Source organism: Rhizobium sp. 21-4511-3d (assembly GCF_053522545.1).
On record NZ_JBNWCF010000008.1, the window covers coordinates 221,835 to 275,431 of the forward strand.

The 53,597-nt window shown below is 62.0% G+C and carries 61 protein-coding genes and 1 pseudogene (2 of these 62 cut by a window edge); 24 read left to right on the forward strand and 38 right to left on the reverse strand.

Features of this window, described 5'->3' with window-relative positions:
* On the reverse strand, positions 1–899 hold the 5' portion of the coding sequence (locus ACQZ5H_RS19065; protein ID WP_199627134.1) for an AAA family ATPase. The gene continues 112 nt to the left of window position 1, outside the view; 899 of the gene's 1,011 nt are visible here — the first part of the coding sequence; its start codon is at positions 897–899; the stop codon falls past the left edge of the window.
* 158 nt (positions 900–1,057) lie between these two features.
* Between ACQZ5H_RS19065 and ACQZ5H_RS19070 the strand changes: the two genes are divergently transcribed.
* Genes ACQZ5H_RS19070 through ACQZ5H_RS19080 form a run of 3 tightly spaced genes read left to right on the forward strand, consistent with a single transcriptional unit; the run spans position 1,058 to position 3,578 of the window.
* Positions 1,058–1,681: a DUF1285 domain-containing protein gene (locus ACQZ5H_RS19070; protein ID WP_130277811.1), complete on the forward strand. Its 624-nt coding sequence runs from the start codon at positions 1,058–1,060 to the stop codon at positions 1,679–1,681.
* Positions 1,678–2,328 carry a CoA pyrophosphatase gene (locus ACQZ5H_RS19075; protein ID WP_449098722.1) on the forward strand — a complete coding sequence of 217 codons (651 nt, stop codon included), beginning with the start codon at positions 1,678–1,680 and terminating at the stop codon, positions 2,326–2,328. Before ACQZ5H_RS19070 ends, ACQZ5H_RS19075 begins: the two co-directional genes overlap by 4 nt.
* On the forward strand, positions 2,325–3,578 hold the full coding sequence (locus tag ACQZ5H_RS19080) for a CCA tRNA nucleotidyltransferase (RefSeq protein WP_449098723.1): 1,254 nt from the start codon (positions 2,325–2,327) through the stop codon (positions 3,576–3,578). The genes ACQZ5H_RS19075 and ACQZ5H_RS19080 overlap by 4 nt, the downstream gene beginning before the upstream one ends.
* On the opposite strand, the gene ACQZ5H_RS19085 is transcribed toward ACQZ5H_RS19080, so the two are convergent.
* The 3 genes from ACQZ5H_RS19085 to hemF all read right to left on the reverse strand — a co-directional run bounded on the left by ACQZ5H_RS19085 (position 3,579) and on the right by hemF (position 5,176).
* Positions 3,579–3,764: a DUF1059 domain-containing protein gene (locus ACQZ5H_RS19085; protein WP_112386239.1), complete on the reverse strand. Its 186-nt coding sequence runs from the start codon at positions 3,762–3,764 to the stop codon at positions 3,579–3,581.
* Between the two features lie 118 nt (positions 3,765–3,882).
* Positions 3,883–4,149 carry a hypothetical protein gene (locus ACQZ5H_RS19090; RefSeq protein WP_112719357.1) on the reverse strand — a complete coding sequence of 89 codons (267 nt, stop codon included), beginning with the start codon at positions 4,147–4,149 and terminating at the stop codon, positions 3,883–3,885.
* A 112-nt stretch (positions 4,150–4,261) separates the two neighbouring features.
* Entirely contained in the window at positions 4,262–5,176 is a 915-nt protein-coding gene (hemF, locus tag ACQZ5H_RS19095; protein ID WP_112719356.1) for an oxygen-dependent coproporphyrinogen oxidase, read from the reverse strand.
* A gap of 165 nt (positions 5,177–5,341) precedes the next feature.
* Between hemF and ACQZ5H_RS19100 the strand changes: the two genes are divergently transcribed.
* Positions 5,342–5,605: a hypothetical protein gene (locus ACQZ5H_RS19100; RefSeq protein ID WP_112386242.1), complete on the forward strand. Its 264-nt coding sequence runs from the start codon at positions 5,342–5,344 to the stop codon at positions 5,603–5,605.
* A gap of 6 nt (positions 5,606–5,611) precedes the next feature.
* Here the strand turns inward: ACQZ5H_RS19100 and ACQZ5H_RS19105 are convergent, their stop codons facing one another.
* The 5 genes from ACQZ5H_RS19105 to ACQZ5H_RS19125 all read right to left on the reverse strand — a co-directional run bounded on the left by ACQZ5H_RS19105 (position 5,612) and on the right by ACQZ5H_RS19125 (position 10,154).
* Positions 5,612–7,258: a Na/Pi cotransporter family protein gene (locus ACQZ5H_RS19105; RefSeq protein ID WP_449098724.1), complete on the reverse strand. Its 1,647-nt coding sequence runs from the start codon at positions 7,256–7,258 to the stop codon at positions 5,612–5,614.
* A 264-nt stretch (positions 7,259–7,522) separates the two neighbouring features.
* Complete coding sequence (locus ACQZ5H_RS19110) at positions 7,523–8,173, reverse strand: glutathione S-transferase family protein (protein ID WP_449098725.1); 651 nt, start codon at positions 8,171–8,173, stop codon at positions 7,523–7,525.
* Positions 8,174–8,257: 84 nt separating this feature from the next.
* Positions 8,258–9,241 carry a phosphotransferase enzyme family protein gene (locus tag ACQZ5H_RS19115; protein ID WP_449098801.1) on the reverse strand — a complete coding sequence of 328 codons (984 nt, stop codon included), beginning with the start codon at positions 9,239–9,241 and terminating at the stop codon, positions 8,258–8,260.
* A 96-nt stretch (positions 9,242–9,337) separates the two neighbouring features.
* A complete protein-coding gene (locus tag ACQZ5H_RS19120; protein WP_199627122.1) occupies positions 9,338–9,826 on the reverse strand; it encodes an SRPBCC family protein in 489 nt (162 codons plus the stop codon).
* A complete protein-coding gene (locus ACQZ5H_RS19125) occupies positions 9,801–10,154 on the reverse strand; it encodes an ArsR/SmtB family transcription factor (RefSeq protein WP_449098726.1) in 354 nt (117 codons plus the stop codon). Before ACQZ5H_RS19125 ends, ACQZ5H_RS19120 begins: the two co-directional genes overlap by 26 nt.
* A gap of 145 nt (positions 10,155–10,299) precedes the next feature.
* Between ACQZ5H_RS19125 and ACQZ5H_RS19130 the strand changes: the two genes are divergently transcribed.
* Positions 10,300–10,941: a dihydrofolate reductase family protein gene (locus ACQZ5H_RS19130; protein ID WP_449098727.1), complete on the forward strand. Its 642-nt coding sequence runs from the start codon at positions 10,300–10,302 to the stop codon at positions 10,939–10,941.
* Here the strand turns inward: ACQZ5H_RS19130 and ACQZ5H_RS19135 are convergent.
* The 4 genes from ACQZ5H_RS19135 to ACQZ5H_RS19150 form a co-directional block, all read right to left on the reverse strand.
* A complete protein-coding gene (locus ACQZ5H_RS19135; protein ID WP_449098728.1) occupies positions 10,916–12,847 on the reverse strand; it encodes an adenylate/guanylate cyclase domain-containing protein in 1,932 nt (643 codons plus the stop codon). The genes ACQZ5H_RS19130 and ACQZ5H_RS19135 overlap by 26 nt on opposite strands.
* A 99-nt stretch (positions 12,848–12,946) precedes the next feature.
* Positions 12,947–13,489, reverse strand: coding sequence for an OmpA family protein (locus ACQZ5H_RS19140; protein WP_449098729.1), 543 nt, complete (start codon positions 13,487–13,489; stop codon positions 12,947–12,949).
* A 13-nt stretch (positions 13,490–13,502) separates the two neighbouring features.
* On the reverse strand, positions 13,503–14,192 hold the full coding sequence (locus ACQZ5H_RS19145; protein ID WP_112719347.1) for a L,D-transpeptidase: 690 nt from the start codon (positions 14,190–14,192) through the stop codon (positions 13,503–13,505).
* A gap of 97 nt (positions 14,193–14,289) precedes the next feature.
* Positions 14,290–14,928 carry a TetR/AcrR family transcriptional regulator C-terminal domain-containing protein gene (locus tag ACQZ5H_RS19150; RefSeq protein WP_449098730.1) on the reverse strand — a complete coding sequence of 213 codons (639 nt, stop codon included), beginning with the start codon at positions 14,926–14,928 and terminating at the stop codon, positions 14,290–14,292.
* A 73-nt stretch (positions 14,929–15,001) separates the two neighbouring features.
* Here ACQZ5H_RS19150 and ACQZ5H_RS19155 point away from each other — a divergent pair, with 73 nt between their 5' ends.
* Positions 15,002–15,904, forward strand: a complete 903-nt coding sequence (locus tag ACQZ5H_RS19155; RefSeq protein WP_449098731.1) for an alpha/beta hydrolase — start codon at positions 15,002–15,004, stop codon at positions 15,902–15,904.
* A 5-nt stretch (positions 15,905–15,909) separates the two neighbouring features.
* Here the strand turns inward: ACQZ5H_RS19155 and ACQZ5H_RS19160 are convergent, their stop codons facing one another.
* On the reverse strand, positions 15,910–16,371 hold the full coding sequence (locus ACQZ5H_RS19160) for a tRNA (cytidine(34)-2'-O)-methyltransferase (protein WP_449098732.1): 462 nt from the start codon (positions 16,369–16,371) through the stop codon (positions 15,910–15,912).
* A gap of 376 nt (positions 16,372–16,747) precedes the next feature.
* Here ACQZ5H_RS19160 and ACQZ5H_RS19165 point away from each other — a divergent pair, with 376 nt between their 5' ends.
* From ACQZ5H_RS19165 to ACQZ5H_RS19175, 3 genes are all read left to right on the forward strand, one after another.
* Positions 16,748–18,604, forward strand: coding sequence for an ABC transporter ATP-binding protein (locus tag ACQZ5H_RS19165; RefSeq protein ID WP_449098733.1), 1,857 nt, complete (start codon positions 16,748–16,750; stop codon positions 18,602–18,604).
* A gap of 100 nt (positions 18,605–18,704) precedes the next feature.
* Entirely contained in the window at positions 18,705–18,974 is a 270-nt protein-coding gene (locus ACQZ5H_RS19170) for a ribbon-helix-helix domain-containing protein (RefSeq protein ID WP_449098734.1), read from the forward strand.
* Entirely contained in the window at positions 18,971–19,285 is a 315-nt protein-coding gene (locus tag ACQZ5H_RS19175) for a type II toxin-antitoxin system RelE/ParE family toxin (RefSeq protein WP_449098735.1), read from the forward strand. Before ACQZ5H_RS19170 ends, ACQZ5H_RS19175 begins: the two co-directional genes overlap by 4 nt.
* 6 nt (positions 19,286–19,291) lie before the next feature.
* Here ACQZ5H_RS19175 and ACQZ5H_RS19180 read toward each other — a convergent pair whose 3' ends face one another.
* On the reverse strand, positions 19,292–19,522 hold the full coding sequence (locus ACQZ5H_RS19180) for a CopG family transcriptional regulator (RefSeq protein WP_112719341.1): 231 nt from the start codon (positions 19,520–19,522) through the stop codon (positions 19,292–19,294).
* Positions 19,523–19,685: 163 nt separating this feature from the next.
* Between ACQZ5H_RS19180 and ACQZ5H_RS19185 the strand changes: the two genes are divergently transcribed.
* The 5 genes from ACQZ5H_RS19185 to ACQZ5H_RS19205 all read left to right on the forward strand — a co-directional run bounded on the left by ACQZ5H_RS19185 (position 19,686) and on the right by ACQZ5H_RS19205 (position 25,254).
* Positions 19,686–21,587 carry an ABC transporter ATP-binding protein gene (locus ACQZ5H_RS19185; RefSeq protein WP_449098736.1) on the forward strand — a complete coding sequence of 634 codons (1,902 nt, stop codon included), beginning with the start codon at positions 19,686–19,688 and terminating at the stop codon, positions 21,585–21,587.
* 239 nt (positions 21,588–21,826) lie between these two features.
* A complete protein-coding gene (gene petA / locus ACQZ5H_RS19190) occupies positions 21,827–22,405 on the forward strand; it encodes a ubiquinol-cytochrome c reductase iron-sulfur subunit (RefSeq protein WP_112719339.1) in 579 nt (192 codons plus the stop codon).
* A 14-nt stretch (positions 22,406–22,419) separates the two neighbouring features.
* Positions 22,420–23,685, forward strand: coding sequence for a cytochrome b (locus ACQZ5H_RS19195; protein ID WP_112719338.1), 1,266 nt, complete (start codon positions 22,420–22,422; stop codon positions 23,683–23,685).
* A 25-nt stretch (positions 23,686–23,710) separates the two neighbouring features.
* A complete protein-coding gene (locus ACQZ5H_RS19200; RefSeq protein ID WP_112719337.1) occupies positions 23,711–24,595 on the forward strand; it encodes a cytochrome c1 in 885 nt (294 codons plus the stop codon).
* Positions 24,596–24,711: 116 nt separating this feature from the next.
* Positions 24,712–25,254 carry an adenine phosphoribosyltransferase gene (locus ACQZ5H_RS19205; RefSeq protein ID WP_112719336.1) on the forward strand — a complete coding sequence of 181 codons (543 nt, stop codon included), beginning with the start codon at positions 24,712–24,714 and terminating at the stop codon, positions 25,252–25,254.
* A 14-nt stretch (positions 25,255–25,268) separates the two neighbouring features.
* Here the strand turns inward: ACQZ5H_RS19205 and ACQZ5H_RS19210 are convergent, their stop codons facing one another.
* From ACQZ5H_RS19210 to ychF, 3 genes are read right to left on the reverse strand one after another with little or no spacing between them, the layout of a single operon-like run.
* On the reverse strand, positions 25,269–25,736 hold the full coding sequence (locus tag ACQZ5H_RS19210) for a MaoC family dehydratase (protein ID WP_112719335.1): 468 nt from the start codon (positions 25,734–25,736) through the stop codon (positions 25,269–25,271).
* Positions 25,733–26,194 (reverse strand): MaoC family dehydratase, encoded by a 462-nt coding sequence (locus tag ACQZ5H_RS19215; RefSeq protein WP_112719334.1) that lies wholly within the window; start codon positions 26,192–26,194, stop codon positions 25,733–25,735. Before ACQZ5H_RS19215 ends, ACQZ5H_RS19210 begins: the two co-directional genes overlap by 4 nt.
* 51 nt (positions 26,195–26,245) lie before the next feature.
* Positions 26,246–27,349: a redox-regulated ATPase YchF gene (gene ychF, locus ACQZ5H_RS19220; RefSeq protein ID WP_112719333.1), complete on the reverse strand. Its 1,104-nt coding sequence runs from the start codon at positions 27,347–27,349 to the stop codon at positions 26,246–26,248.
* Positions 27,350–27,493: 144 nt separating this feature from the next.
* Here ychF and ACQZ5H_RS19225 point away from each other — a divergent pair, with 144 nt between their 5' ends.
* From ACQZ5H_RS19225 to ACQZ5H_RS19235, 3 genes are all read left to right on the forward strand, one after another.
* Entirely contained in the window at positions 27,494–27,772 is a 279-nt protein-coding gene (locus ACQZ5H_RS19225; protein WP_449098737.1) for an AbrB/MazE/SpoVT family DNA-binding domain-containing protein, read from the forward strand.
* 98 nt (positions 27,773–27,870) lie between these two features.
* Positions 27,871–28,182 carry an ATP-dependent Clp protease adapter ClpS gene (clpS, locus tag ACQZ5H_RS19230; RefSeq protein WP_449098738.1) on the forward strand — a complete coding sequence of 104 codons (312 nt, stop codon included), beginning with the start codon at positions 27,871–27,873 and terminating at the stop codon, positions 28,180–28,182.
* Positions 28,183–28,259: 77 nt separating this feature from the next.
* Entirely contained in the window at positions 28,260–28,640 is a 381-nt protein-coding gene (locus ACQZ5H_RS19235) for a hypothetical protein (RefSeq protein WP_199627090.1), read from the forward strand.
* 3 nt (positions 28,641–28,643) lie between these two features.
* On the opposite strand, the gene ACQZ5H_RS19240 is transcribed toward ACQZ5H_RS19235, so the two are convergent.
* From ACQZ5H_RS19240 to ACQZ5H_RS19260, 5 genes are all read right to left on the reverse strand, one after another.
* Positions 28,644–29,102 (reverse strand): GNAT family N-acetyltransferase, encoded by a 459-nt coding sequence (locus tag ACQZ5H_RS19240; RefSeq protein WP_449098739.1) that lies wholly within the window; start codon positions 29,100–29,102, stop codon positions 28,644–28,646.
* 4 nt (positions 29,103–29,106) lie between these two features.
* Positions 29,107–29,826 (reverse strand): aminoacyl-tRNA hydrolase, encoded by a 720-nt coding sequence (gene pth / locus ACQZ5H_RS19245; protein WP_449098740.1) that lies wholly within the window; start codon positions 29,824–29,826, stop codon positions 29,107–29,109.
* Between the two features lie 84 nt (positions 29,827–29,910).
* The gene (locus tag ACQZ5H_RS19250; RefSeq protein WP_449098741.1) at positions 29,911–30,624 is read right to left on the reverse strand and encodes a substrate-binding periplasmic protein; all 714 of its coding nucleotides are present in this window, start codon (positions 30,622–30,624) and stop codon (positions 29,911–29,913) included.
* 22 nt (positions 30,625–30,646) lie between these two features.
* On the reverse strand, positions 30,647–33,004 hold the full coding sequence (locus ACQZ5H_RS19255; RefSeq protein ID WP_130277838.1) for an EAL domain-containing protein: 2,358 nt from the start codon (positions 33,002–33,004) through the stop codon (positions 30,647–30,649).
* Between the two features lie 192 nt (positions 33,005–33,196).
* Positions 33,197–33,805, reverse strand: coding sequence for a 50S ribosomal protein L25/general stress protein Ctc (locus ACQZ5H_RS19260; RefSeq protein ID WP_112719325.1), 609 nt, complete (start codon positions 33,803–33,805; stop codon positions 33,197–33,199).
* Between the two features lie 316 nt (positions 33,806–34,121).
* Here ACQZ5H_RS19260 and ACQZ5H_RS19265 point away from each other — a divergent pair, with 316 nt between their 5' ends.
* Both ACQZ5H_RS19265 and ACQZ5H_RS19270 read left to right on the forward strand, forming a co-directional pair.
* Complete coding sequence (locus ACQZ5H_RS19265; protein WP_449098742.1) at positions 34,122–36,218, forward strand: putative bifunctional diguanylate cyclase/phosphodiesterase; 2,097 nt, start codon at positions 34,122–34,124, stop codon at positions 36,216–36,218.
* A 95-nt stretch (positions 36,219–36,313) separates the two neighbouring features.
* Positions 36,314–37,873 carry a hypothetical protein gene (locus ACQZ5H_RS19270; RefSeq protein ID WP_449098743.1) on the forward strand — a complete coding sequence of 520 codons (1,560 nt, stop codon included), beginning with the start codon at positions 36,314–36,316 and terminating at the stop codon, positions 37,871–37,873.
* Between the two features lie 53 nt (positions 37,874–37,926).
* Here ACQZ5H_RS19270 and ACQZ5H_RS19275 read toward each other — a convergent pair.
* From ACQZ5H_RS19275 to lgt, 7 genes and pseudogenes are all read right to left on the reverse strand, one after another.
* Positions 37,927–38,337 (reverse strand): annotated as a pseudogene (locus ACQZ5H_RS19275) (Kazal-type serine protease inhibitor family protein); the annotation flags it as partial.
* Between the two features lie 219 nt (positions 38,338–38,556).
* On the reverse strand, positions 38,557–39,489 hold the full coding sequence (locus tag ACQZ5H_RS19280; RefSeq protein ID WP_112719322.1) for a ribose-phosphate pyrophosphokinase: 933 nt from the start codon (positions 39,487–39,489) through the stop codon (positions 38,557–38,559).
* A gap of 105 nt (positions 39,490–39,594) precedes the next feature.
* Positions 39,595–40,434: a hypothetical protein gene (locus tag ACQZ5H_RS19285; protein WP_130277842.1), complete on the reverse strand. Its 840-nt coding sequence runs from the start codon at positions 40,432–40,434 to the stop codon at positions 39,595–39,597.
* A 99-nt stretch (positions 40,435–40,533) separates the two neighbouring features.
* Positions 40,534–41,685, reverse strand: coding sequence for a M24 family metallopeptidase (locus ACQZ5H_RS19290; protein ID WP_449098744.1), 1,152 nt, complete (start codon positions 41,683–41,685; stop codon positions 40,534–40,536).
* Positions 41,686–41,689: 4 nt separating this feature from the next.
* Entirely contained in the window at positions 41,690–42,484 is a 795-nt protein-coding gene (gene pgeF / locus ACQZ5H_RS19295; protein WP_449098745.1) for a peptidoglycan editing factor PgeF, read from the reverse strand.
* Between the two features lie 100 nt (positions 42,485–42,584).
* A complete protein-coding gene (locus ACQZ5H_RS19300; RefSeq protein WP_449098802.1) occupies positions 42,585–43,685 on the reverse strand; it encodes a class I SAM-dependent methyltransferase in 1,101 nt (366 codons plus the stop codon).
* 21 nt (positions 43,686–43,706) lie between these two features.
* A complete protein-coding gene (gene lgt / locus ACQZ5H_RS19305) occupies positions 43,707–44,555 on the reverse strand; it encodes a prolipoprotein diacylglyceryl transferase (RefSeq protein ID WP_449098746.1) in 849 nt (282 codons plus the stop codon).
* Positions 44,556–44,747: 192 nt separating this feature from the next.
* Here lgt and ACQZ5H_RS19310 point away from each other — a divergent pair, with 192 nt between their 5' ends.
* From ACQZ5H_RS19310 to ACQZ5H_RS19325, 4 genes are all read left to right on the forward strand, one after another.
* Positions 44,748–45,008 carry an accessory factor UbiK family protein gene (locus ACQZ5H_RS19310; RefSeq protein WP_112719316.1) on the forward strand — a complete coding sequence of 87 codons (261 nt, stop codon included), beginning with the start codon at positions 44,748–44,750 and terminating at the stop codon, positions 45,006–45,008.
* Between the two features lie 396 nt (positions 45,009–45,404).
* The gene (locus ACQZ5H_RS19315; RefSeq protein ID WP_112719315.1) at positions 45,405–45,905 is read left to right on the forward strand and encodes a type III secretion system chaperone family protein; all 501 of its coding nucleotides are present in this window, start codon (positions 45,405–45,407) and stop codon (positions 45,903–45,905) included.
* Between the two features lie 5 nt (positions 45,906–45,910).
* Positions 45,911–46,729, forward strand: a complete 819-nt coding sequence (proC, locus tag ACQZ5H_RS19320; RefSeq protein ID WP_130277846.1) for a pyrroline-5-carboxylate reductase — start codon at positions 45,911–45,913, stop codon at positions 46,727–46,729.
* Between the two features lie 8 nt (positions 46,730–46,737).
* Positions 46,738–47,079 (forward strand): tRNA-binding protein, encoded by a 342-nt coding sequence (locus ACQZ5H_RS19325; RefSeq protein WP_112537855.1) that lies wholly within the window; start codon positions 46,738–46,740, stop codon positions 47,077–47,079.
* Here the strand turns inward: ACQZ5H_RS19325 and ACQZ5H_RS19330 are convergent, their stop codons facing one another.
* The 5 genes from ACQZ5H_RS19330 to ACQZ5H_RS19350 form a co-directional block, all read right to left on the reverse strand.
* Positions 47,080–47,658: a DUF1349 domain-containing protein gene (locus ACQZ5H_RS19330; RefSeq protein WP_449098747.1), complete on the reverse strand. Its 579-nt coding sequence runs from the start codon at positions 47,656–47,658 to the stop codon at positions 47,080–47,082.
* Positions 47,659–47,665: 7 nt separating this feature from the next.
* Positions 47,666–49,042, reverse strand: a complete 1,377-nt coding sequence (locus ACQZ5H_RS19335) for an ATP-binding protein (protein ID WP_449098748.1) — start codon at positions 49,040–49,042, stop codon at positions 47,666–47,668.
* A 28-nt stretch (positions 49,043–49,070) separates the two neighbouring features.
* On the reverse strand, positions 49,071–49,769 hold the full coding sequence (locus ACQZ5H_RS19340; protein WP_112719310.1) for a response regulator: 699 nt from the start codon (positions 49,767–49,769) through the stop codon (positions 49,071–49,073).
* On the reverse strand, positions 49,770–50,288 hold the full coding sequence (locus ACQZ5H_RS19345) for a MarR family winged helix-turn-helix transcriptional regulator (RefSeq protein WP_112719309.1): 519 nt from the start codon (positions 50,286–50,288) through the stop codon (positions 49,770–49,772).
* Between the two features lie 278 nt (positions 50,289–50,566).
* Positions 50,567–51,184: a DUF1236 domain-containing protein gene (locus ACQZ5H_RS19350; RefSeq protein WP_112719308.1), complete on the reverse strand. Its 618-nt coding sequence runs from the start codon at positions 51,182–51,184 to the stop codon at positions 50,567–50,569.
* A gap of 260 nt (positions 51,185–51,444) precedes the next feature.
* On the opposite strand from ACQZ5H_RS19350, the gene ACQZ5H_RS19355 reads away from it, so the two are divergent.
* Positions 51,445–52,089 carry an MBL fold metallo-hydrolase gene (locus tag ACQZ5H_RS19355; protein WP_449098749.1) on the forward strand — a complete coding sequence of 215 codons (645 nt, stop codon included), beginning with the start codon at positions 51,445–51,447 and terminating at the stop codon, positions 52,087–52,089.
* 57 nt (positions 52,090–52,146) lie between these two features.
* On the opposite strand, the gene ACQZ5H_RS19360 is transcribed toward ACQZ5H_RS19355, so the two are convergent.
* The 3 genes from ACQZ5H_RS19360 to ACQZ5H_RS19370 form a co-directional block, all read right to left on the reverse strand.
* Positions 52,147–52,560, reverse strand: a complete 414-nt coding sequence (locus ACQZ5H_RS19360) for a BA14K family protein (protein ID WP_449098750.1) — start codon at positions 52,558–52,560, stop codon at positions 52,147–52,149.
* Positions 52,561–52,738: 178 nt separating this feature from the next.
* Positions 52,739–52,954 (reverse strand): cold-shock protein, encoded by a 216-nt coding sequence (locus tag ACQZ5H_RS19365; RefSeq protein ID WP_007534130.1) that lies wholly within the window; start codon positions 52,952–52,954, stop codon positions 52,739–52,741.
* Positions 52,955–53,436: 482 nt separating this feature from the next.
* Positions 53,437–53,597: the 3' end of a DMT family transporter gene (locus ACQZ5H_RS19370; RefSeq protein ID WP_449098751.1), read on the reverse strand. It continues 730 nt past the right edge of the window; 161 of the gene's 891 nt are visible here — the last part of the coding sequence; the start codon falls outside the window, past its right edge; it ends in the stop codon at positions 53,437–53,439.

Sequence of the window (53,597 nt, forward strand, 5' to 3'; positions counted from 1 at the left end):
GCATAGACGTCGTCGAGCGACGGCGCGAGGCGGCCTTCGTAGAGGGCGCGGGCGCGGGCGCAGAGCATCATCGCCTGGCCGGCGCGCGGGCCGGGGCCCCAGGCGACGTGCTTGTCGGTCGAGGCATGGCCCTGGCCGGGACGGGCCGAGCGCACGAGGCCGAGGATGGCATCAACGACCTTGTCGCTGACCGGCATCTGGCGGATGAGGCTCTGGATCTGCATTAGCCGCTCGGCATTCAGCACCGCCTGCGGCCTGGTTTCGGAAAGGCCCGTCGTCTCGAGCAGGATCTGCCGCTCGGCGGCGAGTTCCGGATAATTGACGTCGACCTGCATCAGGAAGCGGTCGAGCTGGGCTTCGGGAAGGGGATAGGTGCCTTCCTGCTCCAGGGGGTTCTGCGTTGCGAGAACGTGGAACGGCGTCGGCAGGTCGTAGCGCTGGCCGGCGACGGTGATGTGATATTCCTGCATCGACTGCAGCAGCGCCGACTGCGTGCGCGGCGAGGCGCGGTTGATTTCGTCGGCCATCAGCAGCTGTGCGAAGACCGGTCCCTTGACGAAGCGGAAGGAGCGGCGGCCGCTCTCGTCCTGGTCCATCACTTCGGAACCGAGAATATCGGAGGGCATCAGGTCTGGCGTGAACTGGATGCGGTTGGCACCGAGGCCGAGAACTTCGCCGAGCGTGGTGACGAGCTTGGTCTTGGCGAGGCCGGGAACGCCGACGAGCAGCGCATGGCCGCCCGAGAGCACGGCGAGAAGCGTGTTCTCGACCACGCTTTCCTGACCAAAGATCACCTTCGAGACTTCTTCACGGACAAGGGCGATATCGGCAAGCGCCTTTTCGGCGGCGGCGATGATCGCCTTTTCATCGAGGCTGTCTTCGGTCTTCATCATACCCATCAGGCATCTCCAACGGCTAAATCATTCGTCGCGAATCGGCGGACTTACACCTCTGCCTCATACCCGATAGAGTTATGAAGATGTTGCGGGCTGACAAGTTCGTTTCGAATGACTATCTCGTGACTTCCTTCTCGTTAAGAGCAAACCGGGACAGAAGAATGGCAGGCGAAGAGATCAGGGCGAGTGAAGATGCCGCGGGGCTGGCCGCACTGATTTCGCGCGCGGCTGGCGAAACCGGTGGCAAGAGCCGCGGTCTTCCGCCCGTGGACAAGTGGAATCCGCCTTTCTGCGGCGATATCGACATGGAAATCCGCGCCGACGGCACATGGTTCTACATGGGCACGCCGATCGGCCGCGCGCCGCTGGTGCGGCTGTTCTCGACGGTTTTGCGCAAGGACGAGGACGGCAAGACCTACCTCGTGACTCCTGTGGAAAAAGTCGGCATCCGGGTCGTCGATGCGCCGTTCCTGGCGGTCGAGATGAGCGTGACGGAGCGCGACGGAAATCCGCTGCTGACCTTCCGCACCAATACCGGCGATGTCGTTGAGGCGGGCGAGGAGCATGCGCTGCGTTTCGTGATCCATGGCGACAACAGCGAGCTCAAGCCCTATCTGCATGTGCGCGGACGGCTGGAGGCGCTGGTGGCGCGTCCCGTGATGTACGAGCTGGTGGAGCTCGGCGAGGTGATCGAGGTCGAGGGGCGGGAGATGTTCTGCCTCCGCTCCGGCGGCCGCATATTCCCGGTGATGCCGGCAGACGAACTGGATGCGCTTTCCCGATGACCGATCCCATTGCCTCCCGCTATCCGCTCTATTCGGCCGATGAATTCCGCCGCCGCGCGCTCAACCAGAAGGGCGGGCCGATCGATCTCGCCTGGCGCGATCACGGCGATCACCTGATCAATCAGGACCTGCTGCCCTATGTCGAGAACATCAAGCTGCGCGACGCGGCGGTTCTCGTGCCCGTCATCGATGACGGAGACGACGCGCGGGTGATCCTGACGAAACGGACGGAGACGCTGCGCAAGCATTCGGGCCAGATCGCCTTTCCCGGCGGCTCCAAGGATCCGACCGACGACTCCCTGGAAATGGCGGCGATCCGCGAGGCGGGCGAGGAGATCGGCCTTGCCGACATGTTCATCGAGCCCGTCAGCCGCCTGCCGGATTATCTGGCGGCGACCGGTTTCCGGATCACGCCGATCCTTGCCGTCGTCCGCCCCGGTTTCACGCTGACGCCGAGCCCGGATGAGGTGGAGAGCGTTTTCGAGGTGCCGCTGTCGTTCCTGATGGATCCCGGCAATCACACGCTCGACAGCCGCCCCTGGAACGGGGTGCAGCGCCAGTTTTACCGCATGCCCTATGAGCAATGGATGATCTGGGGCATTACCGCCGGCATCATCCGCACGATTTACGAAAGAATGTATGCATGACCACTGTGGCTCACGAAGCCTGGTTTCAGGATCCGCGCCTTTCCCGCGTCTTTTCGCTGCTGAATGCCGATGGCGGCGAGGGCCGCGTCGTCGGCGGCGCGGTGCGCAACAGCCTGATGGGCATTCCGGTCAGCGATATCGACATGGCGACGACGCTGACGCCTGACGCCGTGATCGAGCGGGCGAAGGCCGCCGGCATCAAGGCGGTGCCGACCGGGATCGCGCACGGCACGGTGACGCTGGTGCTCGAGGGCAAGCCCTTCGAGGTGACGACGCTCAGAACCGATGTCGAGACCGACGGGCGCCATGCCAAGGTCGCCTTCAGCACCGACTGGCAGGCCGATGCCGAGCGCCGCGACCTGACGATCAATGCACTCTATGCCAATGCGGCAGGCGAGGTGATCGATCTCGTCGACGGGCTCGCCGATATCGAGAAGCGCAACATCCGCTTCATCGGCACGGCGGCAACGCGGATCGCCGAGGATTACCTGCGCATCCTGCGCTTCTTCCGCTTCTTCGCCTATTACGGCACCGGGCGTCCCGATGCCGAGGGGCTGAAGGCCTCTTCTGCGGCGCGCTCCAAGCTCTCGACGTTGTCTGCCGAGCGTGTCTGGTCGGAAATGCGCAAGCTGCTCTCTGCCGACGATCCGGGCCGGGCGCTGCTCTGGATGCGGACGGTCTCGGTTCTGAATGAGATCCTGCCGGAGACGGAGAAATGGGGCATCGACGCGATCCCGGCGCTGGTCGCGACCGAGCAGGCGCTGGGCTGGAAGCCCGATCCGCTGCTCAGGCTCGCCTCGATCGTGCCGCCCGACGTGCCGCGGCTCTCGGAGATGGCGGGGCGTCTGAAGCTTGCCAATGCGGAAGCCGCCTGGCTGAAGACCTGGGCGCTGACCGTTCCGGTCAATGACGAGCTGACGACGGCGGCCTTCGACCGCGTGCTTTATCGCAGCGCGCCCGAAGGCGTGATCGCGCGGCTGAAGCTGGCGCTCGCGGTTGCACGCGGCAAGGCGGAAGGCGACATGAAGGAGATGAGCCGTTCGGGACGGCTCTCGAAGCTGCTCGAACAGGCGGAAGCCTGGACGAAGCCGAAGTTTCCGCTCAGCGGCGGCGACGTGATGGCGGCCGGCGTCACGGCGGGGCCGCGCGTCGGCGAAATCCTGCAGACGCTGGAGAACCAGTGGGTGGACGAGAATTTCGCTGCCGACCGGGCGGCGCTGCTCGCCCGGCTGGATGGCATCGTCAAATGATCAGGCCGCGTTCGCTTCGTTGCGGATGCGGGCCTTGATGTTGTCGACCATGTTTTCGCGGATGGTGGTTTCGCCGTGAGCGGTTTTCATATGCTCGACTGCGCGGCGGACGACTTCGGCGTCGTCATTGGCGCGGGTGTGCCAGTCACAGCCTGGAACGAGCGTACCACATTCGAAAAGTCGCATTTTATCCTCCTTGATCCGGAACATGACAGGATCGCGCAAACTCACGCGTAGCTTGAATGTGCAAAGAGGGGAGAAGGTTCCGGCCGATCTGACAGGACCGGCCGGCATGGACTTGGCGTTATTCCGGCATCGCCCAGAAACGGTAGCAGTCCGAAGACTGGTAGGGCGTGTTGGAATTGGCGCTTTCACGGGTCTGGCCCTGCAGCTCTTCCGGCGATTTGCCGCCTGCAAGCTGCAGCTTCACCTGCTCGATATAGCAGGAGAGAGGCAGGTCCGAACCGCTCTTTGCGCGCATGTCTTCGGCAAGACGGTTCAGAAATTCCGGGGCTTCGATTATGCGGGATGATTGCTCTGCATCCGCGGATGAACCGCTTTGTATCGTCATCGACAATCCTCCTCCGATTGTTATGCACATACAAATTGATTTAGAACGCGTTCACACTTCTTGAAGGCCAGTCACCGGGTTTTTACCCGTACGTTATCGTACAGTGTTCCGGTTACGGCCATTTTACTGTCGGCGGCATGGACGACAGAATCGACTCGATGTTGCCACCCGTCTTCAGCCCGAAGATGGTACCGCGATCATAGAGGAGATTAAACTCCACATATCGACCGCGACGAATCAATTGTTCCTCACGATCCTGTTCCGTCCACTGTTTGTTGAAATTGGCGCGAACAATCTGTGGATAAACTGCGGCAAAGGCCCTGCCGACATCCTGCGTGAAGGCGAAATCGGCATCCCAGCCGCCGGCTTCCGGGCTGGAATGCAGCCAGTCATAGAAGATGCCGCCGGTGCCGCGGGGCTCGTTGCGGTGCTTCAGGAAGAAGTATTCGTCGCACCATTTCTTGTAGGCATCGTAATCGGCGATGCCCTGATGCTGGCGACAGGCGAGCTCGAGCGCCTTGTGGAAGAGCTGCGTATCCGCGTCCTCCTGCGTGCGGCGCCGGTCGAGAACCGGCGTCAGGTCGGCACCGCCGCCGAACCAGCGGGTGGAGGTGACGACCATGCGGGTGTTCATGTGCACGGCGGGAACGTTCGGATTGACGGGATGGGCGATCAGCGAGATGCCGGAAGCCCAGAAGCGCGGGTCCTCATTGGCGCCGGGGATCTGGGCGCGGAAATCGGGGGCGAATTCGCCATAGACGGTGGAGGTGTGGACGCCGACCTTCTCGAAGACGCGGCCGTGCATCATCGACATGCGCCCGCCGCCGCCCGCGCCATTGTCGCGCGACCAGTCCTTGCCGACGAAGCGGCCCGGCTCGCGATCGGACATCGGTCCGGCGAGTTCATCTTCCAGCGTCTCGAAGGTGGAACAGATCGTATCGCGCAGCTGCCGGAACCAGGTCTGCGCCGCGAGCTTCTTGTCCTCGATGTCGGCGGGAAGGCCTGCCGGCAATACTGGTCTTTCCATACTTACCCCCATAGGCCGCAGCCAAAGCCGCAACCCGTCATTCCTGATTGCGACGCCTCCTATCAGCTAGGAGCGCCAGTCGCCAGCGGGCGGAAGGCCGCAGCCAAGATTCGACTCGCAAATTAGCGGGTTCGATACTACCTTTTTCCGGCAGAGGTAGGTTTCATGAATAAAATTCCGGGACCTCCGTCATTCGACGGCTTGAAGCGCAGGATAGAGCGGCACCGCGCCGAGGGGACACCCCGGACGGGAGCGGACCGCTTCGTGCGCGAAACATACAGGCTGGCGCTGCTCGACGCGCGAGCGAAGGCCCGCGAGTGGTTTGCCGAATATCCGAAGGCGGCTTACTGGACCGAGGTCGAAAGCTGGCGTCAGCTCGACAATGACCAGATCGAGTTCACCATGCGGCGGCTGCCATCGGCGGATTGATCGTCTTTACTCAGCAGCATCCTTGAGACGGCTTTCGATGAGGAGGCCGTGCTCGTCCATGATCGGGTGGGCGACTGAGACGATATGGGCGTTGATGCGCTTCAGGTCGCGCAACATGTCGAGATGCAGCGAGCTGGTCTGCAGGCTGTCGGCGCGGCCGTCGCGCAGGCGTTCCAAATGGCGCTCGGAGGATTGCTTCTCCATGCGGCGGACCTCGACCTTCACTTCCATCATCTGCTTGGCGAGCTTGAAGTCGCGGGTGACGAAGATGGTCTGGGCGATGCGCAGGTTGTCGATCGTCAGGTGGAAGAGCTTCTTCAGCTCCTCATAGCCGTCCTCAGAGAATTTCAGCCCGAGCGAGGCCTTCTTGGTGACCTGCGGCAGCAGGCCCTTCTCGATGATGTCGCCGATATGCTCGAGGTTGATGGCGTAATCGATGATGACGATCGAGCGGCGGCCGTTTTCCTCGCTGAGGCCCTCGCGGCCGAGCTTGGAGAGATAGATCTTCACCTCCTGCTGCAGGCTGTCGACGCGCTTTTCCAGCGAGGGGATTTCCTTGAGCTTGGCGAGATCATCCTTCTCGAAGGCGTCGGCGGCGCGCATCAGCATGCGTTCGATGAGATCGCCGACGCCGAGCGTCTCGCGGGTGGCGCTGGCAAGGGCTACGACCGGCGTCGAGAGCTCGCCCTGATCGAGATATTTCGGCGCATTGTCGGGCTGCGCTTCTTCCGGGACCAGCCGCAGCATCAGCTTCGACAGCAGGCGTGAGAAGGGCCAGGCGAGTGCGGCGAGGATCAGGTTGAAGCCGAGATGGGCGTCGACCGGGAGCTTGGCGGGCGAGAGCGGCAGCATTTCCAGGATATCGGCGCCGTAGCCGGCGAGCGGCAGCGCGACGGCGCAGCCGATGGCGCGCACGATCAGATTGCCGAGCGTGACGCGCTTCGCCGAGGGCGGGCCCGAGAGCGAGGCGACGACCGGCGGAATGGCGCCGCCGAGATTGGCGCCGAGCACCAGCACGATGATCAGGCCTGCCGAGAGGATGCCGGTCGAGGCGAGCGACAGGATCAGCACGACGGCGGCAAGGCTGGAGGAGGAAATGAAGGCGATGCCGGCGGAGAAGGCGAGGGCCACCGGCCAGGCATTGTCGAGCAGGCCGATGAAGGCGGCAAGCGCCGGCGACTGGCGCATCGGCTCGGTGGCGCTGCTGAGAAGATGCAGCGACAGCAGCATCAGGCCGATGCCGATCAGCGCCGTGCCGCCGCCCTGGCGGGAGGTCGAGCCGCTGCGATAGAGCACGATGCCGGCAAGGATGACGAGCGGCGACAGCCACTCGATGCCGGTCGCAACGATCCAGGCGGTGACGGCGGTGCCGACATTGGCGCCGAGGAGCACGATCTGCGCCATGCGCGGCTTGACGAGCTCACGCTCGACGAAGGAGGCGACCATCAGCGCCGTTGCCGTCGAGCTCTGCAGCGCGATGGTGGCGACGAAGCCGGAGAGGAAGGAGCGAAGACCGCTGCGGGTACCTGTCGCCAGCCCGGTTCTGAGCTTGGCGCCGAAGGCCCGCGACACGCCGTCCTTCACCTGCGCGAGGCCGAACAGCAGCAAGGCTACGGCACCGAACAGATTTATCATGACGATCGTGGATTCCATTAGCAGCAGTCTTCTTCTTCACTGGTGTTTGCAATGCTGTGCATCCTAGAATCACGTCATTGCCAATTCGTTGAAATTGCTGCGCAGTGACGGATTTTTGTTTGCCCGGCTAATAATAATAGGCCGATTTGACCGCAACACAACGCCGTTTGCGACATATTGCGGGGATGCTCCGTCATCTACGGCGGAGCCGCTGGAAATCAATGGTATTGGTAGTCTGTTACGCTCATCGGCTGCAGATGATTTGCGGCCGAAACGTGAAGATCAACGCGCCTGCGAGGCGAGAAAAACAGCGCGCTGAGCCTCGAAGGCGCGCTGATAGGCTGGGCGGGCTTCGCCACGGGCGACATAGGCCGCGAGGTTTGGAAATTCTTCGAGCAGGCCGGAGCTTTTCAGCCGCAGCAGCACCGAGACCATCTGCAGGTCGCCGACGCTGAAATCGCCATCCAGCCAGTCGGCAGTGCCGAGACTGTTGGAGAGCTCGGTCAGCCTTACGCGGATACGATCGGTCAACAAGGGGAGGCGCTGCTCGTACCAGCTCTCGTTGCGCTCCGCATAGCCGGCCGCTTCGCGCTCGACGATGACGGGCTCGACGGTGCTGACGGCCGCAAAGAGCCAGGCGATGGCGCGGGCACGGCCGTTCTGGTCGGCGGGCAGCAGGCCCGGAAACTGTTCGGCGATATGGAGCACGATGGCGCCGGATTCGAAGATTGCCAACGCGCCGTCCTCATAGGTCGGGATCTGGCCGAAGGGCTGGAGCGCCAGGTGGGCGGGCTGCTTCATCGTCTCGAAGGTGACGAGGCGGACGTCATAGGCCCGGCCGGTCTCTTCGAGCGCCCATCGCACCCGCATGTCCCGCGCCAGGCCCCGGCCGCGATCGGGGGAGCATTCAAAGGCGGTGATGGTGATCGTCATGGCTGCCTCCTGTGGATTGTCTGTCTTGAAGACGTGCGAGCAATCCAGGTTCCGACATTGGCCCATATTCGGCGGCGAGCGGCGCTAGAGCAGGCGGCCGCTGAGCTGTGAAGCCTTCCATGCCTTGAGGAACTCCGCTTCCCGCGCGACCCAGCGGATGGTGTTGCGCCCCCATTCATCGGCGCGGGATGCGTATTCTCCCATCAGCCAGAAATGGCGGACGATGACGAAATGCAGCGCGGCCTCGAGATCGTCAGCCTTGATCGGACGGACGGCGCGATAGGCCTCGATGAAGGCCGTCCATCTGCGCGTCGAGCTCCGGCCGAAGGAGACGTTTGCCCACAGGAAGACGGAGAGGTCGTAGGCAAGGTAGCCGGGGCCGCTGTCGTCGAAATCGAAGAGAACGGCTTCGCCGGCGTCATCGATGCGGGCGTTGAAGCCATGGCAGTCTCCATGGCAATAGGTCCATGTCAGCTCGCCGAAGGCTTTGATTGCGTTGCTGGTCTCCTCCGCCAGGCGCTCGAACTCCTTGAAGACATCGGGGTCTTCGACGAGGCCGCTCTGGCCTATCCGGGCCAGTGGCTGCCACAGCAGGTAGTCTAGGTCGAGCCGGTAGCGCGCCTCTTCGGCGGAGAAGCTTTCGGCCGCATTGTGCAGCATTGCCAGCGTCTTGCCGTGGGCGCGTGCGTCGTCGAGGCCAGCCGTATCAGGCTCGCGGCCATCCAGCGCCTGGAAGAGAACGCCGGGGCGGGGACCCTCGGGCGCATCGGTTTCGACGAAGAAGCGGCCGTCCCGGGCCTCGATCGGGGCGGCGACGGGGACGCCAGATTGGGCAAGATGCGTCAGGAATGCGGTCTCGCTTCTGACATCGGCGGGGCCGCGTGCCCGGTGCTGCGACATGCGGAATATGTAGCGCTCCGCGTTCTGGCCGGTAACGCGGTAGACATCGTTCAGCCCGCGCTCCAGCATCTGGCAGGAGACGGGTGCTTCGATCGGATAGTTGTTCTCGACAAGCCTGGCGATCGCGTCACAGCGCGCCGTCGAATATAGCGGCGGAAAATTCAGTATGACCGATGCTCCCCGGCTGCGTCCTGACTTTGACGTGGAGGATTGCGCGAGCCGGGCGAAAGTCAAGTACCGATCAGCAGTTGCAGGCTCGTGCGTTCACCTGTCCAGCCAGGCCGCGAGGCCATCCAGCGTCTGCAGGCCGTATTCGACAGCGCCGAAGCCGATGACGAAGCGGCGGCGTTCGGGGGTGGGGTGGAGCTGGCGCATGGTCAGCACCGTCTTGCCGTCGGACTGCTCGTCGAAGGTGACGGTGACGCGGAAACGATTGGGATCATCCGAATCCTCCGCTCCGTGCTCCATCACGATGCGCTCGTCCGGCACGATCTCGAGGAAGCGGATCAAATTGGCAAAGCGCTGCTGCTTGCCTTCGAACAAGCCGACCATGTCGAAGCGCCAGATGCCGCCCTCGCGGATGTCTGCTTCATGGTTCTCGATCGAGAGATCCTTGGGGCCGTACCACTGCGCCAGCGCCGCCGGATCCATCCAGGCGGCGAAAACCTTGTGGCGAGGGTGGTTCAGCACCTTGACCAGCACGATTTCCCGGTCGAGCGACCAGGTGTCAAACGGATTTGCCATGTCCTTCATCATCCTCTTGGCTGTCGAGATAGGCTTCCAGCCGGTCGAGCCGGCCGGTCCAGCGCTTGCGTTCCGATATCATCCAGTCGGCGGCCTCGTCGAAACGGGCCTGCACCAGGCGGCACCAGCGGCTGCGGCCGCGCTTTTCGCTGGCGATCAGGCCGCAGTCCTCGAGCACCTTCAGATGCTGGGCGAAGGAGGGGAGCGTCATGTCGAAAGGCTCGGCGAGCACGGTAACCGGGACTTCGCCCTCGATCAGCCGCGAGATGACGGCGCGCCGCGTCGGGTCGCTGAGGGCGTGAAAGGCGAGGTCCAGCGGGGTCGAATGGTAAGGCATGTGAATCAGTAAAACGAGTTCGCCCGGCAGTCAACAACCATAAGGTACTTGCCTTAGTGTTTCGGATCTATATAAAGGCATTTACCTTAGTATTCGTGCTCCAATGATTGGGGCGGCTAGGTGCAACTTCGCAAGGAGAGTTCCAGTGGCAGTACGTGTCGACCTCATGATCTCGCTCGATGGTTTCGCAACGACGACGGATCAGACGCCCGAGGTTCCCTTCGGTGAAGACTGGCCGCGTCTCGTCGGCGCCTATATGGCGACGCGGACGTTTCGCGAGCGCGTCTTCAAGGATACGAGCGGGGCGGGGACGACTGATATCGACGACGACTATGCCCGGGAATATTTCGAGAGTATCGGCGCCGAGATCATGGGTGCCGGCATGTTCGGCCTTCATAATCACCCTGACGATCCCGACTGGCAGGGCTGGTGGGGCGACGAGCCGCCGTTCCAGGTTCCGGTTTTCGTGCTCACCCACAGGGCCCGCCCGTCGCTGGAAATGGCGGGTGGCACCACGTTCCATTTCATCAGCGCGACGCCGCAGGATGCGCTGAAGCAGGCCACAGCGGTGGCCAACGGCCGGGATGTGCGGGTCGGCGGCGGCCCGACCGTCGTTCGCGAGTTTCTCAAGGCTGGGCTCGTCGATCGCCTGCATGTGGCGATCACGCCGATCCTGCTCGGGCGCGGTATATGCCTGTGGGACGATCTGCGCGGTCTGGAGGCCGGCTATACAGTCAAGTCGGAAACGGCGCCGAGTGGCGTCATTCACCTGACCTTCCATCGCTAGCCGCGACGCCGGCGAGCTCCCAGATATCGACCTTCTCGGCGCGGCCTTTCACCTCGACGAGGCCGAGAGGGCGGAATTCGAAGCTGTTGATGACGGCGTCGCGGGTTGCGGCGCTGACCAGGATCGAGGTGCCGAACTGCTTGTTCAGCCCTTCGAGGCGGGAGGCGACGTTGATCGTGTCGCCCATTGCCGTGTATTGCTGCCGCGAGACGGCGCCGAAGCTGCCGACGACGGCGGGGCCGGTGTGGAGGCCGAAGCGGGTGAAGAGTTCCGGGCGGCCGCTCCTCCGGTTCTTTTCGTTCAGGACGCCGATCGCCTGCTTCATGGCAAGCGCGCAGCGGCAGCCATGTTCGGCATGATCTTCGTCCGGCACCGGCGCATTCCACATGACGAAGATGGAATCGCCAAGATATTGCACGACGGTGCCGCCGTGGCGTTCGGCGATCGCGTTCAGCAGCTCGAAATAGGCCGAGAGCGTATCGACGACATCTTCGGGGGAGTGCCGCTCGGCGATGGTCGTGAAGTCCTGGATATCGGTGAAGAGCGCCGTCACCTGCTGCCGCTTGGCTTCGGCGAGCGCTCGCCCATCGGAATTGACGATGCGCCGGACGACCTCGCGGGGAACGTAGAGCGCGAACTGGCGGATGGCGTGGCGGCTGGCGGCCAGTGCCATTGCCAGCGTGTTGATCTCGGTGATCCAGGAATGCGAGACGGGCTTCTCGCGCATGTCGAGATCGCCGATCAGGCGCGCTTCATCCGCCAGCCGGTTCAGCGAGCGGCTGACCATGCCCGATAGCGCAATCGACGCCACGACGCCGGCGATCAGGAAGGCAGCGGCGATCAAAAGGTTATGGACGAGCAGCCGATCGGCCTGCGAGACGAGATCGTCGAGTGGAACGATGATGGCCGCGACATCGCCCTTGAACAGGCCGGAGACTTCGACCGGAGCGATCTGGATCAGGTGCGGGGCGCCGTCGATCTGCAGCCGCGCCAGGCCGCCATTGGCAAAGGCCGGATCGTGGCGCAGCCGCGCGACGGTCTGCAGGCTGGTGTCGAAACTGTCGATGGTCGTATCGACCGGAGCGGAGCTTTTCGCCCAGATCTGCAGCAGCCTTTCCATGACGCCGGGATCGGAATGAGCGACGAGATCATCGGCATCGTCGATGATGTAGGCGCGTGCATTCGGCGAGATGCCTTCCGCATCGAGCATGCGGCCAACCGTCTGCAGATGGATATTGATGCCGACTACGACGTTTTGATTGTCACGCATTGGTGCCGCAATGGTCAGCGTCGGGACGCCCAACGTCCCCGCGACATAGGGGCCGACCGAGATCGCCGCGCGGGCTTCCGTGGCGGAGCGGTACCACGGCCGTTCGCGCGGATCGAAGGAGGTGTAGTCGATGGCCCGTTCACCGAGCGGAGCGGCCCGGCTGTCGAGAAAGCGGAGCGTCGAGGTGACGCTGCCGGTCTGCCGCCCGGCGATCGTGCGGATCGCGAAGGCGGCGCCGTCAGGGGCGGCCAGCGTCTGGCGGACGTCGCGCCGCGTGGTGCTGATCACCTGCAGGTAGGAGCCGTCAGAGTAGCCGGTATAGATGCTGGTGGCGTTCGGGATGTTGCGCAGGACCTCCAGGAAGAAATCCTGCTTGGCCTGCAGATCCTGCAGCGGCGGGGAGGCGAGCTGCGGTAGCGTCGAGGCCAGCGCCACGGTCTCGGTGCCGCCCTGCAGCGTGTTGCGGTAGCCCTCGATCAGCCGCAGGCTCATCTCGCGCATCTGCTGCGCCCCGGCGCTGACGGCGGCTTGCTTGCCGTGGCTGAATGCCAGCCAGATGATCGGCGTGGAGGTGCAGAGCAGCGATCCCACGACGAGGACGCCGAGATGCAGTCTCAGAGGTTTGGACCAATGCACGCGATGTCCCTCGCAATGCGGACATGTCTCAGTTTTTCATATCGTTTCGATGCCGGCGGAGGGGCTTCTGGCCGGCATCGCTTTCACGCGGGCCTACGGCTAGACGGCGTCGGGCGTGGTGCGCAGGTTGGTGACGACGCGGCGGTTCTGCACCTTGCAGGAGCGGTCGGTGCAATCGCGCACTTCGCGGTCGTTGCCATAGCCCTTGGCCCACATGCGCTTCGGGTCCACACCCTTCGACACGAGATAGGCCATGGCGGCATCGGCGCGCTTCTGCGACAGCGACTGCATCGCCGCTGGCGAACCGGAATCGTCGGCAAAGCCCTGCAGCTTGATCAGCCAGGTCGGATTGCGTGCGAGCCAGGCCGCCTGATTGTCGAGCGTCGCCTTGGCGACCGAATCGAGAGCGGCGGAATCCTGCGTGAAATAGGTGCGGCGGCCGACATTGAGGATGAAGTCTTCCTCGCTTCCGGCGCTGACATTCTCGAAGCCGGGGGCGGGGTCGTTGGTCTCGCCGGTCATCGGCGTGGCGGGCGGCTCTTCCACGGAGGCGGTGAGATTGCTGGTGGTGCAGGCAGAGAGCGAGAGCAGGATGGCCGCCATGCAGGCAAAGCGGCTGAGAGATCCGTTCGTTGCGATCATCGGGGCGCTTTCCTCATTGAACCGGCGGCTGGGCAGCGGTTGCAGGCTGGGCAACCTGCGCCGCCGTTTCGGCCTGATCGGCGATATGCGGCAGGACCTGTACGGCGGTGCCGATCGGGCAGCGCTGGTAGAGGTCGATCGCGTCCTCATTGAACATGCGGATGCAGCCGCTGGAGGCGTCCTTGCCGATGCTCCAGGGCTCTAGCGTGCCGTGGAAACGGTAGCCGGTATCGACGCCGTCGCGGTGCAGATACATGGCGCGCGGCCCGAGCGGGTTCTTCGGCGAACCGCCGGCGACGAATTCCGGCAGTTCCGGATGGCGCTTGCGCATTTCCGGCGGCGGTGTCCAGCGCGGCCAGAGCGACTTGGCGTCAACAGTGGCGCGGCCGAACCACTGGAAACCCTCGCGGCCGACGCCGACGCCATAGCGGATCGCCGTCTTGTTCTCCATGATCACATAGAGAAAGTGGTGGCGCGTATCGACGACAACGGTGCCGATCGGCTCGGTGCTGAAATACTTGACGACCTGGCGGCGCCAGCGCTTGTCGATCTTGGCGAAATTCGTGCTTTGGTAGGTCACGCCATTATCGACGGCGGGTCCGGCAAAGTAGGAGGCCGGCGCGGCAAATGCCGGATGCTGAAATGCACCGGCACCAAGTAACGCAACGCCCCCGCGGATAATATCCCTGCGCTTAAACTCCATCGGCCATTTCCCCCAAGCCAAGCAGTTGGGCGCAGTAAATCAGATTTTCTCTATGTCTCAAGATGGAATCTTGGATGGAGCTGCTGAAATCTCAGTTTCAGGCCGTCGCGTTACTCGCGGGGCCGATGCCGATATTGCGGTGCTGCGCCAGGAAGCCGTCGAGAATGGCATTGAGGCCATCGAGGAAGAGCTGATCCTGCGACAGGCTGGCGTAGTCCGCGAAGGCGGCCGTCAGCAGCGGGTGCGTACCGCTTGCGTCGGGCGACAGCTGCGGCGGGTGCTCGGCTTCCGATTGCTCTTCCATGATGAAGCCGACGGTGAAACGCGACAGCGTGATCAGGATGCGGAGCGCGAGATTGGCGTTGAGGCCCCGAGCCACCAGGAAGGCGAGCTGCCGTTCGGCCGCGTCGTTGTCTGACGCTTCGGACCGAGAGCCTGCATGGACGCGGGCGCCGTCGCGATAGGTCAGAAGCGCGCGCCGGAAGCTATGATGGCTTTTAACGAGGAAGGATCTGGCATCGTCGCCGTCATCGGGAAGGCGGGCCGGGTGGGACGAGCGCATGATTGCTGCGTTCATCGCGTCCATCAGTTCGCGCTTGCCCTTGAAATGCCAGTAGATCGCCGGTTGCTGCACGCCCAGGCGGGCGGCGACCATCCGGGTCGAAAGTTTGTCGAGGCCCACCTCGTTCAGGAGGATGAGGGCTTCGCGGACGATATCTGTCTGGGTGATCTTCATGGCGGCTCCAACTTGACGGCGGAATTTATCATCGATAAGTGAATTTATCGATGATAAATTTGAGCGAGCGAGCATGGAAAGCGGTGTTGTGAATGTTGGTGGTATCGAGCTGGCTTTCGACCAATTCGGCCGCGATGGCGATCCTGTTATCCTGCTGATGATGGGAAACAGTGCGCCCGGGATCGTCTGGCCGGATCGCTTCTGCGAGGTCCTTGCGGATGCGGAGCTTCGGGTCATCCGCTACGACCAGCGCGATACCGGGCTTTCGACCTATGTCGATTTCGAGGAACGGCCCTATACGCTCGACGATCTCGTCGGCGACGCCTTCGGGCTGCTCGATTGTCTCGGCATTGGACGCTGCCATATTGCCGGTCTGTCGCAGGGCGGGGTGACCGCCCTTATGGCCGGTCTGAAACATCCGGAGCGCGTTGCCAGCATCACGACACTGATGTCGTCTCCCGATCTCGGACCCAAGAACGATGCCTTCACCGGCAAGCCAGAGGAGCCTGGCCAGCTACCGAGACCGGCGCCTGATTACGTCCGGGCGGTGATTGCGCTGAACAGCGTCCCGGCGCAATCGGATGAGGATGCAGCCCGGCGCTTTGTAGAGAATTTCCGCTTGGCGGCTGGGCCGAAGTCGCCATTCGACGAGGGCTTCTGGCTGGCGATAGGGCGGGCGGTCGTCGCGCGCCGCCATGCCGGGCTGGCGAAGATGGCGAACCACAGCAATCACAGCAAGGCGCAGATCGCGACGGCGGCCTTGACTGCTGCGGATCTCGCGGGCCTCGATCTGCCCTGCCTTGTTATTCACGGCAGCATGGACCCGATCTTCCCGCCTGCCCATGCCGAATGGGCAGCGGCCATGCTGCCGCGGGCTGAGCTCTCTGTCGTTGCGGATATGGGGCACGCCCTCGATCCGGCGTTTATCGAGCCGGTCGCTTCGCGCATCGCGGCCTTAGTACAGCAGGCCTCGTAGAAGGGTCAGCCCCAGACCGTCTGGCGCATGGCTTCGCCGGTGATCATCGCGGCGGACACCGCGACGTTGATCGAGCGTTGGCCTTCGACCATCGGGATCAGGATGCGGCTGTCAGCCTTGTCGTGGACGTGGTCGGGCACGCCGGCGCTTTCGCGGCCGAAGAGCAGGATGTCATCCGGGCGGAAGGCGAAGCTGGTATAGGGGCTGGAGGCCTTGGTCGAGGCCAGGATCAGGCGGCGCCCTGTGGTTGCGCGCCATTCCTCGAAACGATCGAAATTGACGTGGCGGGTGAGCGCCGCCATCGCGAGATAATCCATGCCCGAGCGCTTCAGATTGCGATCGGAAATGTCGAAGCCGGCGGGCTCGATCAGGTCGACGCCGAAACCGAGGCAGGCGGCCAATCGCAGGATCGTTCCCGTGTTGCCGGGAATGTCGGGCTGGTACAGCGCCAGTCTGAGGTCGGTCATCGCAGTCTCCAGAAGAATGTCGATCGGTCCTAGAGCATGTGTGTTTCGGGTGCAACAAGGCGCATTTTGACCCCGAAATGTTCAATTTCCGCCGATTTTCGGCTGGAAATTACGCGATTTTCGCGTTATCGGTGCACATCTTCAATCGCCAGCAGGGAGGGCCGACATGAATATTGTGCTGCTTATGCGCCTTCCAGTCGTCGAACGACCACTGGTGACACGGCGCGCTTAAGGCGCATCGTTTTCTCAAAATCCCCCATTTTGATCCATTGCGCGGCTGTTATGGCCTCGTTCCCAAAGCGTCCCGCTCCCATATGAGCTCATGCGCGGATTTGCGCGAGCCGGGAGGCGGGACGATAAGTTCCGGAGCATTTTCATGTTTGGCTGGTTCGAACAGCGGTTGAAACCCTTTCCCGTCGAGGAGCCCGTTGCGCCTCCGCGGGGGCTCTTTGCCTTCTGCTGGCACTATACGAAGCCGGCAGCGCCCTGGCTGACCGCCATGGCAGTGCTGACCGCGCTGATTGCCATCGGCGAAGTCGCGCTTTTCCAGTTTCTCGGCGATATCGTCGACTGGCTGACAAATGCCGACAAGGCGACCTTCCTCGAAACCGAGTGGCCGCGGCTGGCGATGATGGGCGCCCTGATTCTGATCGGCCTGCCGCTTGCGGCGGGTCTGGATTCGCTGATCATGCACCAGGTGCTGCTCGGCAATTACCCGATGATCGCCCGCTGGCAGATGCACCGCTTCCTGCTTCGTCACAGCATGACCTTCTTTGCCAACGAGTTCGCCGGACGCGTTGCGACCAAGGTGATGCAGACGTCGCTGGCGGTGCGCGAAACGGTGATGAAGATCCTCGACGTCTTCGTCTATGTCGTCACCTATTTCATCTCGATGATCGTGGTGATCGCGGCGGCGGACTGGCGGCTGATGATCCCGATCCTCGCCTGGCTCGGCATCTATGTCGGCATCGTCTCCTATTTCGTGCCGCGGCTGCGCAAGATCGCGGCACAGCAGGCCGATGCGCGCTCGATGATGACCGGGCGGGTGGTCGACAGCTATACGAATATCGCGACGGTGAAGCTGTTTTCGCATGCCGGACGGGAGGAGAGCTACGCCAAGGAAGGCATGGACGAGTTCCTGCAGACGGTCTACCGCCAGATGCGGCGGGTGACGCTGTTCCACATGTCCGTCTACATCAACAACTGCGTGGCGCTGTTCGTGATCTCCGGCCTGTCGATCTGGTTCTGGCTGAACGGCCAGATCTCGGTCGGCGCGATCGCCATTGCCATTGGTCTCGCAATGCGCGTCAACGGCATGTCGCAATGGATCATGTGGGAAGTTTCGGCGCTCTTCGAGAACATCGGCACCGTCTATGACGGCATGGAGATGATGACGAAGAGCCACGACATCACCGACAAGCCGGGCGCGCCGCTGATGCAGGCTAAGCGCGGCGCGATCCATTACGAGCGGATCGGTTTCCACTACGGCAAGGGCAAGGGCATCATCGAGAACCTGTCGCTCGACATCAAGGCCGGCGAGAAGGTCGGTCTGGTCGGCCGCTCGGGCGCCGGCAAGACGACGCTGATGAACCTGCTCCTACGCTTCTATGATCTGGAAGCCGGGCGGATCACCATCGACGGACAGGATATCTCGGCGGTCTCGCAGGAAAGCCTGCGCGCGCTGATCGGGGTCGTGACGCAGGATACCTCGCTGCTGCACCGCTCGATCCGCGACAACATCGCCTATGGACGTCCTGAAGCGACGGACGCGGAGGTGATCGAGGCGGCGAAGCGGGCGAATGCCTGGGAGTTCATCGAAGGGCTCTCCGACATGCATGGCCGCAAGGGGCTCGATGCGCAGGTCGGCGAACGCGGCGTCAAGCTCTCCGGCGGCCAGCGTCAGCGTATCGCCATCGCCCGCGTCTTCCTGAAGGACGCGCCGATCCTGGTGCTCGACGAGGCAACCTCGGCGCTCGATTCCGAAGTGGAAGCGGCGATCCAGGAAAACCTCTTCGCGCTGATGCAGGGCAAGACGGTGATCGCCATTGCCCACCGCCTGTCGACGCTGACGGAGATGGACCGGCTGATCGTGCTCGACAAGGGCAAGATCATCGAGTCAGGCTCGCACGGTGAACTCGTCGGCCATGGCGGCATCTATGCCGACCTCTGGACCCGCCAGTCCGGCGGCTTCCTCGCCGATCATGAGGCGGAGCCGGAAGAAGCGGCGGAGTGACAAGAAGAAGCCCTCCCGCCGAAAGCGGGGAGGGCTTCTTAACTATTGAGAACAGTTAAGAAGGCAGCTATCCTCTCTTCAGCATTGCAAGGAGACCGGAATGGCTACGGTGACGATTTCTCTTCCCGACAATCTCAAGGCTTTTGTCGAGAGCCAGATGGCGAGTAAGGGCTACGGCAATGTCAGCGAGTATTTTCGCACGCTGATCCGCGACGCACAGGCACGCGAGAATGATGCGCGGCTTGAGGCTCTGCTTCTCGAAGGGCTGGCTTCCGGCGATGGCGCCGAGGCAAATGCCGAGTTCTGGAGCGACCTGAAGAAAGAGGCGGCGCATCTGTTGGCAGCACAGCGGGGAAAGAAGGCGCCTTGAAGCTTGTCGTCAAACCGGCTGCCCGGCGCGATATTCTCGCGCAGTTTTCATATCTTCTGGAGCATGCCGGCGAAATCATCGCCGATCGTTTCATCTCTTCGGTGGAGCGCTCGTTCGGCCGTCTTGCCGAGCAGCCGAACTCCGGCGCGCCTAGACATTTCGCCAATCCCGCGCTCGCGGGCCTACGGGCCTGGCCAATCGACGGTTTCGAGGATATCCGCGCCTATTATCTGACGGGCAATGGTCAGATTATCGTGCTGCGCGTCCTGCATGGCAAACGGGACCTGCCATCCATTCTCCACGCGCTCTGAGCCTGCCTACAAACTATCCGCCCAATCCGTGACGCGGTGGGTTTCGACCACGAACATGGCGTTGGCGCTGGCGAGCGAGCGCAGGTCGAGGAGGCGGCGTTCTTCCTCGCGTTCCAGCCATGCGGCGATCGCTTCGCCGACGATGGCCGATGGTTCGATGCCGAGATGATTTGCGACGTCGTGAAGTCTTTCCGCAAGAGGAAGCGGAATATGCGCTTTCAGCATTTTCGTTTCCATGCCGGGGTATCTCCGTTGAGCGGCGATTGTACTCCGAGATTGTGTTGAGGTCAGCGGCATTCAACGGCCCTCACGCCGATATTATCGAATATTACCAAAATATAAGGTTGTGGCGAGAGGCGATGCTCTTTGCCGCTTTTGGGTTTCAGCCTATATCGGCGATATGTTCTTGAGCCCCATCCTCAGCCTGTTCGAAAACTGGGTCGATCCCTTCCGTCCGCGCGACAAAATCCAGCCGCCGCGTTCGACGCTGGGTTTCATCTGGTTCTATATCGGCCAGGCGCGCTGGCCCTTCGTCGCCATGCTTATCCTCGGCGGCATTTCGGCGGCGATCGAGGCGGCGCTGTTCTGGTTCGTCGGCCGGCTGGTCGATATCCTGAGCACGATCAAACCGGGTGTCGGCTGGAGCGGATTGCTCGCCGATCATGGCGGCGAGATCTTCGGCATGCTGGCGCTGATCGGCATCGTGCGCTTCGTCGTCGCCTTCCTGACGGCGCTGGTCGATCAGCAGGTGATCACGCCGGGCTTCTACAATCTGGCGCGCTGGCAGTCCTATCTGCATGTCTCGCGCCAATCGCTGCATTTCTTCCAGAGCGATTTTTCAGGCCGCATCGTCACCAAGGTGTGGTCGGCAGGGCAGGCGGTCGGCGACCTCGTGACGTCGCTGATGGAGAGCGTCTGGTTCGTCGGCATCTATGCGGCGACGACGCTGTTTCTCGTCGCGCGGCTGGATTTCTCGCTCGCGGCGGTCGTGCTTTTCTGGCTCATCGCCTTCGGCGTGCTGGCGCGCTATTTCGTGCCGCGCATCCGCTATCACTCCCGCGAGACGGCCGAGGCCGCCTCGATGCTGAACGGCCGCATGGTCGATTCCTACAGCAATATCCAGACGCTGAAGCTCTTCGCCCGTGATGAGGAAAGCGATCGCTACATGCGGCAGGGCTTCGACATGTATCAGGAAACGGTGCTGCGCTTCACACGCTTCATCACCGGCGTGCGTGCCTCCATGGCACTGCTGTCGGGCCTGATGATCGTGACGATGGCGGGGCTCAGCGTCGATCTCTGGCTGCGCGGTCTCGTAAGCTCCGGTGCCGTTGCCTTCTCGCTGGCGCTGGTGCTGCGCCTCAACTTCCTGCTCGGCCGCCTGATGACGCAGTTCAACGGCATCATGCGCAATCTCGGCACGATCCAGAACGCCGCCGAACTGATCTCGCAGCCGCTGGGTCTGGTCGACAAGCCGGATGCGAAGGAGCTGGTCATCCGCGAGCCCAGCATCCGCTTCGAGAATGTCTCGTTCCACTATGGCAAGGGCAAAGGCGTTATCGACAATTTCTCGCTGACGATCGCGCCGGGCGAAAAGGTCGGCATCGTCGGCCGCTCGGGCGCCGGCAAGTCGACGCTCGTCAGCCTGCTGCTCAGAATGTACGACGTCGAGGGCGGGCGGATTCTTGTCGACGGCCAGGATGTTTCTGCGGTGCGCCAGGAGACGCTGCGCATGCAGATCGGCGTCGTCAGCCAGGATACCTCGCTGCTGCACCGCTCGGTGCGCGACAACATCCTCTTCGGCCGTCCGGATGCGGGCGAGGGCAAGCTGATCGAGGCCGCGACCCGGGCCGAGGCGATGGGCTTCATCGACCGGCTGCAGGATCAGAATGGCCGCAAGGGCTTTGACGCCCATGTCGGCGAGCGCGGCGTCAAACTCTCAGGCGGCCAGCGCCAGCGTATCGCCATTGCCCGCGTGATGCTGAAGGACGCGCCGATCCTGGTGCTCGACGAAGCGACGTCGGCGCTGGATTCGGAAGTGGAAGAGGCGATCCAGTCGAACCTCAACCGGATCATGGACGGCAAGACGGTGCTTGCCATCGCTCACCGGCTCTCGACCATTGCCGCCCTCGACCGACTGATCGTCGTCGATCAGGGCAAAATCATCGAGGAAGGCACGCATGAGGCGCTGATTGCCAGGGGCGGGCTCTATGCCGAGCTATGGGCGCGCCAGTCGGGCGGGTTCCTCGCGTCGGATGATGGGGACGCCGGGGCGCAAAGCGGGCGTGAGGCGAGCGTGGTCTAGACCTTAGGCGCAAACGCCCTGCAAACCCGCGAAGCCTGCGGATTGACTTGAAAATTTCATCTGAAAATTCCCGCGACATTGTGCCGTCAGCCCCTTGTCAAGGCTGGACATAATTTGCGATCAAGCATAGAACGCGCCGGATTGGCGGGGAATCTATGGCCGAATTGTGTCTTTGACTGATTCGCCGTCGAGAGGGGCAGGGCGGAATTCCGCAAAAATTCGCAGAGGATGGTTTAGCCGTGAGCGAACACGATACGACAAGCGGGGCTTCAGCAGAGCCCACTCGCCGTGATTTCCTTTATCTCACCACAGGTATGGCGGGTGCAGTCGGCGCTGTTTCGGTCGCATGGCCGTTCATCGATCAGATGCGCCCGGATGCATCGACGCTGGCACTGGCGTCGATCGAAGTCGACGTTACAAGCTTGACGCCCGGCATGTCGCTGACGGTCAAGTGGCGCGGCAAGCCGATCTTCATCCGCAACCGTACGCCGGAAGAAATCAAGGCTGCCGACGATACGCCGATGGCAGACCTCAAGGATCCGGTTGCACGCAACGCAAACCTTCCTGCAGACGCTCAGGCGACCGGCATCGACCGCTCGGGCGGCAAGGGCAAGGAAAACTGGATCGTCATGATCGGTACCTGCACCCATCTCGGCTGCGTGCCGCTTGGTCAGGCCGGCGAATATAACGGTTGGTTCTGTCCCTGCCATGGTTCGGTCTACGACACGGCCGGCCGCATCCGTAAGGGTCCGGCGCCGCAGAACCTGGCGATTCCGACCTTTTCGTTCGTGTCCGACACTAAGATCAAGATCGGTTGAGGGGAGACTGATACATGAGTGGCCATTCCAGCTACGAGCCATCAACCGGCTTGGAAAAATGGATCGACGCGCGCCTTCCGCTGCCGCGTATGATCTATGACAGCTTCGTTGCATACCCGGTTCCGCGTAACCTGAACTATGCCTACACCTTCGGTGCCATGCTTTCGGTCATGCTGGTCGTTCAGATCCTGACCGGTATCGTGCTTGCGATGCACTACGCCGCCGACACGTCGATCGCTTTCAACTCGGTTGAAAAGATCATGCGTGACGTCAACCACGGCTGGCTGCTGCGCTACATGCACGCCAACGGCGCATCGTTCTTCTTCGTTGCCGTCTACCTGCACATTGCCCGCGGCCTCTACTACGGCTCGTACAAGGCACCGCGCGAAATCCTCTGGATCCTCGGCGTTGTCATCTACCTCCTGATGATGGCGACGGGCTTCATGGGCTACGTTCTGCCCTGGGGTCAGATGTCCTTCTGGGGCGCGACCGTTATCACCGGCTTCTTCTCGGCCTTCCCGCTGGTCGGTGAGTGGATCCAGCAGTTCCTGCTCGGCGGCTTTGCCGTTGACCAGCCGACGCTGAACCGCTTCTTCTCGCTGCACTACCTGCTGCCCTTCATGATCGCAGGCGTTGTTATCCTGCACATCTGGGCGCTGCACGTCACCGGCCAGACGAACCCGACCGGCGTCGAAGTCAAGACGAAGACGGACACCGTCCGTTTCACGCCTTACGCAACGCTCAAGGATGCGCTCGGCGTTTCGATCTTCCTGCTCGTCTACGCCTACTTCGTCTTCTACCTGCCGAACTTCCTCGGTCACGCCGACAACTACATCCCGGCTGACCCGTTGAAGACCCCGGCTCACATCGTTCCGGAATGGTACTTCCTGCCGTTCTACGCGATGCTGCGCTCGATCACCTTCAATGTCGGTCCGATCGACTCCAAGCTCGGCGGCGTCCTCGTGATGTTCGGCGCGATTATCGTGCTGTTCTTCCTGCCGTGGCTCGACACCTCGAAGGTCCGTTCGGCCGTTTACCGTCCGTGGTACAAGCTGTTCTACTGGCTGTTCGTGATCAACGCGATCATCCTGGGCTGGCTCGGTTCCCAGCCTGCCGAAGGCCTGTTCACCACCATCTCGCAGATCTGCACTCTGCTCTACTTCGCTTTCTTCCTGGTCGCCATGCCGGTGCTTGGTCTCGTCGAGACGCCGCGCCGCATTCCGAACTCGATCACTGAAGCGGTGCTTGAGAAGCGTGCCAAGTCTGCGGCCAAGGCATAATCGAGCGGCGGAAGGAAATAGAAACATGAAAAAGCTTGTTACAAGCATTCTGTCGCTCGCAGCCGTCGCCGCTTTTGCCGGCGCTGCTTTCGCCGAGGATGCAGCACCGGCCGCCGGTGCAGCTCCGGCCCATCACGAGGAAAGCGCGACCCCGCACTATCCTCTGAAGGAGCCGACCGAGGAAAAGTGGAGCTTCGCAGGTCCCTTCGGTCACTATGACAAGGGCCAGCTGCAGCGCGGTCTGAAGGTCTACACCGAAGTCTGTTCTGCCTGCCACTCGATGAACCTCGTGCCGTTCCGCATGCTGAGCAACCTCGGCTACTCGGACGCGCAGGTGAAGGCATTCGCGGCAAATTACGAAGTCCAGGACGGTCCTGATGCCAACGGTGAAATGTTCACCCGCAAGGCTGTTCCGTCCGACCACTTCCCGTCGCCCTATCCGAATGCGGAAGCTGCTGCAGCCTCCAACAACGGTGCGGCTCCGCCGGACATGTCGCTGCTCGCCAAGGCTCGTGAAGTCGAGCGCGGCTTCCCGCAGTTCGTCTTCGACATCTTCACCCAGTACCAGGAAAGCGGCCCGGACTACATCCATTCGCTGCTGACCGGCTACCAGGATCCGCCGGCTGGCTTCCAGGTTCCGGCTGGTGCACACTACAACCCGTACTTCCATGCCGCTGCAGCCTTCGCGATGCCGAAGCCGCTCTCCGACGACCAGGTCACCTATGACGATGGTTCGCCGCAGACCGTCGACCAGTATTCGCGCGACGTTTCGGCCTTCCTGATGTGGGCTGCAGAGCCGCATCTCGAAGAGCGCAAGCGCACCGGCTTCATGGTCATGGTGTTCCTGCTGATCTTCTCGGGTCTCATCTTCCTGACGAAGCGTTCTGTCTACGCCAGCAAGGACCACTGAGCGGGTTCGATACCGATTGCAAAAGGCGGCCTCCGGGCCGCCTTTTTTGTTGGTTCCGCCTCGGGCAATTGATAGGGTGCAGCCTCTTCGTGCCCTCGCAGACAGACGGACTTTCCATGAACACCATTGCCTCGGAGCTTGCCGCCAGCATCCGCTCCATTACGGACTATCCCAAGCCCGGCATCATCTTTCGCGACATCACCACGCTGCTCGGCAATCCGCGCGCCTTCCGCCGCGCCGTCGACGAGCTGGTGCAGCCCTATGCGGGCCTGAAGGTCGACAAGATCGCCGGCATGGAGGCGCGTGGCTTCATCCTCGGCGGCGCCGTGGCGCACCAGCTGTCGGCCGGCTTCGTGCCGATCCGCAAGAAGGGCAAGCTGCCGCACGAGACCGTGCGCATCGCCTACAGCCTGGAATATGGCGTCGATGAAATGGAGATGCATCGCGATGCGGTGCAGCCGGGCGAGAAGGTCATTCTCGTCGACGACCTGATCGCCACCGGCGGCACCGCCGTCGGCGCGACCAAGCTCTTGCGCCAGATCGGCGCCGAAGTGGTCGGCGCCTGCTTCGTCATCGACCTGCCGGATCTCGGCGGCCGCAAGAAGCTCGAAGAGCTCGGCGTCGATGTTCATACGCTGGTGGAATTTGCAGGGCATTAATCACCCGGCTTATCCTATTCGAATTCGAGGACGCTGCTTTCGAAGCGGATGACCGGGACGCCGTCCTGGTTGACGCCCTCGTTGAGGATCTTGTTCAGATGCCAGCCCGGGCGCGATGCGAGCGGGCGGCTGGAGAGGAAGGTCACCGAATAGGCGATCGTCTCATCGACGAAGACGGGCTTCAGCCATTGCAGCTTCTCGAAGCCGGGCGAGGGGCCGAGCTTCGGGGCGGCGAGCCCCTCCTTGGCAAGGCGCACGCTCTGCGCCATCCAGTAATCCAGGAAGGTCCGCATCCAGGCTGCGCAATTGTGCCAGCCGGAGGCGCAGAGATCGCCGAACAGCGTGTGCTTTGCGGCCTCACGGTCGACATGGAAGCGCTGCGGATCGAAGCGGGTGGCGAAATGGACGATCCGCTCTTCGGTGAAGGTGTAGCTGCCGATTTCGATCTTCTGGCCGACGGTGTAGAGCTCGGTCATCCTCATGCGCGCGTCTCCCCCGCTTCACGGGTGCTGAACATGATCCAGTTTTCGGAGTAGCAGACGAGTTCGCCGCGCTGGTTCTCGATCTCGTGCTTGAAGCGGGCAATGCCGATGCCCGGGCGCGAGCGCATCAGCCGGGATTCCAGGACGATCGAGCGGCCGGAGAGCGTATCACCGGCCAGCACCGGCTTCTTCCATTCCATCAGATCGATGCCCGGGGCGCCTTGCGAGTAGGAATTCAGCAGGTAGCCCTCGGCCATCATCCGCATGAACAGCGCCGACGTATGCCAGCCGGAGGCGGCGAGACCGCCGAGGATGCTGGCCTTGCCGGCGGCCTCGGACGTATGCATGGGCTGCGGGTCGAATTCGGTGGCGAATTCGATGATCTCTTCGGCCGTCACCGGAATCGGGCCGAGCGGAAAGCTGCGGCCCGGTTCGAAGTCTTCAAATGCTAGCTTCATTTCGCTTCGCCCTCCCAGCGATCGCGCGAACGCCTGCTAAAGCGCGGACGCTTACGTGTTGAAGCGGAAGTGGATCACGTCGCCGTCGGCGACGATATATTCCTTGCCTTCGTCGCGCCCCTTGCCAGCTTCCTTGGCGCCGACTTCACCCTTGAAGTTGATGTAGTCGTCGTAGCCGATGGTGAAGGCGCGGATGAAGCCGCGTTCGAAATCGGTGTGGATGACGCCGGCGGCCTGCGGGGCCTTGGTGCCGCGCACGATCGTCCAGGCGCGCGTTTCCTTCGGGCCGACGGTGAAATAGGTGATCAGGTCGAGCAGGTGGTAACCGGCGCGGATCAGGCGGTCGAGACCGGCTTCCTCGAGGCCGAGCGCGGAGAGGAATTCCTTGGATTCTTCTTCCGGCAGCTGCGCCACTTCGGATTCGATCGCGGCCGAGATGATGACGCATTCGGCGCCCTGCTTCTCGGCCATTTCGGCGACGGCCTTGGTGTGCTCGTTGCCGGTGGAGGCATCGGCCTCGGCGACATTGCAGACGTAGAGGACCGGATGCGAGGTCAGGAGGTTGAGGCCCTTGAGGATCTCGATTTCCTCGGGCGCCAGCGTCTTCAGGAGAAGACGGGCGGGCTTGCCCTCGTTGAGGAGCTTGACCACGGCTTCCATGATCGGCAGCTGCGCCACGGAATCCTTGTCCTTGCTGGCGGCGCGCTTGCGGGTCTGCTCGACGCGGCGCTCCAGGCTTTCGAGGTCGGCGAGCATCAGCTCGGTCTCGATCGTGTCGGCGTCTCCGACCGGATTGATGCGGCCCTCGACATGGGTGATGTCGTCGTCTTCGAAGCAGCGCAGCACGTGTACCACGGCATCGACTTCGCGGATGTTGGCGAGGAACTTGTTGCCGAGGCCTTCACCCTTCGAGGCGCCGCGCACGAGGCCAGCGATGTCGACGAAGGAGATGCGGGTCGGGATGATTTCCTTGGAGCCGGCGATCGCCGCCAGCTTCTGCATGCGCGGATCGGGAACGGCGACTTCGCCGGTGTTCGGCTCGATCGTGCAGAAGGGATAGTTTGCCGCCTGCGCCGCTGCCGTCTTGGTGAGCGCGTTGAAGAGGGTCGACTTGCCGACATTCGGCAGACCGACGATACCGCATTTGAAGCCCATGGCTGAATGTCCGTATTCGCTGAAATCGTTGCCTTGCCTATGGGGGAATGGCGCCCCGCGGTCAAGACTTGCGATGGATGGCAGGCCATCAACCTTGCGAGTAAGGCGGATTTGCCTTACTTTTGCGGGGGTAGGAGTGATCTGATGGTGCGCCTGAAAGTTACCGCTGAGAACCAGATCACTCTCGATCAAGCAATCCTTGAGCATCTCGGCATTGGACCGGGAGACGAAATTGAAGTTACTCTCCAGCCGGGCGGATTTGCGATAGTCGACGCTGGCGCCAAGGAGCGTCAAATCGAGGCTGACAATAGGAAGCTGCCGATCGAGGCGATTTTTGGTATGTTGGAGAACACGACAGGCAAGCGCTATACAATCGATGAGCTTAACGAGGCTATCGAAGAAGGTTGGGCAGGCAAGAGATAGCGGTTGCCCGGGCTAGATCAGGCTTGAATTGCAAAGCGCTTCGGCCAAATTAACAACTGTGCAGTCGCACACCCCCTATCATCGACGGTGGACTTCCCATGAGTGACAACGACGTTGTCTTGAAGCCAAAAACCAAGATCAAGCCAAAACTGGACAAGCCGAAGCTCTACAAGGTGATGCTGTTCAACGACGATTATACGCCGCGTGAATTCGTCACCATGGTGCTGAAGGCTGTGTTCAAGATGAGCGAAGAGGTCGGCTACAGGATCATGCTGACCGCCCACAAGCTGGGGTCGAGCGTCGTGGTGGTCTGTGCCAAGGATATCGCCGAGACCAAGGTCAAGGAGGCGATGGACTATGCCAAGGAAGCGGGTTTTCCGCTGATGCTGACGGCCGAACCGGAAGAATAGTTGGCGATCTCTTAACCAGTCCTCTTCATTCGATCTCCGCTGTTTTGCCGCAGGATGGGCGAAACGAGGAGGCGCTCATGCCTGCTGAAGCGGCGACCTGGCATTATTTCGTGGCGGCGGCGATCTTTGCGCTGCTCGGCGCCATCGGCCATGTGTGCCGGGCGGTGTTCAACGTGCTGCCGGATCGCATCACGGACCGGCCGCTGATGGATCTGCCGCTTTCCAGCGGCTACAACCTTCCCGATCTGCTGTTCGGCACCGAATATGATGACAACGGCTACTACCGGCTCGACAGCCTGAAGAATTTCCGGATCTCGGTGATGCTGAGCACGGTCGGCGGTCTGCTGGTCATGCTGTTTTCGCCGGGAGCCTCGGGCGCGATTGCCTGGATGATCGACAGCGGGTTTTCGGCGCTGTGGAACCTCTTCCTCTACCGGCTGCACAGCATCGGCCTATAGGCGTCAGCGGCCGGCGGGGCGGCGGACCTGATAGCCGGTCTTGTCCTGCGTGAAGCCGCAGTTCTCGTAGAAGCGCAGGGTCGCCGGTGTTTTCGAGCCGGTCAGCAGCATCACCTTGTAGCAGCCGGCCCGCCAGGCGGTTTCGATCGCATGGGCAATCAGCGCGGCGCCATAGCCCTTCTTGCGATGGGCCGACAGCGTCACGACGTTTTCGATCAGCGCGTAGGGGGCGCCTGCGCGCGTCAGATTGGGGATGACCGACAGGGTGACGGTCGATGCGGCTTCCTCACCTGAAAAGCCGATGAAGACCTGCATGCCGGGCTGGGCGAGGATGGTATCCATCTGCTTCCCGGCGACCGATGGTTCCAGTGGCGGATCGGACGGGTTGAGTTCGGCGTAGAGTGCGAGCAGGGCGGCGAGGTCGCCGGCCCCGGCGGTGCGAATGGCCAGCGCTTCGCTCATGGGATCAATCGCCCTTGTTGCCGAGCAGTTTCTTCAGCATCTCGGCCATCGGGCCGGTGGCCGGCAGGATCTTCGGCTGGTTGTGGTTGCGGGCCTGATGGATATGGGATTTCGCCGCCGGCTTCTTCTCGGCCTTCGGCTTTTCATCTTCCGCCTTGCCGCCAACGGCGAGCGCCAGCTTGTTCATCAGCTGTGAATCCTCATTGCGCACCAGCATGCCGGCATTGTCGGCCAGGGCGTCGAGAAGCGGCTCCAGCCAGCTCTGGTCGGCCTTGGCAAAATCGCCGAGAACGTGATGCTGCACCATTTCCTTGACACCGGGATGACCGATGCCGAGGCGCAGGCGGCGGTATTCGCGGCCGCAATGGGCGTCGAGCGACTTGATGCCATTATGGCCGCCATGGCCGCCGCCGGTCTTCAGCCGCGCCTTGCCGGGCGCCAGGTCGAGCTCGTCATAGATGGCGACGAGGTCGGAGGGCTGCAGCTTGTAGAAGCGCATGGCTTCGCCGACGGATTCGCCCGAGAGGTTCATGTAGGTCTGCGGCTTGATCAGCAGCACCTTCTCGCCCTCGAGCTCGCCTTCGGCGATCTCGGCCTTGAACTTCTTCGACCAGGGCGAAAAGCTGTGGCGGCGGTAGATGGCATCGAGCGCCATGAAGCCGATATTGTGCCGGTTGCCGGCATATTTGCTGCCGGGATTGCCGAGACCCGCGATGATCAGCATAGCCAATCCATTCCTTGAAACGATGATGCCCGTTTCACCACCGCGAAACGGGCACGAAGTCAAGCGCTAAGGGGCGAATGCGCCTCAGTGCAGCAGGGTGAGGCCGTATTTCTGAAAGATCTGCCGCTGCGTACCGTCGGCGATCAGCTTGTCGAGGGCGACCTGCATCCTGCGCCTGAGATCGTCGGGGAAATCCTTCTGGCAGGCGATGCCCATCGGCTGGGTCGACAGCACCGTCACCATCTCCAGCGGCTGTTCCTGCTTCAGCTTGTCGAAATAGAGCTCGGAGATCGGCATCATGTCGATACGGCCGCCCAGCAGCTTGCGCAGCGTGGCGTTGAAGTCGCTGGCGACGTCGAGCTTGGTGAAGCCCTTCTCCTTCAGCGTCGTCTCCGTATAGTCCTCGCGCTGGGTGCCGACCGTATATTGCTTTGCTTCGTCGAGCGTATCAGCCTTGACGCCGGAACCGGTCTTGGTGATCAGGATGTTGCGGTCGACGAGCAGGGGCTCGATCCATTTGAACAGCGGATCGCGGGTGCTGTTATGGGCGGTGGCGAAGACGCAGGTCATCGGCGTCGTCTGCGCCATGCCATAGGCACGGGCCCAGGGAACCAGCTCCAGCGTATAATCGACGCCGATATCAGCCATCACCTTTTCGACCTGCTCGACGGTCGCGCCCTTGATCAACTTGCCGTCGCGGTAGTTGAACGGCGCATACTCTTCCGTGAAGAAGGACACCGTCTCGGCGGCAGCTGCTGTGGGCAACATCAGAAAGGCGAGAAGCAGCAGCTTTTTCATTCGCATGGCTCCGTCGTTGGTTTTATGAGGCACGCGCCACGAAGGGGATCACACCGCTCAGTTTCTCGATCAGCTGCGCTGCTGTCTGGGGCCTGTGGAAGAGATAGCCCTGTCCATAGTCCAGCCCCATCTGCTGCAGCGTGCGGCATTCCTCTTCGGTCTCGATACCTTCGGCAATCACAGTGCAGTTCATCTTGTGCGACAGCGTGGTGATCGCCTCGATCAGCATGCGGCTCTTGTGGCCGACATTGTCGTTGGCGTCGTTGATCGCGCGGGTGAACGACTGGTCGATCTTGATGATATCAACCGGGAAGCGATTGAGGTAGCTCAAAGACGAGTAGCCTGTGCCGAAATCGTCGAGCGCGATGCGGCAGCCGAAGCGGCGCAGCTCCGTCACGATCATGCGGATCTGCGGATTGTCGTGCATCAGCACGGCTTCGGTGATTTCGACGACGATGCGTTCCGGGCGGATGCCATGGCGGCCGAGCAGGCCGGCGAGCCGCGAGGGGAGGGCTGCCTCGAACTGCAACGGCGAGAAGTTGATCGCCAGATAGGTGTCCTGCATGCCCGAGATGCGGGAGATGCGGGCGAGATTGGCGATTGCCTTTTCCATGATGACATTGCCGACGCGGACGATCTTGGCGGTCTCTTCGGCAACGTTGATGATCTCGGCAGGGGGCATCAGGCCCTTCTGCGGGTGGTTGAGGCGCATCAGCGCTTCGAAGCCGGCGATGTTGCCATGCGTCAGGCCGACGATCGGTTGCAGATAGGCTTCGAACCAGTCTTCGGCGAGGCCTGCCTCGATGCAGCTTTCGATCTCGGCGCGGCCGCGGGCCTTGTCGAGCATGCTGGCATCGAACAGGCGGGCGCCATTCTTGCCGTCGCGTTTCTTGGCATACATGGCCATGTCGGACTTCTGCAGCAGCTCGGAGGCATTGGCGGCGTGGCGCGGATAGATGGCGACGCCGACGCTGGCGCTGAGATGCAGGTCAGGGCCGAAGGGCGTGTCGAAGATGGTGGCGATCTGGTCGCACATGGCGCGCGCCCGCTTTTCGGCATCGGCGGCCGGCAGCAGGATGGCGAATTCGTCACCGCCGAGGCGGGCGGCCTCGTCGGACGGTGCCAGATGGGTCTTGAAGCGGTCGACCAGTTCGCGCAGCGCGCGGTCGCCCTCGGCATGGCCCATATTGTCGTTGATCCACTTGAAACGGTCGAGGTCGACGAAGAGGCAGGCGAGTTCCTGACCTGCGGCATCGGCTTCGGCAATCTTGCGGTCGAGCACGGCTTCGAAACCCTGGCGGTTCAGGAGGCCTGTCAGGTGATCGGTGATCGCCTGGCGGTGATTGCGGTCTTCGGAGGCCTTGAGCTCGGTCACGTCGGTCATGACGGAGAGCGACAGCTTGTCGGTGCCGCCGGTGGCGGCGTTGGATTCCAGCACCAGCACGTCGATGACGCGGCCATCGGCGCATCTGAACTTGACGGTGACGTCGAGCGCGCCTTCCTCGGCGGTGTTGCGGCGCGACAGGAAGATCTCGCGGGTATCGGCTGTCACGAGCTCGGCGAACTTGCGGCCGACAGCGTCGGTGCGGCTGTAACCGGTGGCGACCAGCCAGTAGTCGCTGACGGCGGTGATGCGGTCTTCCTCGTCGAGCGAGAAGAGCATGGCAGGCGTCAGGTCGTAGATATCGGTGGCGCGGCGGTGGGCGAGCTTCAGCTCCTTTTCCTCGCGCTCCAGCTTGGTCTGCATGTCGTTGAAGCTGCTGGCGAGGCGGCCCATCTCGTCGCCGGACTGCCAGTCGACATGGTGGCGCGAGCCGAGCTGGCTGGTGGCCTCGATAGCGGCGATCAGGCGCATCAGAGGCTGGATGACGAAGATGCGGTTGCCGATCAGTGCGCTGCCGAAGACGGCGAGCACGGCGAAAAGGAAGATCGAGATGAAGACCACTTCCTCATGCTTCAGACCGGCGAAAAGGCCGAGCTTCGGATAGTAGACGGAGATGCTGCCGAGGTTCTTCGGGCCATCGACATTGTTGTAGATGATGGCGCGCGAGACCTGCTCGAGCTCACCGGTGAAGGACTTCGGGATGGTGCTCTGGGTGACGTCGAGCTGGCCGGACTGGTCGCGGACCTCGACCTTGACGATGGCGCCCTGGGAAACGATCGTCGCGGAAATCTGCGTGACGCTGTCTTCGTCGAGATCCCAAAGCGGCTTGGCGAGCGCCTGCGAATTGGCGACCAGCAACACGGAAATATGGTCGCGGATTTCCTTGTCGGCGCGTTCGGAGGAGAGGAAAAGGAAAAGCACGAAGAGTGGGGCTACAAATACAAGTAGCGCGCCGCAAACGATCGCAAAAAACCTATTTTCAACGGAATTATTCATTGTTCCGTTTTCTCCCGGGCCGCTTCTTCTTCGGCCGTCTCTTCTAATATACGGCGGTATGGCAATAACTTTGGGGAGAATGCTTCCATGAATGTGTTAAAGCTTGCTGAAACGGTTGTAGCCAGCAAATGAAAAGGCCCGCCTTCCGGGTGGAAAGCGGGCCTTATGCTTTACAAATTGATAGGAAGCTTATCAGGCTTCAGCGTCGCCTTCTTCGGCGGCTTCTTCGACGCCAGCTGCCGGAGCAACGATGGTGGCGATCGTGAAGTCACGGTCGATAACCGTGGTAACGCCCTTCGGCAGGGTCACTTCCGAGATATGGATGCTGTCGCCGATCTTCTTGCCGCTCAGGTCGACATTGAAGAATTCCGGGATCGCGTTTGCCGGGCAGTGAACTTCGACTTCGTGACGAACGATGTTGAGAACGCCACCGATCTTGAGACCCTGGGACTTCTCTTCGTTGATGAAGTGAACCGGGATCTCGACGGTAACCTGGGTGTTGCCGGAAACGCGGAGGAAGTCCACGTGCATCGTGAAGTCACGAACCGGGTCGAGCTGGTAGTCCTTCGGGAGAACCTGGTACTTCTTGCCGCCGACGTCGATCGTGGCAACCGTGGTCATGAAACCGCCGGCATGGATACGCTTCGTCACCTCGTTGGTGTTGAGCGTAATAGAAATCGGGGCCTGCTTGTCACCGTAGATGACAGCGGGAATCAAACCGTTGCGGCGAAGTTCACGGGCGGACCCCTTACCAACCCGTTCGCGCGCCTCGGCCTTGAGCTCGTAAGTGTCGTGGCTCATGGCATTTCCTTTCGAGGTTATATGGAGAGTTCAAATCCGGCATCTGCCGGGCAGGAACTGGAGGTGCCTTTCGGCGGCCTCATCCGCATTGCCTCCAAGGGTGTCTGTGCGGACGCGTGCGCTATAGTCTATGTGCGGCGGAAACGCAAGCTGGGCAGGGCACAGAAGCCTCTTGCCCTTGTAGTTGTGGCTTTCTTTGGCGTGGTTGTAAAATCTGACGTTTGTTTAACCAAGGAATCGCATTCCATAAGCCAATTAATGAATCCTACCATGCGAATATCTATAGGTGATCACGGTTTCAATCTCGGTCACTTCCATGTTGCGTATCATTTCCTGCATCACAGTCGAACATAGCCTGCCGCATCTCGTCTTTGCGACGGTGATCTGCCTGCTGGGCTCAGTGCTGACGATGCGGCTTTTCAGCCGGGTACGCCGGACCGAGGGATTGCAGAAGTATAACTGGCTGTTCCTCTCGGGCTTCGTTGGCGGCTCGACGATCTGGACCACGCATTTCGTTGCCATGCTGGGCTATCAGTCGCCGGCGACCAACGGCTATGAGCCGGAACTGACCCTGCTGTCGCTGTTTATCGGTATTGCCGCTAGCGTTATCGGCTTTTCGATCGCGGCGCTGACGCCGAAGAGCGCGCTCATCGAAGCGGGCGGGGCGATCGTCGGTCTCGGTATCGCCTGCATGCATTATGTCGGGATCGCCGGTTACAAGGTTGCCGGCCACATGGTCTGGAGCGAGCCTTATGTCGTGGCGTCGCTGATTGCGGCGGCGATCTTCGGTGCGATTGCCACCAACCGCGTCGCCCGGCCGGTCACCCGTTTCTGCAAGCATGGTTCGGCGCTGGCGCTGATCCTGGCGATCGTGCTGACGCATTTCACCGGCATGGCCGGGCTGACGATCGTTCCCGACAGCGCCATCCCGGTTACCGGCGAGCTGATCTCGGTCGGCATCATGACCGGCCTGGTTCTCGCCGTCATGGTGGTCATCCTCGCGCTTGGTGCCTCCACCTATGTCATCGACCTGCAGACCAGCCAGGCGGCCGTCGAGCGCTACCGTCACCTGTCGCTGCACGATCCGCTGACCAACCTGCCGAACCGTGCGGCCTTCAACGAGCATGTCACGGCGCTGACCAAGCGCCCGAAGGACATGACTGCGAATATTGCGGTGTTGTCCTTCGATCTCGACCGCTTCAAGGAAATCAACGACGTTCACGGCCATGCGGCTGGCGATGCCGTCTTGCGCGCGGTTGCGGACCGGCTGATGCATCTGAGCAATGACATGCTGTTCGTGGCCCGCGTCGGCGGCGACGAATTCGTGGCGGTCATGAGCAAGTATTTCATCCGCGCCGATGCCACCGCGCTGGCACAGCGGATCATCGATGTCATCGCCGAACCGGTTTCCTGGGAGGGGCAGACGCTTTCCGTCGGCACCAGCATCGGCATCTCCACTTTCCCGGGGCAGGCGGGTACGATCGATGATCTCCTGTCGCAGGCAGATATCGCCATGTACCGGGCGAAATCGACCTCGAGCAACAGCATCTGCTTCTACGATGCATCGATGGACCAGATCTCGCGCGAGCGAAATGCGCTGGCGATGGAAATGCGTGATGGCCTGAAGCGCGGCGAGTTCGAGCTCTTCTACCAGCAGCAGAACGACACGATGACGCGCGAAGTCGTCGGCTTCGAGGTGCTGCTGCGCTGGAAGCATCCGGTGCGCGGCTATATTCCGCCGATGGAATTCATTCCGATCGCCGAGCGCAACGGCTTCATTCTGGAGCTCGGCGAATGGGTGCTGCGCAGCGCCTGCGCCGAGGCTGCGACCTGGACGAACCCGCTCCGGATCGCCGTCAACGTCGCGCCGCAGCAGCTGAGCGACCACCGCCTGCCGCAGATCGTCCATGAAATCCTGCTGCAGACCGGTCTGCCGGCATCGCGGCTGGAGATCGAGATCACCGAGTCCGGCATTATCGCCGACCACCAGCATGCGCTGCACGCGATCCGCCGCCTGAAGGCGCTCGGCATCAAGGTTGCAATGGACGATTATGGCACAGGCTATTCGTCGCTTTCGACGCTGCAGAGCTTCCCGTTCGACAAGATCAAGATCGACCGGGCCTTCGTCGATGGCGTCGTGACCAACAAGCAGTCGGCGGCGATCGTTCGCTCGACGCTGATCCTGGCGGCAAGTCTCGACATTCCGGTTCTCGCCGAAGGCGTCGAGAACGAGGATCACATCGACTTCCTGCGCCGGGAAGGGTGCCTGCAGGTGCAGGGTTTCCTGTTCGGCAAGCCGGTGCCGCGCGCCGGCATCGAGACCATCGTCGGTGCCGAAGCGCCCGCCAAGGTCGCGGAACCTCAGCCTGAGGTTGTTGTTGTGGATGACATCAAGCCCGCAGCGGCCGCCTGAGCAGAAAATATCAACCCGCAGATGAGGCTGGCTTGACATCTTGCCTGCGGCAATCTCACATGCGCGCCTTCATGCGGCAACGGGAGTTTATCGAGATGCGTCACAGGCTTATCACGGCGACGAGCGCCATTGTTCTGGCTTTGGCTACGGGGGCGTCGGCGGCGGATATCAGCCAGGATGGCGCCAATGCGATCCGTGACAATCTGAATCATCTTCTGCCTGGCGATATCGCCAAGAAGCAGCCTGTTACCGTCAAGCCGGCAGGCTCGCGCTACGAGATCACCTATGATTTCGCCAAGCTCCTGGACAAGGTCAAGAAGCAGGATTTCGAGATCAAGGGCCTGACGCCGTTCACGATGTTCGCAACGCCGCAGGACAGCGGCCTGTGGAACCTTGAAGGCAACAACAACTTCAACGTCACCGGCCATTTCAAGGGTCCGGACGACAAGCGCTCCGATTTCACCTATTCGATCGCCCAGATGGATTTCACTTCCGTCTTCGACCCGGCGATCAGCTACCTGCGCTCGGGTGATTTCAGCGCCAAGGATCTGAAGTTCAGCTCCACGACCGATACGGAATCCGTCAACGCCAGCTTCGCCGACATGGTCTACAAGCTGAGCTCCGCCGACAGCGCGATGGCCGGGCGCCTGGACTTTGCCGCCAACGGCCGGTTCGGCACCTTCGCGGAGCAGGTGAGCAGCAAGGACATGCCGCCGATCCAGTTTTCGGCCGACAGCCTGGATTTCAACGCCAAGGTCAATGGCATCGCTGCCAAGGACCTGAAGGAGATGGTGCTCTTCGTTCTTGATCACGCCGATCAGAAGGAACTGAGCAAGGAGAGCGAAACCAAGCTCAAGGAGATGCTCGGCAAGGCCTTCCCGCTGCTGACCTCGCTTGAAGAGACGATCACGCTCAACAATCTCGCCGTCACCAGCGCCGTCGGCAGCGGTGGCGCGAAGTCCTTCGGCTACCACTTTACGGTCGATGGCCCGAGCAATGCGACGCGCATCGGCGTCGCCATGGATGCGGCCGACGTCAAGCTCGACAGCGCGCTGATCCCGCCCGGCTACACGGCCTTCCTGCCGCAGGCGCTCGATATCCAGTTCGGCGTTCCCGGCATGGATTTCGCAGCCTTCGGCGACGAGTTCATGAAGGTCGATTTCAGCAAGGCTGCGGGTGACACCGAGAAGGCCGGCCAGCAGGCCGCCGAGAAGCTGTTCCCGGGCGGCATCCTGAAGGTCGATTTCCCGAAGATCAGCGCCAAGTCGGGCGTCTATGACGTCGAGATGTCCGGCGAGCTCGAGGGCCGCGTCGATACGCAGAAGGACTACAAGCTGCACGCCTCGATCGTGGCGCGCGACTACGACAAGACAATCGCGGCGGTTCAGGAACTGGCAAAGACCAACCCGGATCTCAACCAGGCCTCCTTCGGCCTGATGATGATCAAGGGCTTCGCCAAGCCGGATGCGGATGGCGCCCAGCGCTGGGATGTCGATGTCGCCAGCGACGGCTCCGTCAGCGTCAACGGCCAGCAGATCAAGGGACCGGATGCGCCGGCGGCTGACGAAGGCGCTGCTCCTTCCGATGACGCGGCACCGTCTGACGAGACGGCGCCTTCGGATGAGGCAACGCCCTCCGAAGAGACCAAGCCCTGATCAAACAAAAGGCCCGCTTAAGAGCGGGCCTTTCTTCTTTCAGATCGGATGACTTACCGGCGGCACTCGCCGCCGCCGATGATGCGGAAGCCGGCATTGCCTGCCTCGCAGGCGTTCGGGAAGGTCTGCTGCTGGCGGCCGCGCTCGCCGCAGACCGGACGGTATTCGCGGGTGCAGATGCCGCCGGGACGCTCGGGGCGGTCCGGACGGTCGGGCCTGCCGGGGCCACCCGGACCACCGGGGCTACCTGGCCAATCCGGACGACCGGGGCGATCGGGCTCAGGACGCGGGAAGGGCGGGGGCTCGCGGCGGCATTCGCCGCGGCCGACGATCCTGAAGCCGCCATTGCGGGCCTGGCAGGCATTGCCGAAGGTCTGGGTGCGGCCGCCGCGCTCACCGCAGACGGGCGCATATTCCATGGTGCACATCTGGGGCTCGGGCGGGCGCGGACGCGGTGGCGGCCGCGAATAGCCCTGATCGACCTCGACGTGCAGGCCGCCAGTAGCGGAATGAGCGCCACCAGCGCCAGCCGCTTGCCTGTCTTCAGATGATTTCGGATTTTCGTCAAAACTGCTCCCCCGTGCGAAAACAAATCACAACGGGGCGAAACTAGCCGAAACGGCAAAAGCGATGAAGCCGCAAAATGCAACTTCACCGCTTCGATTTGATTGGGAATGGAACCGTCAGTCGAAGAGGCTCGAAACCGACTCTTCCTGGCTCGTGCGATTGATGGCTTCGCCGATCAGGTTGGCGGTCGTTATGACGCGGATATTGTGGGCCGACTGCACAGCCGTGGTCGGCTGGATGGAGTCGGTGATCACGAGTTCGCGCAGCTTCGACGAAGTGATGCGGGTGACCGCACCGCCGGAAAGAACGCCGTGGGTGATATACGCGGTGACGCTGGCCGCGCCCTGAGCGAGCAAGGCATCGGCGGCGTTGCAGAGCGTGCCGCCGGAATCGACGATATCGTCGATCAGGATGCAATCCTTGCCTTCGACGTCGCCGATGATGTTCATGACTTCGGATTCGCCCGGGCGGTCGCGGCGCTTGTCCACGATCGCCAGCAGACAGTCGAGGCGCTTTGCCAGCGCGCGGGCGCGCACGACGCCGCCGACGTCAGGCGAGACGACGGTGACGTTGCTGGTGTCGTAATTGGCCTTGATATCGCGCGTCAGAACCGGAACCGCATAGAGGTTGTCGGTCGGGATATCGAAGAAGCCCTGGATCTGGCCGGCATGCAGGTCGAGCGTGAGAACGCGATCGGCGCCGGCTTCGGTGATCAGGTTGGCGACGAGCTTTGCCGAGATCGGTGTGCGGCCGGAGGCGCGGCGATCCTGGCGGGCGTAACCGAAATAGGGAAGGACCGCCGTGATGCGGCGTGCCGAGGACCGGCGCATCGCGTCGATCATGATCAGCAATTCCATCAGGTGGTCGTTCGTCGGGAAGGACGTCGACTGGACGAGGAAGACGTCCTCACCGCGGACGTTCTCCTGAACTTCGACGAAGATTTCCTGGTCGGCAAATCTTCTTACGCTGGCCTTGCCCAAGGACACATTGAGATAGGTGCAGATCGCTTCGGCGAGATGCCGGTTCGAATTGCCTGCGAAAACCTTCATTTTGGCCCGCCTATTGTCTGCTGATAGCCGCGCTTTTTAGCCAGCTTGCTTCTGAATGCAAGCGTAAAGGCGACACAGGGCTTGATATTTGTAAAAACCTTGTTGCTAACCGCCCTGCGATTGGCGCCAGGCGTTGAATTCGGCGATGGTTTTGGTGCCGATCTGCTGCATGACCGAGGCCGGAACGCCGGCCCAGGGGTCCTGAGCGGCAGAGGGGACCTTCTCCTCGCCCTGAATGCGGTGCAGGCGGCCGCCGCTGCTGTCGAGCACATCCCAGACATAGGTCACCGTCACATTGCCTTCGTCGGTGAAGGCGGAGAGATAGCCCTTGAGAATATAGTCGCTGCTGTTGTCGGTGGAGCTCTTGATCGACAGGCCGTGCGAACGCGCCTCGGAGCCGAGCTGGCGCGAGAGCGGCGTGACGGCCTGAACGGGGGCGCCGATGATCGGCAGGAAGCGGACGGTATTGCCGCGGGTCGAGCCCGATTCCACCGGATCGATGGCGGCGACCTGTTGTGCTTCTTGCTGCTGCGGCTGCTGTTGCTGGCGGTGCGGCGGTGGCGCCTGATCGCCCATGTCCTGTTCTTCGGCCTCGGCATTGGAGAGCGGCTCGCTCTCGACGGCCTCCGGGGCGCGGTAGGCTTGCGGCCGCGCCGACATTGCGTCGGCCTGCGCCTGCATGGTCGTCGGCGGTGCGCCGGGGCCGGGGCGGTAGGCCTGGTTATAGGCGGGGTGGTAGCCTTCCTGCGGTTCGGCGGCAAAGGCCTGGCGGGATTGCGATCCGGCCATGCGCTCGACTTCGCGCTGGGTGACCGGCGAAGAGCGCGGCGGCACCGAAGAATCGCCGATATCGACGAGCGGTGTCATCGCGTCGGTCGTGTTGCAGGCGGCAAGCAGGCTGGCGAGGCATGCAAGAAGTGCTGGCGCAGTCAACGATCGCGTCATCCTTCCAGCTTTCCTTCCGTCATTTGCATCAGCCCCGCCCAGGTTTATGCGGGCGGGGATGGTCTTGTGTCAATTCCGGATTCTTGCCGGTGAAGTCTCTCAGGCGCCGAGGAAGTCCAGCGAGTGACGCGACAGGGTGCGTGGACCGTCTGTTGTCGTCAGGTAGGTTTGGCCGAGCGTCATGGCGGTCCCGCTGTCGGAATCGGCGATGATCATGTGGACGAAGAGCGACATGTTCGGCTCGATCGGCTGCGGATTGCCGACATGGAACATCTGGTGCTCCATCCAGGACGGCGAGAAGCGGGCGCCGAGCGAGTAGCCGCAGGCGTTCAGGCGGTGGCGGGCAAGGCCGCGCTCGTCCATGATCTTGGCATGCATGTCGAAGACATCGCCGAAGGTGTGGCCGGGCTTCAGCACGGTTTCGATCGCCTGCAGGTTTTCCAGGCAGGCGCTGTAGAGCTCGCGGTGGCGGTGGGTCGGCTCACCGACGACGATCGTGCGCATCATCGCTACGTGATAGTGGGCGTAGGTGCCTGCCCATTCGATCGTCAGCTGGTCGTTGGCATCGAGCTTGCGGCGGCCGGCCTTGTAGCGGCAGAGGAGGGCGTCGGCGCCGGAGCCGATGATGTATTCATTGGCCGGATAGTCGCCGCCGCCGCTGAAGACGGCGCCCTGCATCGCAGCCAGGATGTCGGCTTCATCGGCGCCCGGCTTGGTGAGGCGGATCGCCTGGTCGAGTGCATCGTCGGCGAGCGCGGCGGCACGTTCCACATAGGCGACTTCGGCCGGGCTCTTGATCAGGCGCAGGCGGCTGACGAGGTAGGAGGCGTCGCTGATCTGGCCGAAGCTCGCAAGCTGGGCATCGAGCAGGCGGGCGACGCGGCCGGTCATGCCGTGCGTGTCATATTCGACGCCGATGCGGGCGCCGAGCAGGTCCATCTCGACTAGCAGGTTCTTGAGGTCGAGCGTCGGGTCGGCGTTGACGCGGTCGACCCAGACATGGACGTTTTCGAGGATCGATGTGTGCTTGGCCTGTCGAAGATCGGCCGAGCGGGTGATCAGCGCCATCGTGCCATCAGCCTTGACGACCAGCGTCTGGAAGAAGCAGTAGCCGAAGGTGTCGTAGCCGGTCAGCCAGTACATGCTTTCCTGGGCGAAGATGAGGAGGGCGTCGAGCTTTTCCTCACGCATCTGGTCGGTGACGCGGGCGAGGCGGCTTGCGAATTCGCTCCGTTCGAAGTGCAGTGCCATGGTCTCAAATCTCCCTGATGCTTATCGCTGAAATCTGGCGGCCGTAATCCGGCTCGTTGTTGTGGGTGGTGCGGCGGTATGAGAAGAAGCGCTCGCTATCCGGATAGGTGCAGAGCCCGACGCTTTCGGCACGAACGCCTGCCTTCGTCAACCGCGCGACTGTCAGGCCCGGAAGGTCGAACATCGAATGTCCGGGCTTTTCCGACGGGATAAAATACTGCGCGTAGGCAGCATCCTGTGTGACAAAGCGCTCGACGAATTCCGGGCCGACTTCGTAGCTCGCCTGGCTGATCGATGGTCCCAGGCAGGCGACGATCGCCTCGCGCCTTGCGCCCAGTTTCTCCATGGCAATGATCGTGTTTTCGAGCACGCCTGTCAGCGCGCCCTTCCAGCCGGCATGGGCGGCGCCGATAACCTTGTTTTCCGGGTCGGCAAACAGGATCGGTCCGCAATCGGCGGCAAGCACGCCGAGCACGATGCCGGGCGTGGCGGTGACGAGCGCATCGGCCTGCGGGCGGTCGCCGTCGTAATTGCCATCGACGGTCACGGCATCGGGCGAATGGATCTGGTGGACGGTCGCCAGTTTTTCGAGCGGCTGGCCGAACCAGGCGGCGACACGCCTGCGGTTCTCGTTGACGCGGTCGCGGTCGTCATTTGAGCCGAGGCCGACATTGAGGCCGCGATAGAGGCCTTCTGAGACGCCGCCTTCGCGGGTGAAGTAGCCATGACGGATCGCGTCGCCCGCCGCCTGTTGCAGCAGCGCGCTTTCGATCGGTGCGGGTGAAGCCGCGTTTTGCATCAGTGATTCCGGGGTGTTTAGAACGGGTTCATTGTTCACCGGATCGTCCGGTGAAGCATTGTTGATTGCGCCGGATGTTGGCGCAGGGCGGCGCGCTCTGTCAATCCACCGGGCGGAAAGGCATGAGGTCGACGGCGGGATAGGAGACCGCCATCGCCTTGAAAAGCTCGCCCATCCGGCCCTCGCCGGAGCCGGCAAGGCGGTCCACGGCGCTCTGGATGATCTGCTGCGTTCGCGGCTCGCGGTCGCGGCCGAGCGCGGCGGCGCGGTCGAGAATACCGAGGCCGACGAGGAGATCGCCCTGATGCAGGGCGCCGTTCAGATGCAGCCCGGCGCCGACGGCGGTGCGGGCAAGATGTTCGAAATCCACATGGCTCGTCAGGTCGGCCTCACCGGGATTGGCGAGCGGCGGATCGAATTCGTGCATGCGCACGGCCTGCAGCGTATCGCCGAAGCCGCTGACGAGGTGGCCGTAGTCGATCGCAAGCGCGGTGCCGCCGAAAGCCTTGAGACGCTCGCAGATGGCGAGCATCACCGACTGGCGCGCGGGCGAAAATTCGAAAAGCGTACCCGCCGGCATTGACTGGGCGCCATCCGGGAGGAGGGCGGGGTCGATGGTGGCGACACCCGCCGCGAAGACAAGCTCGTCGTCCGCGCCGAGGCCGACCATGCGCTCGCGAAAGCCGGTCTGCGTCTTGACGAACTGGCGGATCGGGATGGCGTCGAAGAGTTCGTTGGCCGCGATCAGCGTGAAACCGGGCGGTACTTCGTCAAAGTCATTGTGCCAGGCGATCTTGCCTTCATGGGCTTCCAGCGTCTGGCTCTGGACGTCGCGCAGGCGCTCGCTGGTCTCGACCAAGTGCACGCTCATGTTCTCGAAGAGCGGCGGCGCCAGGCGGGCGATGACGCGCAGCATGTCCGACATCATCGTGCCGCGGCCGGGGCCGATCTCGACGAGGCGGACACCAGCCGGAGTGCCGTGCTGCTGCCAGGCATGGACGATGAAGACGCCGATCATCTCGCCGAAGAGCTGGCTGACTTCAGGGGCAGTGACGAAATCGCCGGAGCGGCCGAAGGGCTCGCGGACACGGTAATAGCCGTGTTCGGGATCGGCGAGGCACAGCGAGAAGTAATCGGTCACGCTGATCGGGCCGTTCGCCTGGATGATCGCCTTGATCTTTTCACCGAGTGCGGTGGTCATGGTGGTCACGTCCGGTCTGCGTTAGTTCTGCAGCGCGACCTGGCGGCGGGCGCGCACGATCGCCCAGAGGCCGAGCAGGATCATCGGGAAGGACAGCACCATCCCCATGGTCAGCCAGCCTGTGCCGAGCAGATAGCCAAGCTGCGCATCCGGCTCGCGGAAGAATTCCACGAAGATGCGCGACAGCGCATAGCCGCAGACGAAGACGCCGGAAATGAGGCCCGGCGATTTCAGGGCGCGGAAGCCGTAGATCAGAAGCGCCAGAACCGAGAGCAGCACGATGCCTTCGAGACCGGCTTCATAGAGCTGGCTTGGATGACGGGCAAAGGGACCGCCGCTCGGGAAGACGACTGCCCAGGGCACATCGGCGAGACGGCCCCAGAGTTCGCCATTGATGAAATTCGCGATGCGGCCGAAGAACAGGCCGATCGGCACGACACCGGCGACGATGTCGAACAGGCTCCAGATCGGGATGTTGTTCTTGCGGGCAAAGAGGATCATGGCGAGCGTCGTGCCGGTGATGCCGCCGTGGAAGGACATGCCGCCGTTCCAGATCTGGATGGCGCGGATCGGGCTCTCGATCACCGCCGGCATATCATAGAAGAGGATATAGCCGATGCGGCCGCCCAGCACGATGCCAAGGGCAGCCCAGACCACGAAGTCGTCGAGCTGTGTCTTGGTGATCGGCGAGGCGTTTGCCGGCCAGAGGCTGTCATTGCCGGCGAGGCGGCGTGCATAGAACCAGCCGAGCATGATGCCGACGACATAAGCCAGGCCATACCAGTGAACAGCGAGCGGCCCGATCGAAAATGCGATCGGATCGATATCCGGAAATGGCATGATTGCCATGAGATTGGCTGCAGTCGGCAAGGCTTTCCCACCCGTTGATGTGCGCGGACCATGGCGTTGCGATACGAGGCGGTCAAGTCGATTGTGAGGCAGGGCAGGGCGAGGCGGGCTCTTATCCAGAGCAAAGCGCTTGCATCCTTAACGGCGAAGCCCTACCTCAATTTCAGAGGCTTCGAGCCTGAAGAAACATGTGGTGCGAAGGAGAAAACCGCCATGACGACTGGAGCAAACCGCATCATGGACGAATTCGCAAAGCTGATGACCGATGCGGCCGGTGCTGCCCAGGGCGTGCGCAAGGAGGTCGAGACGGCCTTCAGCGCGCAGGCCGAGCGCTGGCTGAACAGCATGGATGTCGTCAAGCGCGAGGAATTCGAGGCCGTACGCGAAATGGCCATCAAGGCGCGTGACGAGAACGATGCGCTGCTGGCACGAGTCGCCGCTCTCGAAGCGCAGCTAGCCGCCAAGAAGAAGTAATTCCCGTTTTGCTACAAGATGTGGTGTGGCGCATTTGCGACACGCCGCATCTCAGACCAAAAAATCAGGTGCCTTTATCCACCTGTGGACACTGCCAAAAAAGCCAATGGGCAGAGTCATTTATATCCCCCTCCTGAATCCGATTTCGAGAAGCTGTCCACAGTACCTTTCGGGAAATAAGGCAGCCGGGGGCTGGCTTGTCGCCGGTCTGATTATACACTGATTTTAAATGATGATTCGAACCGGACGGCGGTAAGCTCCAGGCAGGTTTTCTGCGTTAAGCCTGGGTTGCGGTTCAAGGGTCATCGAATTGGTGTTCCGGTATTTGCGTGTGTCTTTTCTTGTGTTGTGTAGACCCAAGTCAGTCGCATTCATTCCCGGTCAAGAAGGTGCTGCATGAGCCTGATGGAATTGGAATTCGAGCGTCAGTCGAACCCGGTCGATATGATCGAGTACGTCGCCGCCAATAATGACTGGGCATTTGAACGGTCAGGCGAGGACGAGATCGCGATGACGGTCGAGGGGAAGTGGGCCGATTACCACATCTCCTTTTCCTGGATGGAAGAGTTTGAAGCTCTTCATCTCGGTTGCGCCTTCGATATCAAGGTGCCGGAAAATCGCGTCAACGAAGTCACCAAGCTTCTGGCTGCCATCAATGGCCAGGTGCTGATGGGCCACTTCGACCTGTGGCGCCAGGAAGACGTGATCATCTTCCGCCAGTCGCTGCTCCTCGCAGGCGGCGCCGAGCCCACCAACCGTCAGGTCGAAGTGCTGCTTTCTAGCGCGCTCGATACCTGCGAAGCCTATTATCAGGCATTCCAGTTCGTCATCTGGTCCGGCCTCGATGCCGCCAAGGCGATGGAAGCCGTTCTTTTCGAAACCGTCGGCGAAGCGTAATTCTCATGTCCAGCGTCTCTGCAGATCCTATCGTTCTCATCGGTGCCGGTAATATGGGGGGCGCGATGCTCTCCGGCTGGCTGAAGAACGGCGTCCCCGGTTCCTCCGTGGTCGTCGTCGATCCCGGCCCGTCGCCGGCGATGATGAAAACGATCGAAGATGCGGGTGCGACGCATGTGACGGCGGCGCCTGCCGGTCTGAAGGCCGGTGTTCTGTTCATCGCGGTCAAGCCGCAGGTGATGGAAGCGGTGCTGCCGCCGGTGAAGCATGCGGTCGGGCCGAATACGGTCGTGGTTTCGGTCGCTGCCGGCAAGACGCTCGGTTTCCTCGAGAAGCATCTCGGCGAAGCCGCGATGGTTCGCGCCATGCCGAATACGCCTGCCATGGTTGGCCGCGGCGTCACCGGTGCTTTTGCCAATGCCAAGGTCAGCGCCGAACAGCGCGACCGCGTTCATTCTCTTCTTCGCGTATCCGGTCCTGTTGAGTGGGTTCCGGCCGAGTCCGACATCGATTCCGTTACTGCGCTGTCGGGCAGCGGCCCTGCTTACGTGTTTTATCTCGTCGAGTGCATGGCTGAGGCAGGCCGTAAACTTGGCCTGCAGGCGGACCTCGCCATGCGTCTTGCACGGGAAACGGTCGCGGGGGCTGGTGAACTTCTCCACCAGTCCCCCGACGACGCTTCCAAGCTTCGCCAGAACGTCACCTCCCCCGGGGGCACGACCGCTGCCGCACTTTCCGTATTGATGGCGGAGAAGGGGATGCAGCCGCTGTTCGACGAGGCTCTCGAGGCCGCGCGCACGCGCGCCCAGGAACTGGCTGGCTGAGGCGGATCATGGCTGACGAAATCACCTATGCCGATTTCGAGCGTGTCGACATCCGCGTCGGCACGGTCATCGAGGCCTCGCCTTTTCCGGAAGCGCGCAAGCCGGCGATCAAGCTGCTGATCGATTTCGGCCCCGAGATCGGCGTCAAGAAGTCCTCGGCACAGATCACCGTGCACTACGATCTCGACAACCTCGTCGGCCGCCAGGTCCTCGGCGTCGTCAACTTCCCGCCCCGCCAGATCGGCCCCTTCCGCTCGGAAGTGCTGACCCTCGGCTTCGAGGACGAAGCCGGCGCGATCGTGCTGGCGGCGACGGACAAGCCGGTGCCCAACGGCAAGAAGTTGATGTGATCAGTGAATATCGCGCGAGACCGGGTCGGTCAGCGTGAAGGAATGGAAGGTTGCCTCGAAGCCGGCGCGTTGCGGTGAGCAGAAGGCGGGGCCGACCATCAGGGTTTCGATCGCGGGATCGAACCAGGCAAGGCGCGCCATGCGCCATTCTTTCATGACATCGGTGCGGTACTGGATGAAGAGGGCGTCGCCGTTGCGAGTGACGCGGGCCGACATCTGCGCGAAGGCGTGGTCGATGCGGAAGGCGGACCAGTCGGAATTGCCGTTGGTGACGACGGTGCTGAAATGCATGGCACCGTCGGTATATTCGATCCCGCATTTCATCCAGCGGCGCTCGTCGGCGCGGATCATCAGGCCGGCCTGATCGTAGAGCGCTTCGTAGCGGCCGGAGAAGGTGACTTCGGCGGTGAAATCGCCGTTGCGCTGCTGATGCAGGAAATGGCCGTCGTCGCGGTGGAAGCCGTAGTAGGTCCCTTGCCAGAAATCGGTCTTCTCGCCGGAGCGGGCGTGCAGCGCGCCGTCGCGGACTTCCGCCGAGGGTGGCGGGTTGAGCCAGGTCATTTTCTCGAAAATGCTCATCGAACACTCACGCGGGAACGCGAATGACGGCGCGCAGGCCGCCGAGCGGGCTGTCGGAGAGCGTGACGTTGCCGCCATGGCTGCGGGCGATGTCGCGGGCGATAGCGAGACCAAGGCCGGTGCCCGAATCATCGAGGTTGCGGGCCTCGTCGAGGCGGAAGAACGGCTTGAAGACGTCTTCACGGTTCTTTTCGGGAATGCCGGGGCCGTCGTCATCGAAGGTCAGCGTCAGCCATTTGGAGCCATGCTTGGCCTCGATATTCAGCGTGCTGGCATAGCGGCGGGCGTTCGATGCGAGATTGGTGACCAGCCGGGTGAAGGCGTTGGGGCGCACGACGATCTCGTCATCGCCTTCGATCGAATAGCTGAAGCTCTTTTCGTGCAGGGCGAAATCGGTCTCGATCTTGGCGAGCATCTCGCTGATCTTCAGTTCGCCGACATCCTCTTCGATCTCGCTGCGGGCGAAGGCCATGTAGGCTTCCAGCATCGATTGCATGTCGTTGACGTCGTCGGCCATGCCTTGCAGGTCGGGATTGTTGCCCGCGAGCGCCAGTTGCAGCTTGAAGCGGGTGAGGATCGTGCGCAGGTCGTGGCTGACGCCTGTGAGCATCGCCGTGCGCTGCTCGATCTGCCGTTCGATGCGTTCACGCATCAGGATGAAGGCGAGACCGGCGCGTCGGACTTCGTCGGCGCCGCGCGGATAGAAGTTCTCGGCCTTCTGTCCCTTGCCGAAGCTCTCGGCGGCAGCCGCCAGCGCCTGGATCGGTCTTATCTGGCCGCGCAAGAAGAGAATCGAGACGCCGATCAACACCAGCGAGGCGCCGACCATCCAGACGATGAAGATATGGGTGTTGGAGGCGTAGGTCTGATTGCGCTTAGTCAGCACACGCAAGATCTTGCCGTCGAGCTTGATGCGGATTTCGACGAGACTGGAATCGCCGAGCGTATCGATCCAGAAGGGGCGCTTGATCTGGTCGTTGAGCTCATCGGAGAGGATGCCGTCGAGGATCGAGAAGAACGGCTTTTCACGCGGCGGCGGCAGGTCGCCGTCCGGCTCGATCGAGATCTGCAGCTTCATCTGCTCGCGGGCGATCTTGGTGATCGCCGTGTAGTCGGCATCCTGCGGATAGGTATCGATGATCTGGATGATCGCGGCGATGTCCTGCGTCACGGCCATCGACAGGCGCTGCGTGACCATCTGCCAGTGGCGTTCCATGAACACGGCGGCGACGACCGACTGTAAAAGCAGCATCGGCATGATGATGATCAGCAGCGAGCGGACATAGATGCCCGTCGGCAGGCGGCGGCGCAGAAAGCGCGTGAACCACTTCCAACCGGTGGCGGGCAAGCGCTCTTCGCGCCGCAGGCTTTCGAATGTCACCATCTCTGTCGCGATCCTGACGTCCGGAGCATCAATCGATGCTCAGCCTGTATCCTATACCACGAACCGTCTGGAGCCAGACAGGATTTGCCGGATCATCCTCGATCTTGCGGCGCAGACGGTTGATCTGCACGTCGATCGTGCGTTCGCCGACATCGACGTCGTCGCCGATCAGCTCGTGGCGCGGGATGGTGTCGCCGGCGCGCCGGGCAAAGAGCAACATGATTTCCTGCTCGCGATCCGTCAGCCGGATCACTTCCGCCGCCTTCTTCAGCTCCTTGCGGGTCAGCGAGAAGGTGTAGGGGCCGAACATGATCTGCTCGATCTTCGGCGCATCCGAGGCGTTGCGGCGCAGGATGTTGTTGACGCGCAGCACCAGTTCGCGCGGATCGAAGGGCTTCGACAGATAGTCGTCGGCGCCAGCTTCCAGGCCGGCGATGCGATTGTCGGACTCTGCCAGCGCTGTCAGCATGATGATGGGAACGTTTTTGATCGCCCGCAATCCGCGCGTCACGTCGATGCCGGATTCGCCGGGCATCATCACGTCCATGATGATCAGGTCGAAATCGAGCCCTGCCAGCTTGCGCTGTGCCTCGGCACCATCGGCGGCAACGGTCACCCGGAAGCCGTTTTCGGTGAGGTAACGGTTGAGCAGTGCACGGATGCGCGTGTCGTCGTCGACGACAAGCAGATGCGCCGCATCATCAGAAATGATTGTCTTTCCCGCCATTCAGTCCGCTTTCGCTGTTTGCCTGTCCCGCATGCCCCTCAGAAATGCCTTCACGCTCTCGCGCGTTTCAAGAGAAGCATTGTCGAATGCCCTCTCAATGCGGCGCGATTGCGGCTCCGCCAGAGCAAGCGCCAGTTCGCGCCCCGTCTTTGTCGGATAAAGCTTGCGCTGGCGCCGGTCTTCCGGGCCCGCGACTTGTCTAATATAGCCTGAATCGATCAGTTGTTTGAGCACTCGGGCGAGGCTCTGTTTGGTAATCTTCAATGTATCCAGAAGATCAGCAACGGTCATGCCGGGTTCACGGTTAACAAAGTGCACTACCCGGTGATGGGCGCGTCCGAAGCCGCTTTTCTCGAGAATGGCGTCCGGATCGGAGACGAAATCGCGATAGGCGAAGAAGAACAGCTCGATGATTTCGAAGTCGATGATGCCGCTGTTTTCCATCGGCGTGGACAGCGGCTCAGGCTTGGCCGCTTTCGCGCTGGTCTGTCGTGGCGCCACGTCATTTCCCTTTCTCATCCCATGCGTTCCGGGCCGCTCTCGGCGCTCCCGGACCTTGCAGAGCTCGGACAGAGGTTCGTCTTCGCCCGAACCCGGCCAGTCTCCGCTTCCCAATACAACGCATATTTTTCCCCGGTGCGTCAGTGGATAAAACGCAATCGGGACAACAATCAACAGGCTGGGTGTGCGGGGAGCCGGTGGATGGACAGTCGCCTCGCAGTAAACTTGTCCACAGAAATGCGAAAAGGCGGCCAGGCGGCCGCCTTTTCTGTTTCATTCCGGATCGCTCATCCGCCTCAGTTATAGACGTAGACGATGCGGCGGGTACCGGGATCGACCAGCACCGGGCGGTCGTTGATGCGGGTGTAGCGATATTCGTAATTCGGGACTTCCTGGAAGGTCACGTCAGCCGGAACCTCTGCACCGACGACGACATCACCGCCGAGCTGCACGGTCTGCGCCGGCGTTGTGTCGATATAGGTGCGGACTTCGGCCGGCGGCGTGATCGCATCGACGTCTCCGACCGGGCCGAGCAGCTCGTCACCGGGGCCGGGCTGCGGCTCGGCGGGAACGACGCTCGCCGTCGTCTCGTAGGTCACGACGGGGACGCCGAGGCTCGTCTGGTTCTGCTCGACGACGACAGGGGCGCCTTCATGCTGGACCTGCAGATATTCGGCATAGACCCAGCCGCGGACGCCGTTGACATCGACGCGGCACCAGCGGCTGCCCTGTATGCAGCCGTCGAGATAGGCCGACGAACCGCGGGTAGCGATGCCGACGGAAGGGTATTGCGGACCGGGACCGGCGCGGACATTGAGATCGTTGATGGCCGTGGCGGCCATTTCCGCATGCGCAAAGCCCGCGCTTGCAACAAGCACGGCGCCTGCCAGGAAAATGTTTCTCGTCATGGTCATTTGCATTTCTCCTTGTTTACCGGGCTGGAAGCGCACCGTTCACCATCCGGTTCCAAAAGGCGTAAGCCTATTGTTTCCACCATGCCGGGAGGTTCTTTCAGGCTGTTGATTCTCAAAGGAAAAATCGGAACGGAAGGTGCTTTTCGCCGTCATAAACTGTTGTTACAGCCTGTCTCTTTGGTGTGAGGCGCCGATAAAAACTTGCTTTCGTCACTCGCCATTCAGACTATAGGGGCGGGTAGAGAACATAAGAGGCGCCAATGGGTATGCTACAGGCCGGAATCATTCCGGTGACACCGTTTCAGCAGAATTGCACCGTGCTTTTCGATCCTGACACCAAGGAGGGGGTGGTGGTCGATCCCGGCGGCGACGTCGAGACGATCGTCAAGGTGGTCGAGGAGAACGGCTTCAAGGTCAAGGAGATCTGGCTAACACATGGCCATCTCGACCATGCCGGCGGCGCCAAGGATCTCAAGGCGGCGCTGGGGATCGATATTGTCGGTCCGCACAAGGACGACCTGCCGCTGCTGCAGCGGATCGAGACACAGCAGCTGAAATACGGGATCACCGGTCTCAAGAATGTCGAGCCGGACCGCTGGCTGGAAGACGGCGACAAGGTGTCGTTCGGCAATCACGAGTTCGAGGTCTATCACACGCCGGGCCATGCGCCCGGGCATGTGATCTACGTCAATCGCGCGCAGAATTTCGCGCATCTCGGCGACGTGCTGTTCAACGGTTCGATCGGACGCACCGATCTGCCGGGCGGGGACCACGACCAGCTGATGGCGTCGATCCGCGACAAGGTGCTGCCGCTGGGGGACGATGTCGGCTTCATCTGCGGCCACGGGCCGGGTAGCCGGATCGGCGACGAGCGGCGCAACAACCCGTTCCTGCAGGGCATCTGACAAACGAAAAGCGCCGCTCGATGAGCGGCGCTTTCATTATATCAGATCGGGCGGCGATCAGCCGGCGGTGCAGAAGTGCTCGCGGCCATCGTTGCCGATGAAGGTGCCCGTGCCCGGATCGAAGGTGCGGTAGCGGTACGAGCAGTAACGCTGCCACTGCGGCGTCCAGGGCTCGATGCCGGCGCGGACCGGTGCGTAGTAACGCGGGGGAGCGCGGTAGACCGGTACGGCTTCGTATTCCGGCTCGTAAACCGGTTCTGCGTAGCGCGGCTCATCATAATAGTAGCGCGGCTGGCTGGCGATTGCCGAGCCAACGACGAGGCCGGTTGCGAGGCCAACGGCACCGCCGACCCAGGCGTCGTTATTGTGATGGTGGTGGCGCCAGCTGTCGGCGGAAGCTTCGCTGACAGCGGAAAGGCTGAGAGCGGCGGCTGCGGCCGTCAGAAGAAGTGTCTTTGCGATCGTGTTCATGATCTTGTCCTACTCTCCAAGACAGCGGGAAGTGCTGCCTTTAAAACTCTTCAGGACGGCTGCGGGTTCCTGCGCCGTAATGTTGAGACGATAGTGGCGGCTATCTGAACGGATGCTGAATAACAAAACCCGGCATTTCTGCCGGGCTTCAACTCGAATTCGACGGCCTTGTTTGGGCTCAGCCAGCAATCTGAAGATTGACGGCCTTCGGTCCCTTGCCGCGGCGATCCGGCTCCGTGTCGAAGCTTACCTTCTGGTTTTCCGTCAGTCCGGCGAGGCCGGAAGCCTGAACGGCAGAAATGTGTACAAAGATATCGGCGCCACCCTTATCCGGCTTGATAAAGCCGAAGCCTTTGTCGGTATTGAAGAATTTTACAGTGCCAGTCTCGGCCATGCGTCAGGTCCTTTTCTCTCTGCCCGCCATCCACACGGGCAGCATCAATTATGCCCCTTCCGGAGCGCTAGCAGGCAGTTCTTGAATTTCGAGAAAAAGGTCCCCTCTACCTCGGCCTGTCTCTTGGTGGGATTATTCCCCATCTTGTGAGACCGGCTGACCGGAATATTAGCGTTTCCGGCGCGCACTTTCTTAAGGACTTCCCATGCTCGCAAAATGCCCGAACGCCGCGAGATTGCTGTGATTATTGGGAATTGGCAAGCAAAAGTTTTTTAACGTGTCCTCAGGAGCACAGTCGTCGCGGGTGTCCTATTTGCGCCAAAACGCAAAAAATCGCTCCGCGCGGGTGCATGATTAACGTTTTGTATCGTCTGCAATATAATTTGTGAGCAGATTTTCCCAAAAACACAACGTGAGCGGGTCTTCGGACCCACCCAAAAAAAAATTCCGAATCATTCCGGCGATGTGCCGTGGATGCGGTTTCAGACCGCTTGGGCGCGGCGTCGCGACAGTTCGGGCACCACCTCGACTACAAGCATAGCGCTAAACATCAGCGCACAGCCGATATAGCCGACTGGGGGGATTGTCTCGCCAAGGATCAATGCGGCGAGCGAGGAACCGAACAGCGCCTCCGACGACAGGA

Coding starts and splice junctions, on each gene's coding strand:
- ACQZ5H_RS19070 (WP_130277811.1), top strand. CDS start 1,058: ATGGCAGGCGAAGAGATCAGGGCGAGTGAAGATGCCGCGGGGCTGGCC.
- ACQZ5H_RS19075 (WP_449098722.1), top strand. CDS start 1,678: ATGACCGATCCCATTGCCTCCCGCTATCCGCTCTATTCGGCCGATGAA.
- ACQZ5H_RS19080 (WP_449098723.1), top strand. CDS start 2,325: ATGACCACTGTGGCTCACGAAGCCTGGTTTCAGGATCCGCGCCTTTCC.
- ACQZ5H_RS19085 (WP_112386239.1), bottom strand. CDS start 3,764: ATGCGACTTTTCGAATGTGGTACGCTCGTTCCAGGCTGTGACTGGCAC.
- ACQZ5H_RS19090 (WP_112719357.1), bottom strand. CDS start 4,149: ATGACGATACAAAGCGGTTCATCCGCGGATGCAGAGCAATCATCCCGC.
- hemF (WP_112719356.1), bottom strand. CDS start 5,176: ATGGAAAGACCAGTATTGCCGGCAGGCCTTCCCGCCGACATCGAGGAC.
- ACQZ5H_RS19100 (WP_112386242.1), top strand. CDS start 5,342: ATGAATAAAATTCCGGGACCTCCGTCATTCGACGGCTTGAAGCGCAGG.
- ACQZ5H_RS19105 (WP_449098724.1), bottom strand. CDS start 7,258: ATGGAATCCACGATCGTCATGATAAATCTGTTCGGTGCCGTAGCCTTG.
- ACQZ5H_RS19110 (WP_449098725.1), bottom strand. CDS start 8,173: ATGACGATCACCATCACCGCCTTTGAATGCTCCCCCGATCGCGGCCGG.
- ACQZ5H_RS19120 (WP_199627122.1), bottom strand. CDS start 9,826: ATGAAGGACATGGCAAATCCGTTTGACACCTGGTCGCTCGACCGGGAA.
- ACQZ5H_RS19125 (WP_449098726.1), bottom strand. CDS start 10,154: ATGCCTTACCATTCGACCCCGCTGGACCTCGCCTTTCACGCCCTCAGC.
- ACQZ5H_RS19140 (WP_449098729.1), bottom strand. CDS start 13,489: ATGATCGCAACGAACGGATCTCTCAGCCGCTTTGCCTGCATGGCGGCC.
- ACQZ5H_RS19145 (WP_112719347.1), bottom strand. CDS start 14,192: ATGGAGTTTAAGCGCAGGGATATTATCCGCGGGGGCGTTGCGTTACTT.
- ACQZ5H_RS19150 (WP_449098730.1), bottom strand. CDS start 14,928: ATGAAGATCACCCAGACAGATATCGTCCGCGAAGCCCTCATCCTCCTG.
- ACQZ5H_RS19155 (WP_449098731.1), top strand. CDS start 15,002: ATGGAAAGCGGTGTTGTGAATGTTGGTGGTATCGAGCTGGCTTTCGAC.
- ACQZ5H_RS19160 (WP_449098732.1), bottom strand. CDS start 16,371: ATGACCGACCTCAGACTGGCGCTGTACCAGCCCGACATTCCCGGCAAC.
- ACQZ5H_RS19165 (WP_449098733.1), top strand. CDS start 16,748: ATGTTTGGCTGGTTCGAACAGCGGTTGAAACCCTTTCCCGTCGAGGAG.
- ACQZ5H_RS19170 (WP_449098734.1), top strand. CDS start 18,705: ATGGCTACGGTGACGATTTCTCTTCCCGACAATCTCAAGGCTTTTGTC.
- ACQZ5H_RS19180 (WP_112719341.1), bottom strand. CDS start 19,522: ATGGAAACGAAAATGCTGAAAGCGCATATTCCGCTTCCTCTTGCGGAA.
- ACQZ5H_RS19185 (WP_449098736.1), top strand. CDS start 19,686: ATGTTCTTGAGCCCCATCCTCAGCCTGTTCGAAAACTGGGTCGATCCC.
- ACQZ5H_RS19195 (WP_112719338.1), top strand. CDS start 22,420: ATGAGTGGCCATTCCAGCTACGAGCCATCAACCGGCTTGGAAAAATGG.
- ACQZ5H_RS19200 (WP_112719337.1), top strand. CDS start 23,711: ATGAAAAAGCTTGTTACAAGCATTCTGTCGCTCGCAGCCGTCGCCGCT.
- ACQZ5H_RS19205 (WP_112719336.1), top strand. CDS start 24,712: ATGAACACCATTGCCTCGGAGCTTGCCGCCAGCATCCGCTCCATTACG.
- ACQZ5H_RS19210 (WP_112719335.1), bottom strand. CDS start 25,736: ATGAGGATGACCGAGCTCTACACCGTCGGCCAGAAGATCGAAATCGGC.
- ACQZ5H_RS19215 (WP_112719334.1), bottom strand. CDS start 26,194: ATGAAGCTAGCATTTGAAGACTTCGAACCGGGCCGCAGCTTTCCGCTC.
- ychF (WP_112719333.1), bottom strand. CDS start 27,349: ATGGGCTTCAAATGCGGTATCGTCGGTCTGCCGAATGTCGGCAAGTCG.
- ACQZ5H_RS19225 (WP_449098737.1), top strand. CDS start 27,494: ATGGTGCGCCTGAAAGTTACCGCTGAGAACCAGATCACTCTCGATCAA.
- clpS (WP_449098738.1), top strand. CDS start 27,871: ATGAGTGACAACGACGTTGTCTTGAAGCCAAAAACCAAGATCAAGCCA.
- ACQZ5H_RS19235 (WP_199627090.1), top strand. CDS start 28,260: ATGCCTGCTGAAGCGGCGACCTGGCATTATTTCGTGGCGGCGGCGATC.
- ACQZ5H_RS19240 (WP_449098739.1), bottom strand. CDS start 29,102: ATGAGCGAAGCGCTGGCCATTCGCACCGCCGGGGCCGGCGACCTCGCC.
- pth (WP_449098740.1), bottom strand. CDS start 29,826: ATGCTGATCATCGCGGGTCTCGGCAATCCCGGCAGCAAATATGCCGGC.
- ACQZ5H_RS19250 (WP_449098741.1), bottom strand. CDS start 30,624: ATGAAAAAGCTGCTGCTTCTCGCCTTTCTGATGTTGCCCACAGCAGCT.
- ACQZ5H_RS19255 (WP_130277838.1), bottom strand. CDS start 33,004: ATGAATAATTCCGTTGAAAATAGGTTTTTTGCGATCGTTTGCGGCGCG.
- ACQZ5H_RS19260 (WP_112719325.1), bottom strand. CDS start 33,805: ATGAGCCACGACACTTACGAGCTCAAGGCCGAGGCGCGCGAACGGGTT.
- ACQZ5H_RS19265 (WP_449098742.1), top strand. CDS start 34,122: ATGTTGCGTATCATTTCCTGCATCACAGTCGAACATAGCCTGCCGCAT.
- ACQZ5H_RS19270 (WP_449098743.1), top strand. CDS start 36,314: ATGCGTCACAGGCTTATCACGGCGACGAGCGCCATTGTTCTGGCTTTG.
- ACQZ5H_RS19280 (WP_112719322.1), bottom strand. CDS start 39,489: ATGAAGGTTTTCGCAGGCAATTCGAACCGGCATCTCGCCGAAGCGATC.
- ACQZ5H_RS19285 (WP_130277842.1), bottom strand. CDS start 40,434: ATGACGCGATCGTTGACTGCGCCAGCACTTCTTGCATGCCTCGCCAGC.
- ACQZ5H_RS19290 (WP_449098744.1), bottom strand. CDS start 41,685: ATGGCACTGCACTTCGAACGGAGCGAATTCGCAAGCCGCCTCGCCCGC.
- pgeF (WP_449098745.1), bottom strand. CDS start 42,484: ATGCAAAACGCGGCTTCACCCGCACCGATCGAAAGCGCGCTGCTGCAA.
- ACQZ5H_RS19300 (WP_449098802.1), bottom strand. CDS start 43,685: ATGACCACCGCACTCGGTGAAAAGATCAAGGCGATCATCCAGGCGAAC.
- ACQZ5H_RS19310 (WP_112719316.1), top strand. CDS start 44,748: ATGACGACTGGAGCAAACCGCATCATGGACGAATTCGCAAAGCTGATG.
- ACQZ5H_RS19315 (WP_112719315.1), top strand. CDS start 45,405: ATGAGCCTGATGGAATTGGAATTCGAGCGTCAGTCGAACCCGGTCGAT.
- proC (WP_130277846.1), top strand. CDS start 45,911: ATGTCCAGCGTCTCTGCAGATCCTATCGTTCTCATCGGTGCCGGTAAT.
- ACQZ5H_RS19325 (WP_112537855.1), top strand. CDS start 46,738: ATGGCTGACGAAATCACCTATGCCGATTTCGAGCGTGTCGACATCCGC.
- ACQZ5H_RS19330 (WP_449098747.1), bottom strand. CDS start 47,658: ATGAGCATTTTCGAGAAAATGACCTGGCTCAACCCGCCACCCTCGGCG.
- ACQZ5H_RS19335 (WP_449098748.1), bottom strand. CDS start 49,042: ATGGTGACATTCGAAAGCCTGCGGCGCGAAGAGCGCTTGCCCGCCACC.
- ACQZ5H_RS19340 (WP_112719310.1), bottom strand. CDS start 49,769: ATGGCGGGAAAGACAATCATTTCTGATGATGCGGCGCATCTGCTTGTC.
- ACQZ5H_RS19345 (WP_112719309.1), bottom strand. CDS start 50,288: ATGAGAAAGGGAAATGACGTGGCGCCACGACAGACCAGCGCGAAAGCG.
- ACQZ5H_RS19350 (WP_112719308.1), bottom strand. CDS start 51,184: ATGACCATGACGAGAAACATTTTCCTGGCAGGCGCCGTGCTTGTTGCA.
- ACQZ5H_RS19355 (WP_449098749.1), top strand. CDS start 51,445: ATGGGTATGCTACAGGCCGGAATCATTCCGGTGACACCGTTTCAGCAG.
- ACQZ5H_RS19360 (WP_449098750.1), bottom strand. CDS start 52,560: ATGAACACGATCGCAAAGACACTTCTTCTGACGGCCGCAGCCGCCGCT.
- ACQZ5H_RS19365 (WP_007534130.1), bottom strand. CDS start 52,954: ATGGCCGAGACTGGCACTGTAAAATTCTTCAATACCGACAAAGGCTTC.